The organism is Sphingomonas sp. Leaf5, from assembly GCF_001421155.1.
GTDB lineage: Bacteria > Pseudomonadota > Alphaproteobacteria > Sphingomonadales > Sphingomonadaceae > Sphingomonas.
Window position 1 is genome coordinate 1 of sequence record NZ_LMJZ01000020.1, and the last position, 56019, is coordinate 56019.

Annotated in this window: 55 protein-coding genes, 1 tRNA gene and 3 pseudogenes (1 of these 59 only partly in view); 35 read left to right on the plus strand and 24 right to left on the minus strand. The window is 67.1% G+C overall.

Annotation, left to right across the window (positions count from 1 at the left end; all coding sequences use genetic code 11):
- Window positions 1–8: 8 nt before the first annotated feature.
- The gene (locus ASE50_RS12450) at window positions 9–1007 is read right to left on the minus strand and encodes an IS30 family transposase (RefSeq protein WP_056400893.1); all 999 of its coding nucleotides are present in this window, start codon (window positions 1005–1007) and stop codon (window positions 9–11) included.
- Window positions 950–1159 (minus strand): annotated as a pseudogene (locus ASE50_RS19750) (helix-turn-helix domain-containing protein); the annotation flags it as partial. The pseudogene ASE50_RS19750 and the gene ASE50_RS12450, both read right to left, overlap by 58 nt.
- A gap of 437 nt (window positions 1160–1596) precedes the next feature.
- Here ASE50_RS19750 and ASE50_RS12455 point away from each other — a divergent pair.
- Complete coding sequence (locus tag ASE50_RS12455) at window positions 1597–2202, plus strand: YceI family protein (RefSeq protein ID WP_056400896.1); 606 nt, start codon at window positions 1597–1599, stop codon at window positions 2200–2202.
- Between the two features lie 18 nt (window positions 2203–2220).
- Here ASE50_RS12455 and ASE50_RS12460 read toward each other — a convergent pair whose 3' ends face one another.
- Complete coding sequence (locus ASE50_RS12460) at window positions 2221–2604, minus strand: BLUF domain-containing protein (RefSeq protein ID WP_056400898.1); 384 nt, start codon at window positions 2602–2604, stop codon at window positions 2221–2223.
- 255 nt (window positions 2605–2859) lie between these two features.
- Between ASE50_RS12460 and leuA the strand changes: the two genes are divergently transcribed.
- Window positions 2860–4536, plus strand: a complete 1677-nt coding sequence (leuA, locus tag ASE50_RS12465) for a 2-isopropylmalate synthase (protein ID WP_056400901.1) — start codon at window positions 2860–2862, stop codon at window positions 4534–4536.
- Window positions 4537–4816: 280 nt separating this feature from the next.
- On the opposite strand, the gene ASE50_RS12470 is transcribed toward leuA, so the two are convergent.
- Window positions 4817–5089 carry an SWIB/MDM2 domain-containing protein gene (locus tag ASE50_RS12470; RefSeq protein WP_055761337.1) on the minus strand — a complete coding sequence of 91 codons (273 nt, stop codon included), beginning with the start codon at window positions 5087–5089 and terminating at the stop codon, window positions 4817–4819.
- Window positions 5090–5248: 159 nt separating this feature from the next.
- On the minus strand, window positions 5249–7900 hold the full coding sequence (locus ASE50_RS12475) for a TonB-dependent receptor (RefSeq protein ID WP_056400902.1): 2652 nt from the start codon (window positions 7898–7900) through the stop codon (window positions 5249–5251).
- Window positions 7901–8104: 204 nt separating this feature from the next.
- Between ASE50_RS12475 and folE the strand changes: the two genes are divergently transcribed.
- The 4 genes from folE to ASE50_RS12495 all read left to right on the plus strand — a co-directional run bounded on the left by folE (window position 8105) and on the right by ASE50_RS12495 (window position 10007).
- Window positions 8105–8728, plus strand: a complete 624-nt coding sequence (gene folE / locus ASE50_RS12480; RefSeq protein WP_056401392.1) for a GTP cyclohydrolase I FolE — start codon at window positions 8105–8107, stop codon at window positions 8726–8728.
- A gap of 34 nt (window positions 8729–8762) precedes the next feature.
- A complete protein-coding gene (locus ASE50_RS12485) occupies window positions 8763–9308 on the plus strand; it encodes a hypothetical protein (protein ID WP_056400906.1) in 546 nt (181 codons plus the stop codon).
- A gap of 47 nt (window positions 9309–9355) precedes the next feature.
- Window positions 9356–9432, plus strand: a tRNA-Arg gene (locus ASE50_RS12490).
- 86 nt (window positions 9433–9518) lie between these two features.
- The gene (locus ASE50_RS12495; protein ID WP_056400909.1) at window positions 9519–10007 is read left to right on the plus strand and encodes a hypothetical protein; all 489 of its coding nucleotides are present in this window, start codon (window positions 9519–9521) and stop codon (window positions 10005–10007) included.
- Here ASE50_RS12495 and ASE50_RS12500 read toward each other — a convergent pair.
- From ASE50_RS12500 to ASE50_RS12515, 4 genes are read right to left on the minus strand one after another with little or no spacing between them, the layout of a single operon-like run.
- The gene (locus ASE50_RS12500) at window positions 9969–10397 is read right to left on the minus strand and encodes a DUF1178 family protein (protein ID WP_056400913.1); all 429 of its coding nucleotides are present in this window, start codon (window positions 10395–10397) and stop codon (window positions 9969–9971) included. The genes ASE50_RS12495 and ASE50_RS12500 overlap by 39 nt on opposite strands.
- The gene (locus tag ASE50_RS12505; protein WP_056400916.1) at window positions 10394–11218 is read right to left on the minus strand and encodes a carbon-nitrogen hydrolase family protein; all 825 of its coding nucleotides are present in this window, start codon (window positions 11216–11218) and stop codon (window positions 10394–10396) included. The genes ASE50_RS12500 and ASE50_RS12505 overlap by 4 nt, the downstream gene beginning before the upstream one ends.
- Window positions 11215–11472, minus strand: a complete 258-nt coding sequence (grxC, locus tag ASE50_RS12510; protein ID WP_055994693.1) for a glutaredoxin 3 — start codon at window positions 11470–11472, stop codon at window positions 11215–11217. The genes ASE50_RS12505 and grxC overlap by 4 nt, the downstream gene beginning before the upstream one ends.
- Window positions 11473–11503: 31 nt before the next feature.
- Window positions 11504–12268: a ComF family protein gene (locus ASE50_RS12515; RefSeq protein ID WP_321163377.1), complete on the minus strand. Its 765-nt coding sequence runs from the start codon at window positions 12266–12268 to the stop codon at window positions 11504–11506.
- Between the two features lie 10 nt (window positions 12269–12278).
- On the opposite strand from ASE50_RS12515, the gene ASE50_RS12520 reads away from it, so the two are divergent.
- Window positions 12279–13115 (plus strand): class I SAM-dependent methyltransferase, encoded by an 837-nt coding sequence (locus tag ASE50_RS12520; RefSeq protein ID WP_056400919.1) that lies wholly within the window; start codon window positions 12279–12281, stop codon window positions 13113–13115.
- A 165-nt stretch (window positions 13116–13280) separates the two neighbouring features.
- Here the strand turns inward: ASE50_RS12520 and ASE50_RS12525 are convergent, their stop codons facing one another.
- Window positions 13281–13667: a (deoxy)nucleoside triphosphate pyrophosphohydrolase gene (locus tag ASE50_RS12525; RefSeq protein WP_056400922.1), complete on the minus strand. Its 387-nt coding sequence runs from the start codon at window positions 13665–13667 to the stop codon at window positions 13281–13283.
- An 83-nt stretch (window positions 13668–13750) separates the two neighbouring features.
- Between ASE50_RS12525 and ASE50_RS12530 the strand changes: the two genes are divergently transcribed.
- Together ASE50_RS12530 and ASE50_RS12535 are read left to right on the plus strand one after the other, a co-directional pair.
- Complete coding sequence (locus tag ASE50_RS12530; RefSeq protein ID WP_056400925.1) at window positions 13751–13942, plus strand: Flp family type IVb pilin; 192 nt, start codon at window positions 13751–13753, stop codon at window positions 13940–13942.
- Between the two features lie 130 nt (window positions 13943–14072).
- On the plus strand, window positions 14073–14252 hold the full coding sequence (locus ASE50_RS12535) for a Flp family type IVb pilin (RefSeq protein ID WP_055997017.1): 180 nt from the start codon (window positions 14073–14075) through the stop codon (window positions 14250–14252).
- A 64-nt stretch (window positions 14253–14316) separates the two neighbouring features.
- Here the strand turns inward: ASE50_RS12535 and ASE50_RS12540 are convergent, their stop codons facing one another.
- From ASE50_RS12540 to ASE50_RS19250, 4 genes are read right to left on the minus strand one after another with little or no spacing between them, the layout of a single operon-like run.
- Complete coding sequence (locus ASE50_RS12540; RefSeq protein ID WP_056400928.1) at window positions 14317–15264, minus strand: acetyl-CoA carboxylase carboxyltransferase subunit alpha; 948 nt, start codon at window positions 15262–15264, stop codon at window positions 14317–14319.
- An 11-nt stretch (window positions 15265–15275) separates the two neighbouring features.
- On the minus strand, window positions 15276–16175 hold the full coding sequence (locus ASE50_RS12545) for a tyrosine-type recombinase/integrase (RefSeq protein ID WP_156347467.1): 900 nt from the start codon (window positions 16173–16175) through the stop codon (window positions 15276–15278).
- Window positions 16176–16180: 5 nt separating this feature from the next.
- Window positions 16181–17977 (minus strand): hypothetical protein, encoded by a 1797-nt coding sequence (locus ASE50_RS12550; RefSeq protein WP_056400931.1) that lies wholly within the window; start codon window positions 17975–17977, stop codon window positions 16181–16183.
- Window positions 17958–18095: a hypothetical protein gene (locus tag ASE50_RS19250; protein ID WP_200909539.1), complete on the minus strand. Its 138-nt coding sequence runs from the start codon at window positions 18093–18095 to the stop codon at window positions 17958–17960. Before ASE50_RS19250 ends, ASE50_RS12550 begins: the two co-directional genes overlap by 20 nt.
- Before the next feature lie 90 nt (window positions 18096–18185).
- On the opposite strand from ASE50_RS19250, the gene ASE50_RS12555 reads away from it, so the two are divergent.
- The 4 genes from ASE50_RS12555 (at window position 18186) to ASE50_RS12565 (ending at window position 21206) form a co-directional block, all read left to right on the plus strand.
- On the plus strand, window positions 18186–18737 hold the full coding sequence (locus ASE50_RS12555; RefSeq protein WP_056400934.1) for a shikimate kinase: 552 nt from the start codon (window positions 18186–18188) through the stop codon (window positions 18735–18737).
- Window positions 18734–19834 (plus strand): 3-dehydroquinate synthase, encoded by a 1101-nt coding sequence (gene aroB, locus ASE50_RS12560; RefSeq protein ID WP_056400937.1) that lies wholly within the window; start codon window positions 18734–18736, stop codon window positions 19832–19834. The genes ASE50_RS12555 and aroB overlap by 4 nt, the downstream gene beginning before the upstream one ends.
- Window positions 19834–19983 (plus strand): DUF2256 domain-containing protein, encoded by a 150-nt coding sequence (locus ASE50_RS18320; RefSeq protein WP_082439004.1) that lies wholly within the window; start codon window positions 19834–19836, stop codon window positions 19981–19983. Before aroB ends, ASE50_RS18320 begins: the two co-directional genes overlap by 1 nt.
- A gap of 65 nt (window positions 19984–20048) precedes the next feature.
- Window positions 20049–21206, plus strand: coding sequence for a GGDEF domain-containing protein (locus ASE50_RS12565; protein ID WP_082441987.1), 1158 nt, complete (start codon window positions 20049–20051; stop codon window positions 21204–21206).
- Between the two features lie 4 nt (window positions 21207–21210).
- Here the strand turns inward: ASE50_RS12565 and ASE50_RS12570 are convergent, their stop codons facing one another.
- Window positions 21211–21615 (minus strand): hypothetical protein, encoded by a 405-nt coding sequence (locus ASE50_RS12570; protein WP_056400943.1) that lies wholly within the window; start codon window positions 21613–21615, stop codon window positions 21211–21213.
- Window positions 21616–21724: 109 nt separating this feature from the next.
- On the opposite strand from ASE50_RS12570, the gene ASE50_RS12575 reads away from it, so the two are divergent.
- From ASE50_RS12575 to lexA, 6 genes are all read left to right on the plus strand, one after another.
- Entirely contained in the window at window positions 21725–22309 is a 585-nt protein-coding gene (locus tag ASE50_RS12575; protein ID WP_056400946.1) for an anthranilate synthase component II, read from the plus strand.
- Window positions 22306–23298 (plus strand): anthranilate phosphoribosyltransferase, encoded by a 993-nt coding sequence (gene trpD, locus ASE50_RS12580; protein ID WP_056400949.1) that lies wholly within the window; start codon window positions 22306–22308, stop codon window positions 23296–23298. The genes ASE50_RS12575 and trpD overlap by 4 nt, the downstream gene beginning before the upstream one ends.
- On the plus strand, window positions 23295–24071 hold the full coding sequence (gene trpC / locus ASE50_RS12585) for an indole-3-glycerol phosphate synthase TrpC (protein WP_056400952.1): 777 nt from the start codon (window positions 23295–23297) through the stop codon (window positions 24069–24071). The genes trpD and trpC overlap by 4 nt, the downstream gene beginning before the upstream one ends.
- Window positions 24068–24535, plus strand: a complete 468-nt coding sequence (gene moaC / locus ASE50_RS12590) for a cyclic pyranopterin monophosphate synthase MoaC (protein WP_056400954.1) — start codon at window positions 24068–24070, stop codon at window positions 24533–24535. The genes trpC and moaC overlap by 4 nt, the downstream gene beginning before the upstream one ends.
- 348 nt (window positions 24536–24883) lie before the next feature.
- Entirely contained in the window at window positions 24884–26062 is a 1179-nt protein-coding gene (locus tag ASE50_RS12595; protein WP_056400957.1) for a molybdopterin molybdotransferase MoeA, read from the plus strand.
- A gap of 53 nt (window positions 26063–26115) precedes the next feature.
- On the plus strand, window positions 26116–26778 hold the full coding sequence (gene lexA / locus ASE50_RS12600) for a transcriptional repressor LexA (protein ID WP_055994735.1): 663 nt from the start codon (window positions 26116–26118) through the stop codon (window positions 26776–26778).
- Between the two features lie 184 nt (window positions 26779–26962).
- On the opposite strand, the gene ASE50_RS19255 is transcribed toward lexA, so the two are convergent.
- From ASE50_RS19255 to ASE50_RS19270, 4 genes and pseudogenes are all read right to left on the minus strand, one after another.
- Window positions 26963–27292, minus strand: a complete 330-nt coding sequence (locus ASE50_RS19255; protein WP_268794938.1) for a hypothetical protein — start codon at window positions 27290–27292, stop codon at window positions 26963–26965.
- 46 nt (window positions 27293–27338) lie between these two features.
- A pseudogene (locus ASE50_RS19755) lies at window positions 27339–27452 on the minus strand (hypothetical protein); the annotation flags it as partial.
- A gap of 72 nt (window positions 27453–27524) precedes the next feature.
- Window positions 27525–28171 (minus strand): annotated as a pseudogene (locus tag ASE50_RS19260) (hypothetical protein).
- 31 nt (window positions 28172–28202) lie between these two features.
- Window positions 28203–28784, minus strand: a complete 582-nt coding sequence (locus tag ASE50_RS19270; RefSeq protein ID WP_200909542.1) for an alpha-glucuronidase family glycosyl hydrolase — start codon at window positions 28782–28784, stop codon at window positions 28203–28205.
- A gap of 420 nt (window positions 28785–29204) precedes the next feature.
- Between ASE50_RS19270 and ASE50_RS12620 the strand changes: the two genes are divergently transcribed.
- On the plus strand, window positions 29205–30365 hold the full coding sequence (locus ASE50_RS12620; RefSeq protein ID WP_056400962.1) for an endo-1,4-beta-xylanase: 1161 nt from the start codon (window positions 29205–29207) through the stop codon (window positions 30363–30365).
- 77 nt (window positions 30366–30442) lie between these two features.
- Here ASE50_RS12620 and ASE50_RS12625 read toward each other — a convergent pair whose 3' ends face one another.
- The 3 genes from ASE50_RS12625 to ASE50_RS12635 all read right to left on the minus strand — a co-directional run bounded on the left by ASE50_RS12625 (window position 30443) and on the right by ASE50_RS12635 (window position 37713).
- Complete coding sequence (locus tag ASE50_RS12625; protein ID WP_056400963.1) at window positions 30443–30997, minus strand: nucleotidyltransferase family protein; 555 nt, start codon at window positions 30995–30997, stop codon at window positions 30443–30445.
- 354 nt (window positions 30998–31351) lie between these two features.
- Window positions 31352–35578, minus strand: a complete 4227-nt coding sequence (locus ASE50_RS12630) for a translocation/assembly module TamB domain-containing protein (RefSeq protein ID WP_056400964.1) — start codon at window positions 35576–35578, stop codon at window positions 31352–31354.
- Window positions 35578–37713 carry an autotransporter assembly complex protein TamA gene (locus ASE50_RS12635; protein WP_056401402.1) on the minus strand — a complete coding sequence of 712 codons (2136 nt, stop codon included), beginning with the start codon at window positions 37711–37713 and terminating at the stop codon, window positions 35578–35580. Before ASE50_RS12635 ends, ASE50_RS12630 begins: the two co-directional genes overlap by 1 nt.
- A 198-nt stretch (window positions 37714–37911) precedes the next feature.
- Between ASE50_RS12635 and ASE50_RS12640 the strand changes: the two genes are divergently transcribed.
- Entirely contained in the window at window positions 37912–38916 is a 1005-nt protein-coding gene (locus ASE50_RS12640; RefSeq protein WP_235512327.1) for a YihY/virulence factor BrkB family protein, read from the plus strand.
- Between the two features lie 143 nt (window positions 38917–39059).
- Here the strand turns inward: ASE50_RS12640 and ASE50_RS12645 are convergent, their stop codons facing one another.
- Window positions 39060–39518 (minus strand): MarR family winged helix-turn-helix transcriptional regulator, encoded by a 459-nt coding sequence (locus tag ASE50_RS12645; RefSeq protein ID WP_056400965.1) that lies wholly within the window; start codon window positions 39516–39518, stop codon window positions 39060–39062.
- A gap of 103 nt (window positions 39519–39621) precedes the next feature.
- Here ASE50_RS12645 and gntA point away from each other — a divergent pair, with 103 nt between their 5' ends.
- Both gntA and ASE50_RS12655 read left to right on the plus strand, forming a co-directional pair.
- Window positions 39622–40308, plus strand: coding sequence for a guanitoxin biosynthesis heme-dependent pre-guanitoxin N-hydroxylase GntA (gntA, locus tag ASE50_RS12650; RefSeq protein ID WP_056400966.1), 687 nt, complete (start codon window positions 39622–39624; stop codon window positions 40306–40308).
- Window positions 40305–40892, plus strand: a complete 588-nt coding sequence (locus ASE50_RS12655; protein WP_056400968.1) for a DUF1989 domain-containing protein — start codon at window positions 40305–40307, stop codon at window positions 40890–40892. Before gntA ends, ASE50_RS12655 begins: the two co-directional genes overlap by 4 nt.
- Here the strand turns inward: ASE50_RS12655 and ASE50_RS12660 are convergent.
- Window positions 40889–41641: a prepilin peptidase gene (locus ASE50_RS12660; protein ID WP_056400969.1), complete on the minus strand. Its 753-nt coding sequence runs from the start codon at window positions 41639–41641 to the stop codon at window positions 40889–40891. The genes ASE50_RS12655 and ASE50_RS12660 overlap by 4 nt on opposite strands.
- A gap of 94 nt (window positions 41642–41735) precedes the next feature.
- Here ASE50_RS12660 and ASE50_RS12665 point away from each other — a divergent pair, with 94 nt between their 5' ends.
- From ASE50_RS12665 to ASE50_RS12720, 12 genes are all read left to right on the plus strand, one after another.
- A complete protein-coding gene (locus ASE50_RS12665; RefSeq protein WP_235512329.1) occupies window positions 41736–42920 on the plus strand; it encodes an acetyl-CoA C-acyltransferase in 1185 nt (394 codons plus the stop codon).
- Window positions 42921–42985: 65 nt separating this feature from the next.
- Window positions 42986–45265: an FdhF/YdeP family oxidoreductase gene (locus ASE50_RS12670; RefSeq protein WP_414882188.1), complete on the plus strand. Its 2280-nt coding sequence runs from the start codon at window positions 42986–42988 to the stop codon at window positions 45263–45265.
- Entirely contained in the window at window positions 45262–46041 is a 780-nt protein-coding gene (gene fdhD, locus ASE50_RS12675; protein ID WP_056400976.1) for a formate dehydrogenase accessory sulfurtransferase FdhD, read from the plus strand. The genes ASE50_RS12670 and fdhD overlap by 4 nt, the downstream gene beginning before the upstream one ends.
- A complete protein-coding gene (locus ASE50_RS12680; RefSeq protein WP_056400978.1) occupies window positions 46038–46577 on the plus strand; it encodes a molybdenum cofactor guanylyltransferase in 540 nt (179 codons plus the stop codon). Before fdhD ends, ASE50_RS12680 begins: the two co-directional genes overlap by 4 nt.
- A 33-nt stretch (window positions 46578–46610) precedes the next feature.
- Window positions 46611–47084: a chemotaxis protein CheW gene (locus ASE50_RS12685; RefSeq protein WP_056400980.1), complete on the plus strand. Its 474-nt coding sequence runs from the start codon at window positions 46611–46613 to the stop codon at window positions 47082–47084.
- On the plus strand, window positions 47081–48337 hold the full coding sequence (locus ASE50_RS12690) for a CheR family methyltransferase (RefSeq protein ID WP_056401409.1): 1257 nt from the start codon (window positions 47081–47083) through the stop codon (window positions 48335–48337). Before ASE50_RS12685 ends, ASE50_RS12690 begins: the two co-directional genes overlap by 4 nt.
- Window positions 48334–48846 (plus strand): chemotaxis protein CheW, encoded by a 513-nt coding sequence (locus ASE50_RS12695; protein ID WP_056400982.1) that lies wholly within the window; start codon window positions 48334–48336, stop codon window positions 48844–48846. The genes ASE50_RS12690 and ASE50_RS12695 overlap by 4 nt, the downstream gene beginning before the upstream one ends.
- A 3-nt stretch (window positions 48847–48849) precedes the next feature.
- On the plus strand, window positions 48850–50508 hold the full coding sequence (locus ASE50_RS12700; protein WP_056400984.1) for a methyl-accepting chemotaxis protein: 1659 nt from the start codon (window positions 48850–48852) through the stop codon (window positions 50506–50508).
- 3 nt (window positions 50509–50511) lie between these two features.
- The gene (locus ASE50_RS12705) at window positions 50512–52521 is read left to right on the plus strand and encodes a response regulator (RefSeq protein WP_056400988.1); all 2010 of its coding nucleotides are present in this window, start codon (window positions 50512–50514) and stop codon (window positions 52519–52521) included.
- Window positions 52522–52528: 7 nt separating this feature from the next.
- Complete coding sequence (locus ASE50_RS12710) at window positions 52529–53569, plus strand: chemotaxis protein CheB (RefSeq protein WP_200909543.1); 1041 nt, start codon at window positions 52529–52531, stop codon at window positions 53567–53569.
- Window positions 53569–55212, plus strand: a complete 1644-nt coding sequence (locus tag ASE50_RS12715; RefSeq protein ID WP_056400991.1) for a response regulator — start codon at window positions 53569–53571, stop codon at window positions 55210–55212. Before ASE50_RS12710 ends, ASE50_RS12715 begins: the two co-directional genes overlap by 1 nt.
- Window positions 55212–56019 carry the 5' portion of a response regulator gene (locus ASE50_RS12720; protein ID WP_056400995.1) on the plus strand. It continues 995 nt past the right edge of the window, so the window shows 808 of its 1803 coding nt (coding positions 1–808); it begins with the start codon at window positions 55212–55214; its stop codon lies off the right edge, out of view. The genes ASE50_RS12715 and ASE50_RS12720 overlap by 1 nt, the downstream gene beginning before the upstream one ends.

Genomic DNA, 56019 nt, shown 5'->3' on the forward strand with positions numbered 1-56019 from the left:
ATGTGGATTCACGTTTGAAGTGCACCGGTTGAGATGCGCAGGAATGCCTCGGCGGGGGTTTGGAAGTCGAGACATTTTCTGGGGGTGTCGTTGATGCGCTGTGCATAGGCGCGCAATTGGTGTGGGGTGAGGGTATCGAGATCGGTTTTGCGGGGCAGGAAGCGTCGCAGACGGCCGATGGTGTTTTCGATGCCGCCCTTCTGCCATGGGCTGCGCACGTCGCAGAAGAAGGTCTGCAAGCCGAGATCGTGCAGGCGATGATGTTCGGCGAACTCGGTGCCGTTGTCGAAGCTGATGGTCCGGCGGAGTGCCTGGGGCATATCGTACAGTTGGCGTGCGATACATTGCACGGTCATCGCCGCCTTGCGGGCAGGCGGCCGGTCGAGCAGAGTGAACCGGGTGGTAYGCTCGTGCAGGACCAGAACATTGTGGCCATAGGCAGCGAACAGCATGTAGTCGGCTTCCCAATGCCCTGGCTGCTGGCGGTTTTCGGCCTCTGGCGTGCGCTCGGCGATGGGCCTGCGCATCCGGATGAAGCTGGCAGGGCTGCCGCCACGTCGGCCGTAGCGCCCACGCCGGGACTTGGCGCSCGGCAGCAGGCGATGCCAGTAATCCTTCTGGGCCGAGCGGTGATAGACAAAGCGGTAGATTGACTCGTGGCTGATGACGGTGCGACCAGCCTCACGCGCCAGTCGGCCGGCGATCTGCTCGGGCGAATGTCCCATCGCAAGGCTTTGCCGGACACGGTCCTGCAGGTCCGGCTGGCGCACCAGCTTGAAGCGGCAGTTCCATCGTCGCCGACGCAGCGCGAGTTCCTGCGCTCGCACCGGGGCATAGCCGCCCGGCCATATCCTGGTCGTCCGGCTGTTGCGTCCGATCTCGCGGCTGATCGTCGTATGGCTACGCCCAACGGCAGCACCAATCCGTCGCCATGACCAGCCACACTGCATCAGCCGGGCAATCTCGATCCGCTCGTCAAGGCTGAACTGCCTGTAATCTCGTCCCATCGCGCTGCCACCTTATCGATGGTGCACTTCTTTCGTGAACTCAGCGAATCCATAGTGATCGTCGTATGGCTACGCCCAACGGCAGCACCAATCCGTCGCCATGACCAGCCACACTGCATCAGCCGGGCAATCTCGATCCGCTCGTCAAGGCTGAGCTGCCTGTAATCTCGTCCCWTCGCGCTGCCACCTTATCGATGGTGCACTTCTTTCGTGAACTCAGCGAATCCATATACGCTACCGTCACGGCTCCAGCACAAGCGCCGCGTATATGAGTTCCAGCCTGCGCGGGAACGACGAGTGGCTCGCCGATATCCTTCGCCGGCCCGGCGGAGGCCGGGACCCATGGACACGGTAAGGTCGCGGATCGATCGACAGCCCCCGACACAATGGATTCCGGCCTACGCCGGAATGACGAGGTGCATAAGGCAACCTCCTTCACCCAAACCGGCGACATAGGTGCGGCCCGGACAGATCACCCTTGCACGGCACTGAAATCGAAACCGATCGTTTCGCATCCGGTATTTGACCCGAAACGCTGCGCCACCGACAAAGGCGTATCGATTTTCGCCTCGACCGGAGAACATTTTCCATGCGCACGCCCCTGATCCTCGCCGCCGCCCTGTTCGCGGTTGCCGCCCCGACCGTCGCCCAGATGCCGGGTGCCCCCGACAAGGCCCGCGTCACCGCCGGCAACTACACCGTCGACACCGCCCACACGCAGGTCGCGTGGCAGGTGAACCATATGGGCTTCACGATGCTCGACGGCCTGTTCGGCGCGACCGGCGGCATGGCGACGATCGACCCCAAGAACCCGGCCGCGACCACGGTCAGCATCGATTTCAACATCGCCGATTCGCTGACCGTCACCAGCCCGCAATTCGCGAACCACCTCAAGTCGAAGGATTTCTTCGACGTGGCGACCTATCCGACCGCCAAGTTCGTCTCGACCCGCATCCAGCCGATGGGCGACCATTGGATGATGACCGGCAACCTGACGATCAAGGATCAGACGAAGCCGGTCCAGCTGGCCGTCCGCTTCATGGGCGCGGGTGAGAACCCGATGAACAAGAAGAAGAATGTCGGTTTCACCGCCACCGGCAGCATCATGCGCAGCCAGTTCGGCCTCGGCTTTGCGGTGCCGGCGGTATCGGACAAGGTAGACTTGACCATCAACGCCGCGTTCGTCGCAGCCTGATCGGTCGGTGCGCGCGGTTCAGGCCGCGCGCATCCCGGCAAATCCTTCGAAGGTGCCGCGAACGCTGGGCGCGGCATGTTCGACCAGTTGCGCGACCTGCGCGACTGCACCGCCCTTGCCGTCATCGGCGGCCATGGCCCAATCCCCGAACTCGCGCGCCTCGACCGGGCGTCGCGACAGCACCACAAGCGCGAAATGACGTGGATCGGTCGCGATTCGTGCATAGGCCGCCTCGACCTTCGCCGGATCTCCCTCCAGCGCCTGCAGGAAGCGCCGGCCCTTGGCGTGGAGCAGGCCGGTGATCCCGTCGCGGCGATTATTGCGGCGCGACTTGGCGAGAATATCGTCGAGGTCGACCGTCAGCCCGTTGCGCGCGGTACTGACGTAGATCAATTGCAGCATGACGCTCCGGTAGATTGCCCGTACATTGCGTCTGCGGTAGCCGATCAAATCTTACCAACCGGTATCGGCACCATCGGCTCTGGACTTTCAAACCGCTTTTGCCCACAGACGCGCCATGGTCCGCGCATTCGCCAACCAGCTGCGACTTAGCCGCCCTTAGGGCCGGATCGCACGCGCGTGCGCCTGTCCTGAGGGAGTATCGAACCTTTCGGCAGATACCGGCGCCCCCGCGCCAAATACAGGCTAGACCACGATATGTTGCGCGATCCTTCGACCAAATACCGCCCCTTCCCCACCGTCGACCTGCCCGACCGCCAATGGCCGTCGCGCACGATCACGCGCGCGCCACGCTGGCTGTCGACCGATCTGCGCGACGGCAATCAGGCGCTGATCGACCCGATGGGCGCGGAGAAGAAGAACCGCTTCTTCGACCTGTTGTTGAAGGTCGGTCTGAAGGAGATCGAGGTCGGTTTCCCGTCGGCGGGCGCGACCGAGTTCGATTTCATCTCGGGGCTGGTCCGGCAGGATCGCATTCCCGACGACGTATGGGTGCAGGTGCTGACCCAGTCGCGCCGCGACCTGATCGAACGCAGCTTCGAAAGCCTCGATGGTGCGAAGCAGGCGATCGTTCACCTGTACAATGCGGTCAGCCCGGCATGGCGGCGGATCGTGTTCGGCATGGAACGTCCCGAGGTGAAGGCGATCGCGGTTGCCGGTGCCAAGGTGCTGCGCGACGAAGCCGCCAAACGCCCGAACACCGACTGGCGGTTCGAATACAGCCCCGAGACCTTTTCGACCGCCGAACTGGATTTCTCGGTCGAGGTGTGTGCGGCGGTGATGGAGGTGTTGCAGCCGACCCCCGACTGCCCGCTGATCCTGAACCTGCCCGCGACGGTCGAGGCAGCGACGCCCAATGTCTATGCCGACCAGATCGAATGGTTCTGTCGCAACGTGCCGAACCGCGACAGCGTCGTCATCTCGCTGCACACCCATAACGATCGCGGCACCGGCGTCGCGGCCGCCGAACTGGGGCTGATGGCCGGGGCCGACCGGGTCGAGGGCTGTCTGCTCGGCAATGGCGAGCGGACCGGCAATTGCGATCTCGTGACCGTCGCGCTGAACCTCTACACCCAGGGCGTCGACCCGCAACTGACCCTGTCGGACATCGACGAGGTCGTGAACACGGTCAATTACTGCACCAACCTGCCCGTCCATCCGCGCACTCCCTATGCCGGGGATCTGGTGTTCACCGCCTTTTCGGGCAGCCATCAGGATGCGATCAAGAAGGGGATGGCGGCACAGGCGGTGCGCAACGACGGCCTGTGGGAAGTGCCCTATCTGCCGATCGACCCCGCCGATCTCGGCCGCAGCTACGAAGCGGTGATCCGCGTCAATTCGCAGTCGGGCAAGGGCGGCGTGGCGTGGGTGCTGGAACAGGACAAGGGCCTGAAACTGCCCAAGCGGTTGCAGGCAGATTTCAGCCGCCATGTGCAGGCGATGGCCGATGCGCTTGGCCGCGAACTGAACGCCGCCGACATCTGGACGGCATTCCACGACGCGTATCTGCCGCAGGGCAAGGATCGCTATGCGCTGATCGACTATGCCGAGACCCATGCACCGGGCGGCGGACCACCGCGCACGTTCGTCGGCCGGGTCCGGCTGGACGGTGAGGAACGATCGATTTCGGGCAAGGGCAATGGCCTGTTGTCGGGCCTGCTCGCGGCACTGCGCGAAGAAGGCGGGATCGACATGGACGTGATCGATTACAGCGAGCATGCGATCGGCCATGGTGCCGATGCGCAGGCCGCGGCCTATCTCGAATGCAGCCTGCCCGGTGGCCGGCGCGTGTTCGGCGTCGGCATCGACGGCGACGTCGCGACCGCCACGGTCCGCGCGGCGCTCAGCGCGGCCAACGCGGTGGCGCGGGGCTGAATTTGACTGCAACGACCTTGTTCTCGCACGGCGGGGACAGGGTCGAACCGGCGTCAGAAGACGATCCGCGCCCGCGCCGGCACCCTGTCCATGGCGGCGACGATCGCGAACGCGCTGTATCCTGTTGCGGATGGGCCCGGCACGTTCATGACATAAATGAACGCGGGTGTTCCCGATATCGACACCGCGACACATTGTCCCCAAACCAAAAACGCCGCCCGGCATCGACCGGACGGCGTCTGGTTCGTAACGGCGGCACCGGATATGGTGCCAGCCTGCGTTACTTCATGTGTGCGCTGAGCAGCTTGTTCATTTCGAACATCGAGCACGACTTCTTGCCGAACAGCTTTTCGAGCGTCTCGTCGGCCAAAATCTCGCGCTTGTCCTTCGGGTTCTGAAGGTCGTGCTTCTTGATGTATTCCCACATCTTGCTGACGACTTCGCTGCGGGGCAGCGGATCGGAGCCGGTGATCTTCGCCAGATCGGCCGACGGCGTCACCGGCTTCGCGATTCCGCCCCGGGCGCCGCCGGTCGTCGTGGTTTCCTTGGCCATAGTAGTTCTCCTATCCCCCTGCAGGGCCGCACCCTGTGGGCACGGCAGACCGGTGGTTATGCAAGGTTACGAAGCGGTTGTCGCGGGGGAAAAGCGACAAACCGCACCGTCCACCCTGCGAAATCACGCTCGCAACCGCGTAACCCGCGTCGACTGCGCTCAGAACCCAAACCGGGCGCGCACACCGTAGAGTCGTGGCATCGCCGGGTACACCCCATAAGTGCCGGTCTGTTCCGGAATCGCGAAGCCCGAAATATTGTAATACTGGTTCGTGATATTCTCGACGAAGAATTCCAGTTGCTTGCGGCGATCGTCGGTCGCGATGCCGATCTTGCCGTTCAGCAGCGGATAGCCGTCATTGCCGACCGTGGTCGTGCCGGTGCCGTCGCGGACGATCGACACGTCGCTGTTGTAGCGCATATCGACATGGAACAGCGCGTTGAGCGTGCCGGTCAGGCGCGGTTGCCATGTCGCCGCGACCGTCACGACGTTTCGCGGCTGGTTCAGGAACTGCCGCCCCTGCTGGTTCTGCAACGGGGTACCGCTGAAGTCGTTATCGGCATCGTAGGACGCATCGAGCAGCGTGTAGCCCAGCCGGAAGGTCAGATCCCGGATCGGCTGGATCAGCGACTCCAGCTCGACCCCCTTGGCCGTCGACCGCGGCACGTTCTGCACCACGAAGCTGTTGCCGGCGAAAATCAGCGACTGGAGCCCCTTGAACTTCTGATAGAAGAACGCGGCGTTGAACGAGAATTGGCGGGTGACGCTGGTCTTGAACCCCAGTTCGTAGCTGTCGACGGTTTCGGCTCCGAATTCCAGATCGGTGGCCTGTGCCCCGTCGCCGCCCAGCACCGTCGTGTCGAAGCTCGCCTGATCGAGGTTGTAGCCACCCGATTTGAAGCCGCGGTCATAGCTGGCATAGCCGAGAATGTCGGGCGTCAGCTTGTAGGCCAGCTTGGCGGTGCCGGTCAGGCGGCTTTCCGAACGATCGTGCGTGTAGTTGCCGTTGAATTCGCTCGACACCGCCGGGTTGCAGCTGAGCAGGAACAGGTTCTGGAACAGCGCCGGGCTCGCCGTGCGGATCGCGTTGCGATAGGTGACCGCGCGCGGATCGTTGCCGAGGAAGAATCCGCACGCCGACGGGTTGCTGTTGACGCTCGCCGCCAGTTCCTTGCGCTCGTAATTATAGCGCAGGCCCAGCGTCAGCGAGAGCTGATCGGTGATGTTGACAATATTGTGCGTGAACAGCGCGAACGCATTGGTATCGACCTGGAAATCGTCGTTGTTGTTGCCCTGTCCGGCGACATTCGGGGTCAGCGGCGTGTTCAGATAGGTGAACAGCGCCGATCCGGGCGGGGCCGCCGCCTGCAATTGCGGGCTCTGCGCATAGAGCAGCTGCCCGAACAGCGGCACCGTCCCCGTGGGCAACGCTGCGCCGCCCCGCAATGCGGTCACCAGCTGGGTAAAGGTCGGCACGTTGAAACTGCCGAAGAACTGCGCCTGTCGCCCGATCCCGCCGGCCGAAGCCGGTTGCCCCAGCACGCCGGCCAGCAGCGTATCGACATAGCGGTTGGCGTCGTTGCCCAGCCGCACCGTATCGCGCAGCTGGAGCTTTTCGTTCAGGTAGAAGCCGCCGACGAGGAAATCGAGCTTCCCGTCGAACAACTGGCCCTGCAACCGCACTTCCTGGGTAATGTCACGCAGCGACGAGCGATAGCCGTCGCGATAGGCGCGATCGATGCCCGAATAATCGATGTCCTGATTCCGCAGCACCCGGAAATCGCGATAGGCGCTAATCGAGGTCAGCTTCAGGTCGCCGATATCGGCGTTGATCTCGCCCGACACACCCCAGTCGCGGACCGCCTCGCCATAGTCGCGGTTGGGCGATGCGGCCATGCGCCGGTCGGACGGCGCACCGGTATAGATGCCGATGCGACCCTGTTGCGCGGCGATCGCCTGAATCGCCGGGGCCGTCGCTCCGCGCGTCCCGCTGACCACGCCGCAGCATTGTTCGTCGGTCTTGTAATAATCGCCGATCAGCCGGAAGCTGAACGCCGAGGTGTCGTACAGCGCCTGGCCGCGGACGTACCAGCGGTTGATGTCGTTGAACGCGCGGTCGGAATTGACGTCCTCGATATAGCCGTCTCGCTTGCGATAGCCGCCGTCGAGGCGCAGCGCGAGCTGTTCGGATACCGGCCCGGTCAACGCACCTTTCAGTTCATAAGCGTCGAAGTTGCCATACTCGCCCTCGACATAGCCACCGAGATCGAATTTCGGCAGCGCCGTCGTCACCGACAGCGCACCCGCCGAGGTATTGCGCCCGAACAGCGTCCCCTGCGGTCCGCGCAGCACTTCGACGCGCTCGACCTCAGGCAGTTCGGCGATGGCGATGCCCGCGCGCGAACGGAACACGCCGTCGATGAACACGCCGACTGCCGGTTCGAACCCCGGATTGTCGCCCGCCGTGCCGACACCGCGGATCGACAGCGACGTCGATACCGCCGACGACTGGCCGGTGGTCGTCTGGAGCGACGGCGCAAGCTGTTCGAGGCCGCGAATGTCGCGGATGCCGGCATCGTCGAGCAACTGCGCATTCACCGCGGTCACGGCGATCGGCACGTCCTGAATCGGTTCGGCGCGGCGGTTGGCGGTGACGATGATCTCGTTGCCCCAATCGTCGTCGGCGGTGGTCGTACCTTCCGACTGGACGGCAGCGGGTGCGGTCGCGGGCGTCGCAGTCTGCGCGATCGTCGGGCTGGCCCCGGCGACCATCGAGAGAGCGGTTGCGGCCAGCAATTGGAACTTCGTCATGACATCCCCTCCTCCGCGCTGCCGATATCGGTCCGGCTAATGCAGTTGGCATTTGGTGACGGAGCATCTATCCCGCGTCAACGGGCAACCTGCATCCCACGCAGCTTTTATCGGCGAACGGGTATGGAAACCACAGTCGCACCGCCGCAGGGATTTCATGCGGCGGATGCGAACAAGTTCGAATATCGGGAATGGACGACGACGATGTGTGACGCGAATGACGATGCCGCGACCGACGACTTGGTGGCATCGCCGCCGAAAATTCCCGTGCCCGATGACGTCGTGGAGGCGATCCGCACCCTGATCCGCTGGACCGGCGAGGACCCGACCCGCGAAGGGCTGATCGAAACCCCGCTGCGGGTTGCACGCGCATGGCGCGAATATACGCAGGGCTATGCCGACGATCCCGCCCGGCACCTCGAACGCGTGTTCGAGGAAGTCGGCGGCTATGACGAGATCGTCCTGCTCCGCGACATTCCGTTCCAGTCGCATTGCGAGCACCATATGGCACCGATCGTCGGCAAGGCGCACATCGCCTATCTGCCCCGCGATCACGTCGTCGGTATATCGAAGCTGGCGCGCGTGCTGCACGGCTATGCCCGGCGGTTGCAGGTGCAGGAACGCCTGACCGCCGAGGTCGCCGACTGCATCTGGAACGGCCTGAAACCGCGCGGCGTCGCGGTGGTGATCGAGGCGACGCATGGCTGCATGACCGCGCGCGGTGTGCGCACCCCCGGCGTCACCATGACCACCAGCCGCATGATGGGGGTGTTCCGCGACGACGAACGCAGCCGCAAGGAAGTGCTGGCGCTGATGGGGCGCGGCTGACGGAACGGGAGCGACCGGCCGACGTTTGCGCAGGATGAACCGTCGCATCGCCCTGCTGATCCCGCTGGCGCTGGCCGCCTGTTCTTCCGAACCGGCCGCTTCCACGAATGCGACGCAGGCGGCGATGCCGGTCGGGTCGCTTGGCGGCGTCGATCCGGCGGCGGGCGGCGGCGTCGTGTCGATTCGCGGCGTGCCGACCTCGCCGGCGCTTCATCCGGCGTCCGAATTGCAGCCGCTGGTCCGGGACGATCTGAAGGACAAGGATCTGCTGGGTTCGGGTTGCGCCTTTCACGCCGGTGCCGATGCCCCGATGCTGCTGATGGTCCGCGACGAAGGCGACGGGCTGGTCAAATATAAAAAGCGCTTCCACCGCATCACCGCCGCCACGCCGGGCCGGGAGGCGATAGAAGTCGGCGCGATCCTTGCCGGCGACGGCGTGTCGTTCACCCTTGCCCGTCAACCGGGCGATACCATGCCATCGGGGGGATCGTCCCGCGCATGGCCCGCGACGCTGACGATGCGCACCGCCGACAGCGGCGAGCGCATCTATCGCGACGGTCGCTGGGAATGCGGCAGCTGATCGCCGGGCGTTGCGTCATCAGCGATGGCATTCTACAGCGCGTCAATGGCCTCGTAGCTCAGCTGGACAGAGCGCCGCTTTCCTAAAGCGGGCGTCGGGGGTTCGAGTCCCTCCGAGGCCACCAGTCATCGTCCACGATCCGCTGCGGTCGGCGAACCGGGTGCAACCGTCGCGATATTGCCCTGATCCTGCCGCCGGCTGGAGCCTGCCATGCACGACCGGCCCGACATGGTCCTGCCGGAAACGATACGATCGATCGCCAGCCGCAGCGGGTGCAAATGGGGCTGGCGACCGGACGCGATAACGCAGGTGATCGATGCCGCCGAACAGGCAGGCCTGCTCAATATTGGTGGCCAATTGCAGTTCCGCCTGCCGGGAGCCACGTGCGAATGCTATTGGGTCGAGGTCGACGCGGTGGCGCAGGAACCAAGGGGCCTGCGCTGGACCGAACGCGTCGCGCGCGCCGCCACCGTCGCCCGACAGCAGTTTGCGGACATCGGCAATCGGTACGACTTCCTTTCAGAAGGGCGCGACGCATTCCCCGCTGCGTTTCACGCCTATGAGGCCAGTGGCGGCAACCTCGGCGACTGCCTCTGGTTCATCTGGTACCTCAAAGCCGACCGAACCCGACCGACCGACATCCGTTCGCGCGTGCTTGGGTTAATTCGCGCGTTCCGGCGGCACGACCGGCAACAGTAACGGCGCGACCGGTACGCCGTCCTCGACCAGCGCCTTCGCCTCGGCGCGGGTCGCCTGTCCGTGGATCGTGGCCGGTTCGGCATCGCCGACATGCATCGCCCGCGCGCGATCGGCAAAGGCGGTACCGACCCATTCGCTGTTCGACAGCGCCGCCTGTTGCGCCTGCGCCAAAGCCTGCAACGCCGCCTTCATCGCCTCGGGCGGCGGTCCGGCGGAGCGGTCGCCTTTCGGGCTGATATTGGGAGCCATCACCGCCTTCTCGATCGTCGCGTCGTCGCAGAACGGACAGCGGATCAGCCCCTGCGCGCGTTGATCGGCATAAGCACCGCTCGATGCGAACCACGCCTCGAACACATGCGCATTGCCACAGCGCAGGTCGAACACGATCACGCGACGGTACCGACCGGCGGGATCGCCCGGCGATGCGCCAGCACCGGTATCCGCGCGCGCACCGCATCGACCTGCGCCGGATCGATATCGACGAACCCGACCCCTGCCGCCTCACCCATGTCGAGCAGCACCTTGCCCCAGGCATCGATCACCAGCGAATGACCGAAGGTCGTGCGGCCGTCGGCATGCTGCCCGGTCTGTGCCGCGGCGACGACGAACGCCCCGGCCTCGATCGCCCGCGCGCGCAGCAGCACATGCCAATGCGCCTGTCCGGTCGGCACGGTGAATGCCGCCGGCACCGACAGCAACGTCGCACCGGCATCGGCCAGGGCCCGGAACAGATCGGCGAAGCGCAGATCGTAACAGATCGCCAGCCCGACCTGCCCGACCGGCGTGGCGACGACGCTGGCGCTGTCGCCCGGCGCATAGCTGGCCGATTCGCGCCAGCTTTCGCCGGTCGGCAGCGTCACGTCGAACAGATGCAGTTTGTCGTACCGCGCCCGGATCGCGCCGGCCGGGTCGATCATATAGCCGCGATTGGCGAGCCGCCCGTCGGCCAGCCGGATCGCCAGCGACCCGAGATGCACCCAGATGCCCGCTTGTGCCGCCGCCGTGCGGACCGCCCGCAATACCGGATCGGCGTCCTCGGTCGCGATCGACGCGGCGGCACGGTCGCGATCACGGTCGATCAGCCCCGACATTTCGGGGGTGAACAGCATCGCCGCGCCGCCCGCCGCCGCCCGTTCGATCGCATCCAACAGCACCGCTGCATTGGCGTGCGGGTCGATCCCCGCCGTCATCTGAAGCAGTGCGAGCTTCATGCGTTCAGCAGCGCGTCCAGCTTGCCCGCCCGTTCCAGCGCCGCCAGATCGTCCGACCCGCCGACATGGGTATCGCCGACGAAGATCTGCGGCACCGTCGTCCGGCCGTTCGACCGCGCCAGCATCTCCTGCCGCTGCGGCCCGCCCATGGTGATGTCGATCTCTTCATAGGCTGCGCCCTTTTCATCGAGCAGCCGCTTGGCGCGCGTGCAATAGGGGCAGAATGCCTTGGTGTAGATGAGGATACTGGTCATGACGCTGAGGTGTGACCGGCGATCGGGCTTGTCAATCGTCCGCACCGACGACCCGTGCCCAGCACAGGATCGTGACGCGCGATGCACCTGCCGCGCGCAGCACCTTGGAACAGGCCGCCGCCGTCGCGCCGCTGGTGTGGACGTCGTCGATCAGGACCACCGACTGACCGGCGACCGACGCCGGATCGACCATGACGAACGCGCCGCGCACCGCCTGCGCACGCTTGCGGCCGTTCATGCCTTTCAGCGGTGGGGTGGCGCGGGTTCGCCGCAACACGTCGCGCGCGACCGGCACGCCCGACAGTCGCGACAATCCGGCGGCGATCAACAGTGCCTGATTATAGCCGCGCGTCCACAACCGCCGCCGGTGCAGCGGCACCGGCACGAGCAGCGTCGCATCGTTCGTCAGATGGCGGTGCATCAACCGCGCCATCGTCGTCGCCAGCGCCAGCCGCCCGCCATATTTCAGCTTCAGCGCGACATCGCGCGCCACCGGGCCATAGGCGACGGCGGCGCGCAGCCCGTCATGCGCCGGCGGACGAACGAGGCACGGCGCACATCGCAGGTCCGGCCCCCGATCGATCGCGAACGGCGCGCCGCAGGTGGCGCAGGCCGGATCGCCCAGAAAGCGCAACGCCGACCAGCATCCCGCACAGAACCGATGGTCCGCCTCGACCACCTCGCCACAGCCCGGACAGCGTGGCGGCAGCGCCAGCGCGACCAGCCGGGTCAGTGCAGCGACGGGGGCGCGGGCGAGCAGCATCGCCCCCTTGTCGCCGCCCACGCCACCCGGCACAAGCGGCCGCGTGACCGCCCCCGACCTCTTTGCCCGCCACCGCCGACGCCTGCACCGCGACCGCGCCCAGCCCGGCTTCGCGCGCGCCGACTTCCTGCATCGCTACATGCTGGAGGGGATCGAGGATCGGTTGCAGGCGGTGACCCGCCAGTTCACCGACGTGCTCGACCTCGGCTGCCACGATGCCGCGTTCGCCCCCCCGCCCGGCACCCGCATCGCGCGACTCGATCCGGGCTTCGCCTTTGCCCGGGCGGCGGGCGGCGTGCAGGGGGACGAGGATCGGCTGCCATTCGCCGATAATGCCTTCGATCTGGTGGTGTCGGTCGGGGTGCTGGACGGCGTCAACGACCTGCCCGGCGCGCTGACGCTGGTCCGGCGGACGCTGCGCCCAGACGGTCTGTTCCTCGCCGCCTTTACCGGCGGGCGGACGCTATCGACCCTGCGCCAGTCGCTGCTGACCGCCGAGGCCGATCGCCCGGCGGCGCGGGTCCATCCGCAGATCGACCTGCGGTCGGCGGGCGACCTGCTGGTCCGGGCCGGCTTTGCCCTGCCGGTCGCCGATTCGGAAACGCTGACGGTGCGCTATGCCGGCATGGGCAAGCTGGTCGACGATCTGCGCGGCATGGGTGCGACCGGCCTGCTCGAGCCGGCGCCGCTCGGCCGGACCGGCCTGATGGCGGCGGCCAGCGCCTTTGCCGATCGCGCCGATGCCGATGGCCGGACCGCCGAGCAGTTCGAGGTGATCTACCTGACCGGCTGGGCCCCTGCCCCCAGTCAGCCGCAACCGGCCCGTCGCGGCAGCGCCACCGCCTCGCTCGCGGACACGCTGCGGCCCAGAACCGATTGACGTTCAGCTGTCAGGCCAGCGAGCTGCTCCCCTCCCTGACAAGGGAGGGGTTGGGGGTGGGTCGGTCCGGGGCTGGCGGATCGCTCCCTTGCAGGCCAACCCACCCCCGACCCCTCCCTTGTCAGGGAGGGGAGCAGTAGAAGTCTTACGGAATATTGATCGGCCCTAGACAAGCGTTTCGAGCAGGCCGATCAGCGGCCGGTCGGCGGGTGGCATGGCCAGCGCGTGCAACTGCACCGGCCGCAGCCATCGCAGCGCGGTTGCGTGGCGTGCGACCGGCATCCCCTGCCATTTGCGCAGGGCGTAGAGCAGCAGCAGCAGATGCCGATCGCCCAGCGGTTCGCTGGCAAAGGCGGCGGGCGCGAGGCAGCTGTGATCGACGACGATGCCCAGTTCCTCGTCCAGTTCGCGGACCAGCGCCGCCTCCGGCGTCTCGCCGGGTTCGATCTTGCCGCCGGGAAATTCCCACAGACCCGCCATCGCCGTTCCGGGCGGGCGTTGCTGGACCAGCACGCGGCCATCGCCGTCGATCATCGCGGCGGCGGTCACCATCAGGAAACTGGAGTTCGGTGTCGACAATTTCTTAACCTCGTGCGCCGTAGGGGTCGGTCCGGTCATAGCGGAGTAGGTAATCCATGCGATGCACGCTGCGCCTGTTGCGCGGTCTTTGGCGGGATCGACGCGGGGCCACCGCCATCGAATATGGCATCCTCCTCGCCATGATCGCCATCGCGATCTCTGCCGCCGTCGCCGGGCTGGGCGATGTGAACGGCGGCATCTGGAATGGCGTCGCGACCAACGTCATCGCGCACAGCCGGATCGGTTAACCATCAAAATATCGCTGGTAACCGTTCTGCTTAAAACTTTATCAACCGAGTTCTTCCTACTGTTCGCATGCTGACCGGGCATCGTCCGAACGGCCGGGAAATTGAAGCACGCAGAACCATGGAGACCCAGATGCAGAAGATCCGCACCTTCCTGAAGAACAGCAAGGGCGCCACCGCGATCGAATACGGCCTGATCGCCGCGCTGATCGCCGTTGCCGCCATCACCGCCATGCAGGGTCTGGGCAATCAGCTCAGCAAGACCTTCAACAACGTTTCGGGCCAGATGGGCGCGACGAAGGCTGGCGGCTGATCTCAGCCATCACCGGATGCAAGGGGGCGGCGGGACTTCGGTTCCGCCGCCCTCTTGTTTTGGATCACAGCCGGCCCATCTTCAGGAACTTCTGACGCCGCGCCTGCCGCAGCGACGCGGCTTCCATCCCCGACAGGTCACCCAGCGCCTGATCGATCGCATCGCCCAGCGCCGTGATCGCCGCATCCCTGTCGCGATGCGCCGCGCCCAGCGGTTCGGACACGATCCGGTCGATGACGCCCAGCGACTTCAGGTCCTGCGCGGTCACCCGCATCGCCTCGGCCGCTTCGGGTGCCTTGTCGGCGGTGCGCCACAGGATCGACGCGCACCCCTCGGGCGAGATCACCGAATAGACCGCATGCTCCATCATCAGCACGACATTGCCCGCCGCCAGCGCGATGGCACCACCCGATCCGCCTTCGCCGAGAATCGCCGACACCATCGGCACGCCGAGGTTCAGCGCCGCCTCGGTCGACCGCGCGATCGCCTCCGCCTGTCCGCGCTCCTCGGCCTGGATACCCGGAAACGCGCCCGACGTGTCGACCAGCGTCACCACCGGCAGGCCGAACCGATCGGCCAGCTGCATCAGCCGGATCGCCTTGCGATAGCCCTCGGGCTTGCCCATGCCGAAATTGTGGCGCAGCCGGCTGGCGGTATCGTCGCCCTTTTCATGCCCGATCACCATGACCTTGCGGCCCCGCAACCGGCCCATCCCGCCAAGGATCGCCGAGTCGTCGGCAAAGGCGCGGTCGCCGCCCAGCGGCATGAAATCCTCGATCAGCCCGGCGACATAATGTTTGAAGTGCGGCCGCTCGGGATGCCGGGCGACCTGCGTCTTCTGCCACGGGGTCAATCTGGTATAGGTTTCGCGCAGCAGCCGGTCGGACTTGGTCTGCAACCGCCCGATTTCGGTGGCGATGTCGAGCTCGCCGTCCGCGGCGGTATCGCGCAGTTCGTCGATCCGCGCCTGCAATTCGGCGATGGGTTTTTCGAAATCAAGGAAGCTTGCCATGGGTCCGCGCCCTATGGCCGTGTCCGCCCGGCGTCAATCAGCGGGTGGAGTTCGCTCACCAGCCGGACCAGCCGCGACGCATCGACATGGGTATAGATTTCGGTGGTCGCGATATCCGCATGGCCCAGCATCGCCTGCAACGCGCGCAGATCCGCGCCGCCCTCCAGCAGGTGCGTGGCAAAGGCATGGCGCAGCACGTGCGGGCTGATCCGGTCGGGCGATATCCCCGCCTCTCCGGCCAGCGCCCGCACGATCTGATACAGCCGCATCCGGCTCAGATGCGACTTGCCCGACGGGAACAGCCACGGGCTGGCCGCTGGCACGTGCGCACGCCAGCGGACGACGGCGGCGCGCGCGCGGTCCGACAGCGGCACCATCCGCTCCCGCCCACCCTTTCCCTTCAGGATCAGATAGGGCCGGTCCGACACGATCGCCCCGCGCGGCAGCGACACCAGTTCGGTCGCGCGCAGGCCCGATCCATAGAGCAGCTCGAACAGCGCCGACAGCCGCAGGTCGTTGCGATCGGGCGGCACCCGGGCGATCCGCGCGTCGATCGCGGCGAACATCGCCTCGATATCGCCGCCCGACAGCGTCTTGGGCAGCGGCCGCGACGTGCCCGGCCTGGGCAGCGCGCTCCCCGGATCGTCGGCGCGCAACCCTTCTTCGGCAAGGAACGCATAGAACCGCCGCAGCGCCGACGCCTTGCGCGCGACGGTCGATTTGGCCAGCGTCGCCCAGCCATCGGCCAGCCGCCCGATGGCGGCGGCATCCGCCTCGGCCAGAGCCCCGCCCAACGTCTCCGACGCCAGCGACAAATCGGTGCGATAGGCTGCGACGGTATTGCGCGCCGCCCCCGCCTCCGCCGCCATCATTTCGAGGAAGCGGTCGATCAGCACCCGATCGCCGCCGATGCCGCTCACGTCCGCGCGATCGCCTCGGCGGCGATCATCCGCGCCTCGCCCTCACGCCCCGCCGCCCGCAGCGCCGCGACGATGTGGAACAGCGCCACCGGCGACACGCCGCGCCAGTCGCGCGTCTGCATGCCGGTCGCGGCCAGCAACAGGACGGTGCCGGCTTCCCCGCGCACCCCCGACCGGTCGATCGCATCGGTCCAGGCGTTGCGCGCACCGATCGCGACGTTCAGGTCGCGGGCCAGCCCCTGCACCTGATCCTGCGGCAACCGCCCGAGGCCCGCCAGCCCAGCGAACAGCAACTGACCCTTGCGCCCGTTCTGACCGGCATAGTCCGACACGGCCCCCACCGCGACCGACCGACCCATCGGATCGGCAAGTGCCAGCATCGCCCAGCCGTCGCTGCCAACCGGCACCACCGAACGCCAGCGCAGCGCCGGCAGGTCGAGCCCCGCGGTCAGCATCGATGCGATCAGCGAATCGGCATCGGCGACATGATCGGCCACCGGCGCGATCATCGCCGCCGCCCGCGCGGTCAGCACCCGCCGGGCATGGCCGAGCGGCGAGGTCGCCGCCGGTTCCCAGAACTGCCGCAACACCGCCAGCCGTGCGTCGTCGCTACCGGTAAAGGCGGTCCGCAAATCGGTGGCGAGCGCGCTTTGCGAACTGCTGGCATCCTCATCAGTCAGCAATTGCGCATACAGGTCGACCAGCGCCTCGCTGGACAACACCCCCTGCGCCGCCGCGAACTCGCCATCGGTCAGCCGGACGTTGGGCGCGAATTGCGGCGCGGTGGCATGCCAGTAGCGGACCTGCGGCCCGACTCCGTCGAACATCGCGGGCGGCACCGGCGTCGCGCTGGCGGCGGCCATGCCATAGCGCCATGCCGTCAACCGGTCGACGCCGTCCCATTCGATCGTCGCCGCCCGCCGACCCTGCACGCCCTTGCCGACCAGCTTTTCGGCCAGCGCGACGTCGATCGCGCCGCCACCCGGTGCCTGTCGCCGCGCCTGATCGACGATCCGCCCGGCCTCGCGCGGCTGCCCCGACAGGCCGAGGCAGACGGCATTCGCCAGTCGCCAGCCGCGCTCGTTCGAAACCCGCATCGCCGGCTGGACCAGTGGGCACAGCCCCGCCGGATCGCCGGTCGCCAGCAGCGACTGCATCGCGATCTGGTATAGTTTGGGCGTGTAGTTGTCGATATCGACCGACTGGACCAGCGCGCGCGCCGCGGGTGCTTCGCCCATGCGGACCAGCAGCCATGCACGTTCGGCGGCGAAGTCCGCGCCGTCGACGCCGGTCGGCGTGTCGAGATCGGCGACCAGCGCGCGGCGAAGCGCGATCGAGACCCAGCGCGACGCGACCGGCGCATCGAGCGCGCGCATGATCCGTTCCAGCCACGGACCGTCGACCGCGCCGAACGCATCGCGCGCGAAATCGCTGCCCTGTCCGGCAATGCCGATATTGTTCAGCGACCGGCGGGCGAAGTCAGGCAATTCATATTGCCTGAGCGCCGCAGCATCGATCGGCACCGTCGATGCCGATGGCGTGGGCGTCGGGGTCGGCGGCGCGCCGGGGACGCCCGGCAAGGGCTGAACGATCGGCGCGGGCGGCGCGAAGTTCGGTCCGCCCGGCACTGCCGATCCACTGGGGCGGGGGGGCGGCGTCGGCGCGGGGGCATCGCCAAACCCAGGCGGCAACAGCGATTCGGGCACGTCCTGACCCGTAGCCGGTACCGCGATGGCGATCAGCGCCGCGGCTGCGACGCCGATCCGCAACCGGTCAGTTCGCGAGATTTTCAAGCGAGACCGCCTTTTCGATCTGGGTCGGCTGCTGCTCGGTCGAACGCCCCGCCAGCAGGAACATGCCCGCGATCAGCGCGACCACGACGACGAGAAGGATGACAAGCGAACGCGACATGGATCAGATCGTCCCGAAAATATGGACCGGACAAAGATGGCGAAGCGCCTTTTGCCCGATCGGTTGGGCGGCTGTATAGCCCAACGTTCAATGCTGCAAATTCAAGAATCCATCCCCCAACCGCCGCCGCGCTGGACCGGACGCCCGATCGTCCTGGTCGGGTTGATGGGCGTCGGCAAATCGACCGTGGGCCGACGTCTGGCCCAGCGGATGAAGCTCGATTTCGTCGATGCCGATCACGAGATCGAACATGCCGCCGGCATGACCATCGCCGAAATCTTCGAACGGTTCGGCGAGGCGCATTTCCGCGACGGCGAACGCCGCGTCATCGCCCGCCTGATCGACGGCACGCCCAAGATCATCGCGACCGGCGGCGGTGCGTTCATGCAGGAGGAGACCCGCACGCTGATCCTCGACCAGTCGCTGGCGATCTGGCTCGACGCATCGCCCGACATTCTCGCCGAACGGGTCCGCCGCCGCGACACCCGCCCGCTGCTGCGCGGAAAGGACCCCCGCGAGGTGCTGACCGAACTCGCCCGCGTCCGCAATCCGGTCTACGCGCTTGCACCGATCCATATCGTCAGCCAGCACGCACCGCACGACGCCACCGTCTCCGCGATCCTGAAAGCCATCGGCCAATGACCGTCATCCCCGTCGCGCTTGGCGACCGCAGCTACGACATCGTGATCGAGGACGGGGTGCTCGCCCGTGCCGGCGAATATCTCGGCCCCATCGCCCGTAGACGGCGGATGGTGATCGTCGCCGACGCCAATGTGGCGATGCATCTGGCGACGCTGCGCGACTCGCTGTCGGCGGCCGGCGTGGACAGCGAAGCGATCGAGATCGCGGCAGGGGAAGGATCGAAGAGCTGGGCGACGCTCGAACGTCTGCTCGATTCGCTCCTCGCGCTGGGGATCGAACGCGGCGACCATATCGTCGCGCTGGGCGGCGGCGTGATCGGCGATCTGGTCGGTTTCGCGGCGGCGATCCTGAAGCGCGGCTGCGGCTTCGTACAGGTGCCGACGACCTTGCTGGCGCAGGTCGATTCGTCGGTCGGGGGCAAGACCGGGATCAACACCCGCGCCGGCAAGAATCTGGTCGGTGCCTTTCATCAGCCGGCCCTCGTCCTGATCGATCCGACCACGCTCGACACGCTGCCCCCGCGCGAAGTGCGCGCGGGCTATGCCGAGGTCGTCAAATACGGCCTGATCGACGACCCCGACTTCTTTACGTGGTGCGAAGCGAATGGCGCGGCCTTGCTGGCCGGCGACCCCGCCGCCCGCGCCTATGCCATCGCCCGCTCGGTATTGGCCAAGGCGCGGATCGTCGGTGCCGACGAACGCGAGACGACCGGCACCCGCGCGCTGCTCAATCTCGGCCACACCTTCGGCCATGCGCTGGAGGCGGAGGCCGGCTTCGACGGGTCGCTGCTGCATGGCGAGGGCGTTGCCGCCGGCATGGCGCTGGCCTTCGCCTATTCCGCCGAACAGGGATTGTGCAGCCGGCAGGATGCCGATCGCGTCGCCGTGCATCTGCGCGCCGCCTGTCTGCCCGACGGACTTGCCGCCGCCCGCATCACCGCATCGGGCGAAGCGCTGGTCGCGCACATGCTCCACGACAAGAAGCGCGAAGGCGGCACGCTGCCCTTCCTGCTCGTTCGCGGCATCGGCCAGACCTATCTCGATCGCTCGGTCGATCTGGATCAGGTCGCCGCATTCCTGAACCGTCAGCCCCGCTGATGCCGCAGGGCGTCGCCAAGCGGGATCTGCCGACCAAGATCTGCCCGGTGTGCGAACGCCCCTTCGCGTGGCGCAAGAAATGGGCACGCGACTGGGACAATGTCGTTTATTGTTCGGACCGTTGCCGCCGTACGGGAACACCGCGTTAACGCGATCGAAGGCGCCATACGATATCCGGCGACGCTCGTGGTAGTTGGAGCGTGGGTCGGCCGTCATGGATCATCAACGAAGGGCACGGCTCGGCGGTGACTGCGGGGTGCTTGCCTGGCTGGTCGACCCGACGACCGACATTCCCCGCGATGCCCGTCCGCTCCTGTACGGCGCGCTGCTGGCCGCCCCGGGCGTCGTCGTCATCGGCGTACTCAGCAGCCTCCTGATTACCGTCGCCGCAGCCATTCGCACCGGGCTGACGCAATTCTGGATCTTCGCCGCGATCGACATCACGCTGCTGCTGCTCCGCCTGCGTGCGGTCCGGCGCTGCCAGCGTCATTTCCGGGCCGGGACGCTCCCGACGATCGATCGATCGGTCCTGCTCACGATCGGCTGGTGCGCGTTGCAGGGTATTGTCGCCTTCGCCATCGGGCTGACCGGCGATCTGCCGACGATCGTCATCACGACCGCCTTCATCCTCGGCCTCGTCGCACCGATTTGCGCGCGCAATCACACTGCGCCCCGACTCGCGGTAACGCTGGTGTTGTTGTGCGATGTTCCGTTCAAGATCGGACTGGCCCTGAGCGGGCATCCGATCCTGTGGATTCTGATCCCGTTGTCCGTGCCCTTGCTGGCCAGCGTTCGCGTCCTGCTACGCAATTTCACCACGATCCTTGCCGCATCGCTCAACGCCGCCGAACGGAACCGCTTGCTGGCGGGACACGATCCGCTGACCGGCCTCGCCAATCGCTACGATCTCGACGCCCAATTGGCGCGGCTGACCGCCTCCCCCGAACATCCGCTGGCGCTGCTGTGCCTCGATCTCGACCGGTTCAAGCCGATCAACGACCGGTTCGGCCATGCCGCCGGCGATGCGGTGCTGGTCGGGGTCGCCGAACGGCTGCACGCCGTGGCTGGTGAACACGCACTGATCGTGCGGCTGGGCGGGGACGAATTCCTGCTTGCCCTCCCCGGCCTGTCGCCCGGACAGGCCCAGTCCCTCGCCGAGGGACTTGCGCGCACAATTTCGGGCAGCAGCTACCCAATCGACTCCGGCGAAACGATCACGGTCGGGGTCAGCATCGGCTATGCCTGCTTCCCCGACGACGCGACCTCGCTCTCCGTCCTGCGCAACCGCGCCGACGATGCGCTGTATTCCGCCAAACGCGGCGGCGGAGTACGGCGGTACGATCCGCAGGCGGCGCTCACCCACGTCGCCTGAACGGTCAGGGGACGCCGCTGCCCGCCGACTGCTGCTGGCGCCGCTCGGCGAACCATTGGCGCAACATCGCCTGGGTACAGCCGGTCTGGCCGCCGGTGCCGATCACCGAGCAGCTGTTGGGCCGCGTCGCCCGTGCCGCTTCCATCGCGAAATCGGCCCGCTGTGCCCAGCTCGCATCCGCCGACCGCTGCGACGGGGGATCACGGAAGCGCTTGGGGATGCGATAGCGTTCGTTTTCGTTCAGCCGGGCGCACACCACGATCTCGTCGTCGCCATCAGGCTTCGGGCATTGCTCGTCACCATAGACGGTTGCGTTGCGCACCCGTTGCGGCGGATCGGCCGGCGCGTCCTGCGCGATCGCCGGACCCGCGATTGCCAATGCCAGTCCCGCCAAAACCCAACGCGTCATCGTCGCTCTCCTCGCTCCCGGTCATAACCGCCGTCCCGGATGAGCGCAGGCTGAACGCACCACACGTTCGGGGCGTTGCACGCACGCCGCTACACGCTATGGCAGTGCCATGATCCTCGTCATCGACAATTACGACAGCTTTACCTGGAACCTCGTCCATTACCTGATGGAACTGGGTGTCGAGGTTCGCGTCGAGCGCAACGACGCGATGACCGCCGCCGACGCGCTTGCCAGCAACGCGCACGGTTTCCTGATCTCGCCCGGCCCCTGCACCCCGACCGAAGCGGGCATTTCGCTCGACCTCGTCGCGGCGTGCGCCGAAGCGCGCCGGCCCCTGCTCGGCGTCTGCCTCGGCCATCAGGCGATCGGCCAGCATTTCGGGGGCAAGGTCGTGCGCGGCGGGTTGATGCATGGCAAGACCTGTCCGGTCGAGCATGACGGCACCGGCGTGTTCGAAGGATTGCCCTCGCCCTTCACCGCCACCCGCTATCACTCGCTGATCGTTACCGAGATTCCCGACTGCCTCGCCGTCAACGCGACCGCGTCCGACGCCAGCGTCATGGGGCTGCGCCACCGCGAACTGCCGATCCACGGCGTACAGTTCCACCCCGAAAGCATCGCCACCGAACATGGTCACGCGATGCTCGCCAACTTCCTGAAACATGCCGGCCTGCCGGCAACGATGCCCGCATGACCGTCACCTCCCTGCTCCCCGATCCGTCGACACCGCTCAGCCACCAGAGCGCGGCGGAGGCGTTCGCCGCGATCCTCGACGGCACGGTCGGCGACGATGCCATCGCCACCTTCCTGACCGACCTCGCCATCCGCGGCGAAACCAGCATCGAGATCGCCGAAGCCGCCCGCGCGCTGCGCGAACGGATGATTCCGATCGCCCCCGTCGCCAACGCGATCGACGTCTGCGGCACCGGCGGCGACGGCCACCACACGCTCAACGTCTCGACCGCCGTCAGCCTCGTCGTCGCGGCGTCCGGCGTACCCGTCGCCAAGCACGGCAACCGCGCCGCGTCCAGCAAGGCCGGGGCCGCCGACACGCTCGAAGCGCTCGGGCTCGACATGACGCTGGCCGGTGCGATGGCCGAATCCAGCCTGCGCGATATCGGCATCGCCTTCCTCTTCGCCGCGAACCACCATCCGGCGATGCGTCGCATCACCCCGATCCGCCAGCGCATCGGCCGTCGCACCATCTTCAACCTGATGGGGCCGCTCGCCAATCCGGCCCGCACCACCCGCCAGCTGATCGGCATCGCCCGCCCCGACTATGCGGCGGTCTATGCCGAAGCGATGGAGCTGCTCGGTGCCGAAACCGCGCTGATCGTGTCGGGGGAGGAAGGGCTGGACGAAATTTCCGGTGCCGGTCCGACCATCGTCGTTCCCGTTGGCATGACCATGGCCGACCGCATCGTCCCCGAAGACGCCGGCCTGCCCCGCCATCCGATCAGCGCGATCCGGGGTGGCGACGCGGCGCATAACGCCGCCGCGCTGCGCGCACTGCTGAAGGGCGAGAAGAGCGCGTATCGCGACGCAGTCTTGCTGAACGCCGCCGCGGCGCTGCTTGTTGCCGACGCCGCCACCGACCTTCGCGACGGAGCCGAACGCGCCGCCGACACCATCGATAGCGGCGCGGCCGACCGCTTGCTCGACCAATGGATCGCCTACGCATGACGATGCTCGACACCATCCTCGCCACCAAACGGAGCGAGGTCGCCGCCCGCAGCGCCCGCGCCAGCATCGCCGATCTCGACGCCCGCGCCAGCGAACGCACCCCGCCACGCGGCTTCCGCGCCGCGCTCGACGCCAAACCCGGTCACGCGCTGATCGCCGAGATCAAGAAAGCCAGCCCGTCCAAGGGATTGATCCGCCCCGATTTCGATCCGCCGGCCCATGCCCGCGCCTATCAGGCCGGTGGCGCGGCCTGCCTGTCCGTGCTGACCGATATCGACTATTTTCAGGGTGCCGACGACTATCTGGTCGCCGCCCGCGCCGCCTGCGAGCTCCCGGTCCTGCGCAAGGACTTCAACGTCGATCCGTGGCAGGTGGCCGAGGCGCGCGCGCTTGGGGCCGACGCGATCCTCATCATCGTCGCCGCACTGTCCGATGCACAGATGACCGAGATCGAGGCAGCGGCGATCGAACGCGACATGGACGTGCTGGTCGAGGTCCACGACCGCGCCGAACTGGAGCGGGCACTCGCCCTCCGATCGCGTCTGATCGGGGTAAATAACCGTAATCTCAAAGACTTCTCGGTAAGTTTTGATCGAACCTATGAACTGGTCGATCACGCCCCGGCGGGCTGCACCTTCGTTGCTGAGAGCGGACTCAGCACGCGCGCCGATCTCGACGCGATGGCCGAACACGGTGTCCGCTGCTTCCTGATCGGCGAGGCGCTGATGCGCCATCACGATGTCGAGGCGGCGACCCGCGCGATGATCGGATGAGCCTCACCCATCTGGACGCCGATGGCAGCGCGCACATGGTCGATGTCGGCGGCAAGGCAGTGACGCAGCGCGTCGCCATCGCCACCGGTCGCATCACCATGTCACCCGAAGCACTGGTCGCAATCCGCGACGGGCTGGTCAAGAAGGGCGACGTCCTCGCCGTAGCCCGTGTCGCCGGCATCATGGCCGCCAAGCGCACCAGCGACCTGATTCCGCTCTGTCACCCCCTGCCGTTGACCAGAGCGTCGATCGAATTCGCGTTCGAGCAAACCGCGATTCGCGTGCACGCAACCGCCGCGACCGATGGCAAGACCGGCGTGGAAATGGAAGCATTGACAGCAGCTTCCACCGCATTGCTAACCATCTATGACATGGCGAAGGCAATCGACAAGACGATGGTAATCGAGGGGATCTGCGTGCTGGAAAAGCAGGGTGGCAAGTCCGGAGACTGGGAGCGGGGGTGATCGGGACCGGGCGCGATATCCCGCCTGCGCTTGCCCTGCGTTGAAGTACCACCCTTCCGCCACCAAACGTCGCTCCGGACTTGACGGAGATCTGTACGAAAGTACCGATCCCTCGCCTCTGCCGTACCCCCGCGTAGGCGGGGGTCCAGGGTTCCAAGCGTAAGCCGTTGTTCTGTCTGGCGCTGGCCCCCGCCTGCGCGGGGGTACGGAAGGGCAGGAATAAGTACGTTCGCAAAAGCCCCGACTTGATCCCGGCTCCCGCCACCTTCTCGCCGCTCGACAAAAGCGAAACTCCGGATCAAGTCCGGAGCAACGAAACTCCCCTCCTAACGATATGAAGGCCGACCCATGCGCCTCCTCCCCGTCGCCGAAGCCCAAGGCCGCGTCCTCGCGCTCGGTCGCGCCACCGCCGCCGAAACCCTCCCCATCGCCGACACCATCGGCCGGTTCGCCGCGACCGATATCATCGCGCGCCGGACTCAGCCGGCGCGCCCGCTATCGGCGATGGACGGCTATGCGATCCGCTTCGACGATCTGCCCGGCCCGTGGGACGTCATCGGCGAAAGCGCCGCCGGGGCTTCCTTCGCCGGCAGCGTCGCTGAAGGTCAGGCAACCCGTATCTTCACCGGCGCGGCGATGCCGACCGGCACCGATTGCGTGCTGGTGCAGGAGGAAGCGACGCGCGACGGCGACCGCCTGCACCTGTCGGGCGAAGGGCCGGTCCGGGGCGGCAATGTCCGTCGCGCCGGCCTCGATTTTCGCGAAGGCGAGCTGCTGATCGCGGCGGGCGAGCGCATTACCCCCGCCCGCGCCGCACTGGCCGCAGTCGCCGGGCACGGCACGCTGTCGGTCGGTCGGCGCGTCCGCGTTGCCATCGCCGCCACGGGGGACGAGCTGGTCCCCGCGGGACAGCCGCTCGGCGACGACCAGTTGCCCGAAACCAACGGGCTGATGCTGGCGGGGCTGCTCGCCGACCTGCCGGTCGAGCGCATCGATCTCGGCATCCTGCCCGACCGGATGGAGGCGCTGGTCGATGCTTTTGCCGGCGTGGAATGCGACCTGCTCGTCACCACCGGCGGCGCGTCGGTAGGCGATCATGATCTGGTCCGGCCAGCACTGGCGACGGCGGGCGGGACGCTCGATTTCTGGCGGATCGCGCTGCGGCCCGGCAAACCGATGCTGGCGGGATCGCTCCGCGACGCGGCGGTGCTGGGGCTTCCCGGCAATCCGGTGTCGTCCTACATCACCGCGCTGTTGTTCGTCCGTCCGCTGGTTGCGCGGCTGGCCGGTGCTGCTGATCCCCTGCCCCGCACGTCGCGTGCCACGCTGGCCCATCCGCTGCCCGCCAACGGCCCACGGCAGGATTACCTACGGGCGACGCAGATCGACGGGCAGGCATCGACCGCCGCCATTCAGGACAGTTCGATGTTGCGGACGCTCGCCCGCTCCGACTGCCTGATCGTGCGCCCGCCGCACGCGCCGGCGGCGGATGCAGGCGACTCGGCGGAAATCCTGCAACTCGCTTGACGGCAAGAAAATCGTTTCCTATTGGTTCCACGTCTGTTCCGACGGAGAACCCCATGTTGACGCGTAAGCAGCACGAGCTGATCTGCTTCATCGATGACCGGTTGCGCGCGACCGGCGTCTCCCCTTCGTTCGAGGAGATGAAGGAGGCGCTCGATCTCAAGTCGAAATCGGGCGTGCATCGCCTGATCTCGGCGCTGGAGGAACGCGAGTTCATCCGTCGCCTGCCCAACCGCGCCCGCGCACTCGAAGTGCTGCGGATGCCCGAGCGTCCCGTGGCGAAGAAGGTGGCGGCCAAGCCTGCCGCTGCGCCCCGGCCCGCGCCACAGCCTGCCAACGACGTCGTCGAATTGCCGCTCCACGGTCGCATCGCCGCCGGTGTCCCGATCGAGGCGATCGAGGGTCAGGCGACGTTGCCCGTTCCCGCTGCACTGCTCGGGGCCGGCGATCACTATGCGCTCGAGGTCGCCGGTGATTCGATGGTCGAGGCGGGTATTCTCGACGGCGACTATGCGCTGGTCCGCCGCACCGAAACCGCGCGCGACGGCGAAATCGTCGTGGCGCTGATCGAGGATAGCGAGGCGACGCTCAAATATTTCCGTCGCGAAGGGGGCATGATCCGTCTCGACCCGGCCAATCGCAGCTACGACCCGCAGCGCTATCGCCCCGAACAGGTGCGCGTACAGGGCAAGCTCGCTGGCCTGCTACGCCGCTATTGAGGCCCGCTTCCCTCTCCCGGCGGGAGAGGGGAGGAGCGGCGAAAGCGCGAAAGGGTGAGAGCGAACCTTCCTTGGAGTGTGCCATCTGAGAACCGTTCGCAACAGCTTGTGAAACCCGTGCGAGTGTGACTTTCGTGACCTTTGGCGCCCCGCCCACCGCCGATCGCGGGGCGGAGCATCGTCGTTACTTGCCGTTCCCCGGTGCCAAAGGCATCCTTAAGGCGTCCGTATCGCCTTGTAATAGCTTAGCGGATGCAGCGGCGACGTCACCCCGTCCGGGAGCGGATGACCCGACACCCCGGCGAAATAGGCGACCGTTCCGGTCCGCCTCGTGGAAATAGACGGGGTTCCAGTCCGCCGCCGCCAGATCGTCGACCCATGGCCCCGGCCCATAATGATGCCCGGTCGCGAACAGGTGGTTCAGCCCCAGCGGCATCATATAATCCACGACCGCCTCGTGCGACCGCATCATCATCGGGACGATCGGCTCCGCTGCGGCGGCACCCCAAGTCATCGCCACAGTCGCGGGCGATCTCACGCGCGTCGCCATGGGGGTTCCACGCCAGTCGCCCGAACGCATACCAGTTCGTCTGATCGAACTGCGATCCCGACCAGTTGCGATCGGTGCCGATATTGGACACGTCCGCGATTTCCGTCAGCGCCCACGGCCGCACCGGCCGGTCACGGACATCGGCGACTGTTACGCCCTTGCGCGGACGATAGGTGTCGCTGCGCAGGATCTCCTGCTACATCGTGCCGAGGTAGACGAGGTGCGGGGCGGACCCCCTATATTCCTTGGCGATATGCACCTCCATCCTCGGCGGCGTACGCGGCATCGCCCCGAACAGCGGATCGAATGGCTCGCGCGGCTGAAAATCGATCGGCCCGTTCTTGACCTGCACGATCACGTTGTCCGCGAATGTGCCGTCCAGCGGCGCGAACTCCCTATGGGCCTGCTGCGCCCGGTCCTTGGGCTTTTCGCGGGCATAGACGAACGCCCGCCACATCACGATCCCGCCATCGGCATGGCTGCGCTGGTAATCGCCCGGCCCCGGCTGCCCCTCGGAATTGGCCTTTATCAGGAACCCGCCGAAATCGGGAATGCGGGTATGGATTTCGTCGGCCTTCGCCGTCCACCACACCGCGACCTGCGGGTCAAGCGGGTCGGCTGTCTTCAGCCCCCCGATCTCGATCGGTGCCGAAAACCGTGCGAGACATAGACCCGGATGCCCCATGGGCAAAAAACGCCAGCCAGCGTTGCGATCTCGCCGGGAAATTCGGGCTTCAGGATATCGGCACTGACGTTGACGTTGTTCAGGACCGTCTCGTTAATCCCGATCGACGTGTTGGCGCGCGCGAAATCGGCGCAGTGCGGGTCCGCGAAACCGGGCAATTTCTGTCAGCTCCACAGCGACCGCCCGGCATTAGCGACGCTCGACAGTATCCCAATGGTTGAGCAATCGCAGGCCGAGCTTCGGCCGATCGGTCACCGAAACATCGGTCAGGCTGCCGGTCATCTGCGCGATCCGCAGCAACCGGGACGCGCCATACAGCACACCGATCGAACGGTTCGCCGCGACTACCGTCGTCCGTTTGCCTTTGATCGCCACCGACCGCAGCACGAACCCTTCGCGACCGAGCGACTGCAACGGCAACCCCAGCCCAGCGATCCGCGCGGACTTGGCCGTTCCAATCACGATCGCGCCATCGGTGACATTCCCGTCGGCAACCGCGCGCCCAGTCAGTCCCGACAGCCCGCGCGCCAGTTTCGCGGCGGCAAGGTCGAACGTCGGGTCGCGTTCATCGCGCACGATCCCCGTCGGCTGCATCGCAACGGTTCCCGTTTGCACGGTCGGCAAGGGCCGGTACCGCAGCCACAGATCATAGCCATCTTTGGCCCGCGCCGGTGCGGCAATAGCGCACCGGCAAGCGCGATCCACGCCGACCATTTCAGCATCGGGCATCCTCAATGCTTCCTGTCCGACCGACGGCGTTGACACCGGCATATCATACCGATCATGGTAGCGTTATCACGCCGCCAGAGCGTGGGACCGGAGAGTGCATGTTCCTGAATCCGCCCGATCGAGGGAAGTCCGACCGCGTCGTCCGCCACCGGTTTGTCCCGCTGGCCCGGTGGATGCAGGCCCTAGCACAAGGCGGTGACGTTCTGCGCCGTGTCGATCGGCTGCGCGGTCGAGATACGCAGCATGGGAATCGCGGTCGGACCGATCCGGCCGCGACGGGCCGTACATCGGAACGTTTCCCTCAATCTACCTACCTTGCCGGGCGACCCGTGCCCGCGCTGGATGGCCAGAACGGTCGGCCATTACCGACCTTCGGCGTCGCAGCCTGCGCCTGTTGCCGGCAGCCGCCGTTCTTCACCCGATCCTGACCAACTACCCCCCTATCGATGGAAAGGCCGTCGCATGACCATGATCGATCGTCGCAGCATCTTGGCGGGCAGCGCTGCGCTCCTCGCCGCGACTACCGTCCGCGCCGCCGATGCGCCCGGCGACACCCTGAAGGGAGCCGCTGCAAGCAAGGACCGCCGTTTCGGGTCGGCCTTCGCGTGGAGCCCGGCCGGGGCCGATGCGGGATCGTTCGCCAACCCGGCCTATGCCGCGTTGCTCAAGCGCGACTGTGACGTGCTGGTACCGGAAAACCAGATGAAGTGGCAGGCAATCCGCCCCGCCGCCGACCGGTTCGATTTCAGCCGGTTCGATCCGATGGTCGAATGGGCGACGACGAACGGCTTCGCGCTGCGCGGCCATACGCTGTTCTGGGCCTATTCGCGCTGGTTCCCCACTTGGCTGAACACCCACGACTTCGGCCAGCGCCCGGCGATCGAAGCTGCGCGCATTCTCGACCAGCATATCGACACCGTGACCAAGCGCTATGGCCGCAAGATCGACAGCTATGACGTGGTCAACGAAGCGGTCGATCCCGATACGGGGACCTTGCGCGAGACGTCGCTGTCGCGGGCGATGGGCGGCACGGCGAACGTGCTTGACCATGCATTCCGCACCGCCCGCGCCGCCGCGCCGCATGCCGAACTGGTCTATAACGACTATATGAGCTGGGAGGACGGCAACGCCAAACACCGCGCCGGCGTGCTGGCGCTGTTGGCCGAATTTCGCCGTCGCGGCACGCCGGTCGATGCGCTGGGCGTGCAATCGCATATCGGGCTGTTCCAGCCGACGACCGACGCCGGCGCGGTCGCCAAGCGGCTCGAACCCGAATGGCGGGCATTTCTCGACCGGGTCACCGCGATGGGATATCGGCTGGTCATCACCGAGTTCGACGTCCGCGACAAGGGATTACCGGCGGCGATCGGCCCGCGTGACCGGGGGGTCGCCGACTTTGCCCGCGCCTATCTAGACATCATGCTATCCTATCCGCAACTTGGCGATGTCCTCGCCTGGGGATTGAGCGACCGGTACAGCTGGTTGCGGGGATTCGAGCCGCGTCCCGACGGCGAAGTCACGCGGGGCTGTCCCTATAATATGGACCTGAAGGCCAAGCCGTTGCGGTCGGCGATGATGGCGGCGCTGGCTGGTGGCATGCGGCAAGCTCGCCGGGCAGCGTAGGGTCGGGAGGCTGACACACGCATTGTCGGTTGGTTGCAAGCTCGCCGTCCAACATGCCTGCGTCGCTACCGGTCCTCTCAGAGTTGTTGGCGTAGCCGGGGCCAATTCTCGATCCAACGCTTCGATGCGATCCGTCCGTCGTACACAGCGCGTTTTTCATCGAGAAAGCGCGAGGTCGGTCGAAGGATCAGGTGCATCAAGTCGTCCAGGCCCAACGGGGCCGCTACGTCACAACCCACTTCGCCCCGGCGGCGAACGGCGATGGCGGTCGCCGTTTCCGGCCAATGGCGCATCGCATCGGTCGCGGAACGATACGGTCTATCGCCGTTGCGAAGGTGCATCCTCGCCTGGTTCTTCACCGACCATGCGATGCCCGGTACCGCCGCTTGCAACACTGCTTCATAGCGTCGATCCTGAACCGGATCGGTGACCGCCGGATCGTACCAGATGACGTCGACATCGCCCGTTGAAGCGGACGGTGCACGACCATGAAGATGGTCCCATACTGCGTTCCGGACGAAACCCGCCGCAATCCAGCCGTCTCGCAAGTTAAGCGTGCGCACCACCCCCAGCAGATGCCATCGAAGCGGATCCGCCCGCAGAAGGGCAACGACCTGTGAGTGCGCGTCCATCTCCCGACGCTATCATCATCGAACGCTACTTGGGATGCCCGGCGGTACGGTCATGCCAAGGGTGCCTGATCGACAGGACGCCGCCCATTACCGTAAGGAAACCGCGACCAGGGCCGATCGAGCTTCAACGATAACCACGAAATTTCGTCCTTCCCGCGCAGGCGGGAATCCCCGGACGCCGACGGTTTGGCTGGATTCGCGACGCGGACGTATCGGGACTCCCGCCTGCGCGGGAGTTACGAACGGTATCGAACGCGATTCCTGCGCCCAGCGAACGCAATGTCGATCCCGACTGGCAAGCCGAACGCGCCTGAACCGGTCATGTGGATCGGGGTGCATCGACACCCCGATCCGTCAATAATCCCGGCTGTACCGCACCGACGCATTCGATCCGCCGAACGATCCGGTCTGCGACAACACGCTCAGGGTGCGGGTCAGCGCGATCTGGATCTGCGTGGCGGTGAAGCCGCGGGCGTCGGTGATGATCTCGATATATATGTCGTCGGTCAAATATTTGCCCGCCGCGAGCGAGGTGCCACGGCCGGTCGCCTCGTCGCCGCCCAGCACGCGTAGCCGGTCGAACCCGGTCGCCGAACGTAGCTTGCCGAGCGGATTGAGCCCGCCCCCGCCCGATCCGCGCAACGAGTTGAGCGCAGCGGCCAGCTGGATCGCCTCGGTCGCCGACAGGTTCGTGACCGAGCTGCCGAACAACAGCCGCGACAACACTTCGTCCTGTGCGAGTGCCGGGGTCGAGTTGAACGCGATCTGCGGTGCCTGCGCGGTGCCGGTGACGTTGATCGTTGCGGTGACTCCCTCCGCAGTGGTCGTCGCGGCAATGTCGATCACCGGGTTGGTATAGTTCTCGCCTTCGAAGCGGATGATACCACGCTCGACCTCGAACCGCTTGCCGGCAAAGGAATAGGTGCCGCGAACCAGCTGCAACTGGCCGTTGATCGTCGGCGCGGCGGAGGTGCCGCCGATGCGCAGATCGGCCTCCCATTCCGATTCCAGCCCCATGCCCGACACGTAGAGCCGGTTGTCGGCACGGACGCGCAGCGCGAGGCGGAACAGCCCGGCCGATGCCGCCTGCTGCTGCGGTCGCGTGGCGGCCGGGCGATTGGCATCGCTCTTGCGCCGGACACCCGTCAGCTCGGGGACTTCGGCCGCGCCCTGCCGGATGATCTGATAGCGCGCCTCCGGGATGACGAGGTCGCCCGAGATCAGCCCGCCATCGGCACCGTTCTGGATACGGATATCACCGGTCGCCGACGCACCCAGCGCATCGCTCCGCGCGAGTTGCGCGTCGCGCAGCTGGGCACGGATGTCGATCGGGAAGCCGCTATTCGCTGCCAGCCCGACCGATCCCTGCGCCGCGATCGTGCCGTCGCCGGCCTTCGCCCGCAACTGGGTCAGTTCGAAGCGATCGTTGGTGAAGCGGCCGTTGATGCCGAGATTGGTCAGCCGGGTGCCGAGCGTCTCGTTCTCATAGGTCAGGTTGTTGGCGCGGACCACGCCGTTCAACTGCGGTGCCTGTACCCGACCGCCGAAATCGGCGGCGATCCCGATCGGCCCGCTCAACTGCTGGTCGCCGAGGCCGGCGAAGGAGAACAGCACACCCGCCGGCCCGTTATAGCGGATGCCGCCCGACAGCGGTGCCGCCAGCATCCGCGTGACCCATGACCCGCTGCCCGGCGGCAGCGGCCGCAGGTTCGCGACCATCCGCCCGACCGTCGTCGTACCGCGCCGGATCAGCGCACGCCCGCTGCCGCCCTCGGGACGCAGGTCCCCGGCGAACACGATGTCGACCGGTTCGGAAACCGAAGCGAGGCTGGTCCGCTGGAAATTGCGGATGGTGAGGCGGGCATCGGCGCGCGGGAAGCTCTGACCCGCCGCCTGCGCGAAATCGAGGCTGCCGGTCGCGGTGCCGCCGATGCCGGTTCCGGGCATGAAGGCGTTGATGATGCTCAGGTCGAGCCGGTCGAGCCGCGTCTGGATCGACATGCCGTTGCCATAGACGCCGGCGGCGCGGATCGATCCCTGTGCGAAATCGATCCGCGTCGGATACAGGCGATAGCCGCCCGGTGCCGACACGATCCGCGCCGGATTGACCGTCCTGAACGGGATCGCATTGGCGACGCCCTGCAACGCGACCAGATAGTCGTTCGGACGCAGCCGGGCATTGGCGGCGACGCGGAACGGCACGCCCGACGATCCTTGCGCGAACAGCTGCGCCGTACCGTTGCCGCCACGATAGTTGATCTTCGCGCGGCTGCGTTCGAGCAGGAAGTCGCCCATCGACAGGTTCGCGACCTGCGCATCGGCGACGATCTCCGGCTGGTCGTACAGCACGGCCGTCGCAGTGACGATCGCACGGCCGATGCGGATGCCCATGTTGCCGGGGATAGCGGCGTTCGACGCCTGCGCGTTCACGTCGGCGCGCTGGTAACGGCCCTGTGCCGACAGGCGGGCAACGCCGGCGATGCCCGATCCGGCGAAGTTGATGCGGCCGGCGAACGGCCCGGCATCGGTGGCTTCGACCCGACCATCGATGTTCACGCCGGCAAAGGTCGCGGAGCGAATGTCGGCGACGAGGCGCGGCGCGGTCGACACCAGCACATCGGAGCGGAACGGACCGTAATTGGTGCCACCGGTGGCCTGGATCGCATACCGGTCGCCCTGTCCGCGCACCCGCGCTTCGAGGTTGACGAGGCCGACGCCGACGCCCGGTCGTGCCGCGCGCAACAGCACTTGCGGGGCGGCGACCGATCCGGTCACCCGCGCCGACAATGGCCCATATTGCGTCGAATAGGCATCGGCCATGACCAGCAGCGGTCCGGCCGGATCATAGCGACCCGAACCGTTGGTGATGCGGAACTGCGGCGCGTTCATCCGCAGGTTGGAGAAGGTGACGATCCCGTCCGGCGCAACGCCGACATCGACGCGGGTGGTCGAGAGGTTGCCGCCGAGGAAGTTGCGGACGCCTTCGTTGAACAGCCGTGTGGTCTGGGCAACGACGCGCCCCTTGATGCCGAAGCCGCCGCCCGGCGCGGTGTAGAGGCTGGCGTCGGTCGACAGGTTGAGGATGCCGATGCTGGCAACCTCGTAATCGTTGATCCGCCCCTTGATCGCGCCGGTATAGCGGCCGGTGGTCAGGTTGGCGGCGACGATCGCGGTCGCGTCGATCCGGTCGGAACGGATGCGCAGATTGTCCGACAGCACCTGGTCGCCGGCGATGGCGAGGTCGCCGTTGATCGCGACGTTGGTGACCAGCCCGCCGACGGCTGCGTTCAGCCCGGTGATGCGACGTGCCTTTGCCGAGATCGGGATCAGGATCCGGTCGGCATCGACGGTGGCGCGCCCTTCGGCATAGAGTTGTTCGACCACTGTCTCGCCAAAGCCGAGCGCCGCTGCCTGTACCTTATAGTCGACGGTCGGCGTACCGAAGCCGCCATCGAGGACCACCGCCGCGCGGACCGAGCGACCGTTGAGGTTCGGCAGGATCGCGCCGGGGGTCAGCAGCGTCGCTTCGGTCCGGAAATTGCCGAACCGGCTGTTGCCGAGGTCGAGCAGACCGGCGGCGTTGACCGCCAGCGCGCTCGATCGAAGCTGGATCCGGGTATCCGCCTTGCGATCGGCAAGCGCGGCGTCGATCGCGACGTCGAGGCGCGGCGCGGTCAGCCGTTCGACCGGCCCTTGCAGGATCAGGCCCGGACGGGTCGAGCCGCGCACGGTGAAGCGGCCATCGCGCCCGGTCACGGCCAGATCGGCAAGCTGCTGCCCGCCGAGCGTGCCGGCCAGCCGGCCGCGCCAGTCGTTCCAGTCGCCATTGCCGGCGATCGTAGCGACGACCGGCGCCTTCAGCCCGGCCATCGCGGCGATCATGCCATTTGCCGGCCCGACGATGCGGGCATCGATATCGAACCGGTTATCGTCGGGCACCGCGTCGAGTTTCAGTGCGACCCGGTCGCCGCCGGCGACACCCGGCGCGGCGATGGTCGCAGCGTTGGCGGTCACCTGCGCACGGCGATCGGCGATATGCACGGCACCGTCGAGACGGGCGATATGGCGCTGGCCGGTCACGGCCGGCCCGACCTCGATCCGGTCGACGCGCAGGCGGTTCACGTCGATATCGTAATCGGGCAGCAGCGGCGCGTTGGGATCGCCGGGCGGCGTGTCCTTGAGCACCGGATTGCGGGCATAGCGGACCAGCGGGCTGGTCAGGCTGCGGATATCGACATGGCTGTTGGTGAAGGCGAAGGGCCGCCAGTCGAGCGCGATCGCGGGCGAATAGGCGAAGACGCCGCGCGTATCGCTCAGCCGCAGGTCGCGGATCGTCATCGCGCCGTACAGCGAACCGTCGATCCGCCCGACATTGACCTTCAGCCCCGACGCGGTGGTGTAGCCGTCGAGCTTGCTGACAAGGAAGCCGCGGCCTGGCCCGGTGTTCAGCGCGAACACCAGCACCACGACGAGCAGCAACAGGCCGACGATCGCGATGCCGATCCATTTCAGGATGCGGACCCAGAGCGGGCGGTCGCGAACCACGACGGTGTCGGTGGCGGGCAGTTCGGCGTCAGTCATCAGAAGGCCTGCCCGATCGAGATATAGAGGGCGATTTTCGATTCACCCGGCCGCCGGGCGATCGGCGTGGCGACATCGACGCGGAGCGGCCCAAAATTGGTGTAGAACCGGCCACCGATACCGGCACCGAAGCGAAGGTCCGAACCCTTGGGCAGGCTCGATTCATAGACCTGACCGGCGTCGAGGAACGGCACGATCCCGAAATTGCCGAAGCGATAGCGCGCCTCGATCGCGAATTCGTTCAGGCTGCGGCCGCCGATCGGACGGTTCAGATTGTTGCCGTCCTCATCGACCTCGGGCGTGCGGGGCCCCAGTTCCTGAAAGCCGAAGCCGCGCACCGATCCGCCGCCACCGGCGTAATAACGCCGCGACGGAGCGAGGTCGTCGCGGGCGATGCCCTGGATCGACCCGGCGCGGGCGCGGCCGGCGATGACGATACTCTCGCCGATCGGATAATAGCCGGTACCCTCGACCATGAACCGGCCATAGGGGCGTACCGCGCCCTGCACCGATGCTTCGGGGCTGACGTTCAGCTTCACGCGGAAGCCCTTCGTGGGATTGAGCAGATTGTCCGACGTGTCGAACCCGGCGAACAGTGGAAGCGCGGCGATGCCATAGGTCTTGCGGCGACGGCCGCCGACGTCGAAGTCGTAGGTGTCTTCGTTGGTGCCGATCAGTTCGGCGCCATAGGCATAGGTGAACCGCTTCTGCCAAATCGGCGTCGAGTCATAGGACCAGCGGATACCGAGCGTACCAGTGAACGCCTCGAACGCGTCGTAATTGTTGCGGCTGACATTGGCGAGGATCTGGAAGGTCCGGTCGCGGCGACCGGCGTTGGACCGGCGGAAGGTGACACCCGCCCCCTGTTCCTGCGTACCCGCCACGCCGCGCACGATCAGCGCCCCTTCGGGTGGGAACAGGTTGCGGTGGGTCCATGATCCTTCGAGGCGAATGCCCTGTCCGGTGCCGTAACCGCCCTCCCCGGCCAGCGTCCGTGCCGGGCCGGCATCCTGCCGCACCAGCAGGTTCACCAGTTCGGTGCCATCCGGCGCAAGCTGCCCCGTCCGCTGCGGTTCGACCGATACGCTGGAGAACAGGCCGGTCGACACCAATGCCGCGCGCAGGTCGTCGACCTTGCGGTTGTCGTAGAGTTCGCCCTGTTTGAACCGGGCGAGGACGCCGACATGATCGGCATCGAACGCGAGCTTGCCGGTGGTGGAATAGGTGCCGAACGACGAGCGCGGCCCGGTCGTCACCGGCAGGGTGTACGCGCCGGTATAGGCGGTGTCGTCGAGCAGGATGTCGCGCTGCCCGACCTCCACGAACGGGTAACCTTGTTGCGGAAGTTTCAGGCTGACATTCGCTTCGGCCGCCTGAATGCGTTCGGCATCGACCGGATCGCCGACCTTCAGCGGCAATTCGCGCTGGACGAGGTTCGGCGGAACGGTCGGCTGGGTATCGATGCGGATCGACCCGAGCGTGAACTGTTTGCCCGGAATGGCCGTGACGATGGCACGGATACGTTCGCCCGGCGGGTTTTCGATCGCCGAGGTCGCGGTGCCGTCATAATAGCCTTTCGCCCGCATGATCCGGATCGCGAGCTGTTCGTCCTCGCGGGCGCGGGCCTGCACCATCGTGGCGTTGGCGGCCTTGCCCTTGCCTTCCTGCAACGACGACAGCGCCTTGAACTGCGCAGCGCCGTCGATCTCGTCGAGGCCGCGAACGACGGTATCGTACCGGATTTCGACGGCGCGCTTGTCATCGGTGCCGGCGACCTCGACCGGGGTCACGTCGAACGACGACAGCGGCGGCAGCGGCTGGGCCAGTTCGGGGGCCTCTGGCAGGACGGCGTCGGGCAGCGTTTCGGCCGGAACTGCCGCTTCGGTCGCGGGTGCGGTTGGCGGTGCGGGTCGGGCCGGTGCGGTGGTTTGCGGCGTGGGTGAGGCCGGAGCGTCGAACCCGGACATGGGTTCGAGTGGCGCGTTGATGTCCCCCGAAAGGCTTGGCAGTGCCGCGTCGAATTCGGGGTCCGGAACGATCGCCCCCTCGGCAGGCGGGTTCTGTGGTGACGATGGTACAGCGACCGTCGACGGCGAGGTCGGCGTCGTCTGGGCCAATGCACCCGGAGCCGTCATCGTCCCCGCCAGCAAGATACAGATCGTCCGCGCGCGAAAATCCCCCAACGTTACGTCCCCGTCCCCTTGCCCCGGACGTTGCAGTGCACAACCCCCGGCAGATCGAGAAACGTCGAACCAATGATTTGGTTCATATGGTAAAAATTTTGCATCCCAACAAAGCGGGACGCGTTGGTAACCGGAGGCAAGGGGAACAGCGTGACCGACACCGCGACGCAGATCGATCCGACGAAGATTCCGGGGAGCCAGTCGGCCCACCCCTGGGCGCATCCATGGTCGGCATGGCGCGCGATCCTGATCCGCGTCTACACGATGGTCGGCTATCACAATCTGACGCTGATGGCGGCGGGCGTCGCCTTCTACGCCTTTCTGTCGTTCGTACCGCTGCTCGGCGCGATCGTGATGACCTACGGCCTGGTCGCCGATCCATCGACCGTGTCGCGGCACATGGAGACGATCTTCGAACTGGTGCCGGCCGACGCCGCGCGCCTGATTTCCGATCAGTTGATCGCGGTGGTGACGACGGCGTCGTCGCAGGCCGGGTTCGGTCTCGCCATCGCCCTGCTGCTCTCCATCTATGGCGCAATGCGCGCGGCAAGCGCGATCATCCAGGCGCTGAACGTGATTTATGAGGAGGAGGACGAACGCAACATCATCACGACGACACTGCTGTCGGCGATGATTACCGTCGCGGCGATCTTCGCGGCAGTGGTTGGCATCGTTTCGGCCGGCGTGCTGACATGGATCCGCACCCAGACCGAGTTTCTGGGGACGGCCGGCGCGGTCGTGATCCAGGGCGCGACCTGGATCGTGGCGGGCAGCATCGCCAGCGCGGCCATCGCCTTCGCCTATCGCTATGGCCCCGATCGGGCGCGCGCGCGCTGGCGCTGGCTGTCGGTCGGGTCGGTCGCGGCGACCATATTGTGGCTGCTGGCGACGGTGCTGTTCGGTCTCTATGCGGCGAACTTCGCCAATTACAACGCGACCTATGGCGCGCTGGGCGCGGTCGTCGTGCTGCTCATGTGGCTGTTCGTATCGAGCTTCGCGATCCTGATCGGGGCGGAGATCAATGCCGAGGCCGAACGGCAGACCGCGATCGATTCCACCGTCGGCCATCCCCGGCCGATGGGCCGGCGCGGCGCACGGCTGGCCGATACGCTGCCGACCGCGCACCAGGCCAAGCCACGGCGCGAACGTTACTAAGGGTCCGATTGGAAGCTGGCGAAAAAGCAAGTTTCGAAGCGGTGCCGGCCCACTCCACACCCATTCCGGATACGCCGTGGGTGGCCGGGTGGGGGAGCGGGCCGGCACTGTAGAACGTGCAAAGGCGCGTTTTCAAACGGCCTCTAACAGACGGCGCGCTGTTCCATTGCATCGGCGGCGGCCTGAACCCGCCCCAGCATGTCGCGCAGCACTTCGATTTCCTCGGCGCTGAACGCTGCGAACAGTTCCTGTTCGATCAACAGCGCCTTGGGCGCGACCTGTTCGTACAGCGCGCGGCCCGATGGCGTCAGTTGCAGCAAATGCGACCGCTGATCGCCGGCGTTGGCGCGGCGTTCGACCAGTCCGCGATCGACCAGCGCGATCGCGCCGCGGCTGACCGTCACCTTATCCATGCGGGTCGCGACGCACAGCGATTGCTGGGTAATCCCGTCGCTTTCGGCGATGACCGTCACCAGCCGCCATTCGGGAATGCGCAGCCCGAACAGCGATCGATAGGTCGATGCGATCGCGTCGGACACGCGGTTGGACGCGATGGACAGCCGGTACGGCAGGAAATCGTCGAGAAGCAGTCGTTTATTCACAGGCCCGATTGTTGCCGCCCCGTCGCCGCCCGTCAACAGGCGCGGAACCGGTGTCAGTGGCGAAACGTACTGTCCATCCAATAACCGGGTCGGGACTTCCGCAATGTTCAACTGGAAACACGAGGCGCAGGATCGCCTTCAGGCGATGTTGTTCGACCATGTCGACGACCGCGCCTTTCCCTGTGTCGGGGCCAAATCGGCCATGGCGAAAGGAACGCTGGACGTTCTCGCCTGCTCGCGCATCGACAGCGCGTGGGACGATGTCCGCATCCATGACGCGCTGATGCAACTCGCCGCCAGCTATCGTCGCGACCGGACGATGTATCGCAGCTTCGCCGTCATCTTCGACGGCCCGGACGACCTGACCGAGACCGAGTTCGAACATGCGCTGTGGAAGCGCGTCCAGTCGCTGTCCGACAAGGATGTGTGGCGCGGGCAGGATTATGACACCCGCGTCAGCGCGGACCCCAACAACCCGCATTTCTCGCTGAGCTTCGGTGGCGAGGCGTTTTTCATCGTCGGCCTCCATCCGTGCTCCAGCCGGCCGGCGCGGCGGTTCGACCGGCCGACGCTGGTGTTCAACCTGCACGACCAGTTCGAACGGCTGCGCGCCGAGGGCAAGTACGAGACGATGCGCGAAAAGATTCTCGTGCGCGACGAGGCGCTGGCCGGCAGCCGCAACCCGATGCTGGCACGCCACGGCGCGGCGAGCGAGGCGCGACAATATAGCGGGCGGCAGGTCGACGATCGCTGGTCCTGCCCCTTCCACTATTCGGGGGAAGGCGATTGAACATCGTCATCCCCGAACGCTCCGGCACCGCCTTCCCCCTCCGAAAGGGCGAGACGCTGGTCGTGGTCGATCCGCGCGGGTGTCAGGTCGCCGACTTGCTGGCGTTCAATGCCGAGGATCTCGACGAGGTCATCTCCTCCGGACGCACGCTCGATTATGCGGAGACGATCCGGCTGACGACGGGGCATCGGCTATATTCGAACCGCAGCCGGGTGATGCTGGAGATCGTCGACGACATGGTCGGAATGCACGACTTCCTGTTGACGCCCTGTTCCTACGATACCTTCCATCATTTCTATCCCGACCTGCCGCCACATCGTGGATGTTTCGGCAATCTGGCGGCGGCGCTCGAGCCGTACGGCATCTCGCCCGACCGGATACCGGTGGCGTTCAATTGCTTCATGAACGTACCGGTCGATGCTGCGACGGGGAAATTGAGCGTGCTGCCGCCGATCAGCAAGGCGGGAGATACGATCACGTTTCGCGCAGCGATGGATCTCATCATCGGGTTAACCGCCTGTTCGGCCCCGGCGTCGAACGGCGGCAGTTTCAAGCCGATCGAATACCGGGTCGAGCCAGCCTAGACCGACAGGGTCCAGCACAGGAACGCGGCGGCGGCGAGCAGGGTGCCGAGCGGCAGGCGGTCCGTCGCGGTCGGCCCTCGCCCGGTCGCGACCATCGTCGCGACGGCGAGCAACCCCGCCAGCGACGCGAGCAGGAGCACCAGCGGCAAATCCCGCCAGCCGAGCCACAGTCCGATCGCGCCGAACAGCTTTGGATCGCCGCCGCCAAGGCCGATCCGGCCACGCACCCGCCGGTACAGCGCCGCCACGAGCCAGAGCGATCCGAAGCCGGCAATGCCGCCGATCAACCGCGTGGGCAGGTCGGGCTCGCTCCCGACAACAACACCAGCCAGTGCGACGACAGCCAGCGTTCCCGTCAGCCGATCGGGCAACCAGAAGGCGGCAAGGTCGATCGCGCCGAGCGCCAGCAGCACCCAACCGCAAGCCGCGCCCGCCACGCCTTCCCAACCCGGTGCGACCAGTCCAGCCGTGACGCCGATCGCCAGCCCCAATGCTTCGGTCACGACATGGCCCCGCGCGATCCGCGCGCCACAGCCACGACACTTGCCCCGTAGCAACCCGAAACTGACCAGCGGAACCAGTTCGGTCGCCCCCAACACCCGCCCGCAACCGTCGCACGCGGATCGCCCGACCGCGATCGATCGCCCCTGCGGCCAGCGGATGACGAGCGTCGCGATGAAACTGCCGAACACCGCGCCCAGTACGCCGAGCAGGATCGGCCAGAAGGACGGAGGAAGCGCGGCGACCATGATCCGCCCCTATCGGCAATTACCGGCATTTGCGAGGCGGCGGCCTTCCCCCTAGATATGATAACAAACGAAACCAGAATCCATGGAGAGCCGCATGTCCGATCCCGTCGTCATCCTGTCCTATGCCCGCACGCCGATGGGCAGCTTTCAGGGGTGCCTGACCGGTGCCCGCGCAACCGAACTGGGTGCGGCGGCGGTCGGGGCGGCGGTCGCGCGCGCGGGACTGTCGGGTGAGGCGGTCGAACGCATCTATATGGGCTGCGTCCTGCCCGCTGGCCTTGGACAGGCCCCGGCGCGGCAGGCGGCGCTGGGTGCCGGCCTGCCGCAGCATGTCGAGGCGACGACCGTCAACAAGATGTGCGGATCGGGAATGCAGGCGGTGATGATGGCCGCCGACACCATCGCCGCCGGTTCGGCCGATATCATCGTCGCCGGCGGAATGGAGAGCATGACCAATGCCCCCTATCTGTCGCAACGCCACCGCAGCGGTGCGCGGATCGGACACGACCGGTTGCTCGACCACATGTATATCGACGGGCTGGAAGATGCGTATGAACCCGGCCGGCTGATGGGCAGCTTTGCCGAGGAGACCGCCGCCGCCTATGGCTTCTCCCGCGAGGCGCAGGACGCGTTCGCCATCGCGTCGCTGACCCGGGCACAGGCGGCGCAGACATCGGGCGCGTTCGATCGTGAGATCGTGCCGGTCGACATCGCGGGCCGCAAGGGCACCACGACCGTGCGCACCGATGAACAGCCGACGCGCGGCGACGCCTCGAATATCCCGACGCTCAAGCCCGCCTTCGCCAAAGACGGCACGATCACCGCCGCCAACGCATCGTCGATTTCGGACGGGGCGGCAGCGCTGGTCCTGACGCGGGCATCGGTCGCCGACCGGTTGGGGCTAACCCCGGTCGCGCGGATCGTCGCCCATGCGGGGCACGCCCATGCACCTGCCCGGTTCGCGACCGCCCCGGCCATTGCCATGCGCAAGGCGCTCGATCGGGCCGGCTGGGCGAGCGGTGAGGTCGATCTGTACGAGGTGAACGAAGCGTTCGCCTGTGTAACGATGGCGGCGATGCACGATCTCGACTTGCCGCATGACATCGTCAACGTGCATGGCGGGGCGTGCGCGCTGGGCCATCCGATCGGGGCGAGCGGCGCGCGGGTATTGGCGACGCTGTTGTCGGCGCTGGAAACCCGCGGGTTGCGGCGGGGCATGGCGTCGCTGTGCATCGGCGGCGGCGAAGCCACCGCCCTCGCGGTCGAGATGGTCGATTAAGTACCGGAACTTTCGCGCATTGTGCTGCGTAACATCGGGTCATACGGCGTGGCGAGGGGATGACGGTGGCGGATCGCGAAGATGTGGTGGGCTATGACGGCCCCGCCGGCGGGTGGGGTTCGGTCAAGGGGATGTCGAAAATCCTCGGCAAGGAACGCAATCGCCCCGCCGCGCTCGCCCAGCTCGCCCGCCAGAACAAGACCAAGGGCTTCATGTGCACCTCCTGCGCATGGGGCAAGCCGGCCGAACCGCACCCGTTCGAATTCTGCGAGAATGGTGCCAAGGCGACGCTTTGGGACCTGACCCCCAATCGCTGCACCCCCGAATTCTTCGCCAAGCATTCGGTCAGCGAACTGAAGGGCTGGAAGGATTTCGATCTGGAGCATCAGGGGCGACTAACCCACCCGATGCGGTACGATCACGCAACCGACCATTATGTCGAATGCAGCTGGGACGAAGCGTTTACGGCAATAGGTGCCGAACTGCGCGCGATCGATCCGAAAAAGGCGATCTTCTACGCCTCGGGCCGCGCCAGCCTCGAAACATCCTATCTCTTCGCCTTGTTCGCGCGGCTTTATGGGCACAACAATCTGCCCGACAGCTCGAACATGTGCCACGAGACCACATCGGTCGCGCTGAAGAAGGTGATTGGTGCGCCGGTCGGCACCTCGATCCTCGACGATTTCGAACATTGCGATGCGATGTTCTTCTTCGGGCAGAATACCGGGTCGAACAGCCCGCGCTTCCTGCACCCGCTGCGCGATGCGGTGAAGCGGGGGTGCAAGGTCGTGACGTTCAACCCGGTCAAGGAACCGGGCCTGATCGCGTTCACCGATCCGCAAAATCCGTTCGAAATGGCGACCCGCAGCGAAACCAGGATTTCCTGCCAATATCATCAGGTCCGGCCCGGCGGCGACGTCGCGGTGATGATCGGCCTCGCCAAGCATGTGCTCGCTGCCGAGGACAAGAGTTGGGCGGAGCACCAGGTTCATGTCCTCGACGTCGACTTCATCGAACAGCATACCGCCGGGTTCGCCGAGTTCGACGCGATGGTCCGCGCCACCGACTGGGCGGATATCGAACGCGAAAGTGGACTGAAGCGCGCCGATATCGAGGCAGCGGGTCAGGTCTATGTCGAGGCGGATCGGACGATCGGCATCTACGGCATGGGGCTGACGCAGCAGGTCAACGGGTTCGACAATGTCGTGACCTATGTGAACCTGCTGCTGATGAAGGGGAATATCGGGCGCGTCGGCACCGGCATGTCGCCGGTCCGCGGACATAGCAACGTGCAGGGCCAGCGCACCGTCGGCATTTCGGAAAAGCCCGAGCTGGTGCCGATGGACCGGTTGCGCGAACTGTTTGGTTTCGAGCCGCCGATGGAGCATGGCCACAACACCGTCACCGCGTGCGAGGACATTTTGAAGGGCGAGATCGACGCCTTCGTTTCGCTCGGCGGGAATTTCCTGCGCGCGATCCCCGATCTGGAACGGATCGAAGCGGCGTGGCCCGACATTCGCCTGACCGTGCAGATCGCGACGAAGCTGAACCGGAGCCATTTGATTAACGGCAGGACGGCATACCTTCTGCCCTGTCTGGTACGGACGGAGGTCGACAAGCAGGCGAGCGGCGAACAGATCGTCACGATCGAGGATACGTTCAGCCATATCCACGGTTCGATCGCCACGCATGAGCCGGCGAGCGAACATTTGAAGTCTGAAGTAGCGATCGTCGCGGGCATGGCCAAGGCGACGCTCGATCCCAATCCGAAGGTCGATTGGGATGGCTGGACCGGTGACTATGCGAAGATCCGCGCCTTGATCGAAGCGACCTATCCAGAAGAATTTCACGATTTCGAAGACCGCATGTTCACGCCCGGCGGGTTCTATCGCGGCAATGCCGCGCGCGAACGGGTGTGGAAGACCGACAGCGGCAAGGCCGAGTTCACCATTCCCCGGTCCTTGTCCGGGACGGCGATCGAGGATGCGCCAGGCCGGTTACGGCTCGTGACGCTCCGTTCGAACGATCAGTTCAATACAACGATTTACGGCTATGACGATCGCTTCCGTGGAATTTCGGGGACGCGCGACGTGTTGATGATGAACCCGGCCGAAATCGCGAGAGCGGGTCTGCACAAGGGACAGATCGTGACGCTGGTCGGCGATGCCGAGGACGGCGTCGACCGCCGGGTCGCGGGGCTGAAGGTCGTGCCGTTCGACCTGCCCGACGGGTGCGTCGCGGGGTACTATCCCGAACTCAACCCGCTGATCCCGATCGGCTGGCACGATTACGCATCGAAGACGCCCGCCGCGAAAGCGGTGCCGGTCCGTATCGTCGCCGGATGAACGCCGATGGAATAATTATTCGACGGTTCGACCGGGTGGCACCGGCGGGGGACCGGTCCGAGTATGACCGCGCCGTAGCCGTCGAGGCGCCGGTGGCGATCGAGGTGAACGGTCTGGGCTATGCGGTGCTGATGGCGACACCGAACGATCTGGGCGATCTCGCGCACGGCTTCGTGCTGGCCGAACGACTGGCCGATCAGGCGGACGAAGTTGTCGAGGTGAGTGCGCATGCCACTGATGCCGGCACGCTGCTGCGCGTGACGTTGATACCCGAACGGCACGGGAGGATCGCCGACCGGGTCCGGCACCGTGTTTCGGAATCATCGTGCGGTCTGTGCGGCATCGAGAACCTGGAGCAGGCATTGCGCCCGCTGCCGACCGTGACGGTACGATCGACGGCCAATGACGCCGCCCTGTTCGCCGCCGCCGCTGCGCTTCGCGATCATCAACCGCTGGCACGGGCGACCGGCGCGACCCACGCCGCCGCGCTATGCGCAACCGATGGCAGCATCCGGCTGGTCCGCGAGGATGTCGGGCGGCATAATGCCTTCGACAAGCTGATCGGTGCGATGCGGCGGGGCGGGTTCGACTGGGATGGCGGCTTCGCCCTGCTGTCGTCGCGCTGCTCGTTCGAACTGGTCGAGAAAGCGGTGCTGGCGGGATGCCCGATGCTGGCGACGCTGTCCGCCGCGACGACGCTGGCGATGGACCGGGCTGCTGCGGCAGGACTGGCGCTGCGGACGCTGGTGCGGTCCGATGCGATGCTCGCGTCATGACGCGGATTTTGGGCGCGATCATCGCCGGTGGCCGATCGAGCCGCTTCGGCAGCGACAAGGCGCTGGCTGCGATCGACGGCCGTGCGCTAATCGACCACGTCGCCGACGCGGTCGAACCGCAGGTCGATGCGCTGATCGTCGTCGGCCGCACTCATGAAGGGCTGGAGGCGGTGCCCGATCGCCCCGCCCCCGACCTTGGGCCGCTCGGCGGGATCGCGGCGGCGCTGCACCATGCCTGTGCCGAAGGGTTCACGCATGTACTGACGGTGCCGTGCGATACGCCGTTCGTGCCGGGCGACCTGCGCGCGCAATTGTCGGCAGCGGGTCCTGCCGCCTATCTGCCCGACCTGCCGGTCGTCGGGCTGTGGCCGGTCGATGCGAACACGACGCTGCAGGCGGTGCTGCGCGGTCCGGGATCGCGATCGGTGCGGGCCTTTGCCGACTGGATCGGCGCGGAGCCGGTGACGGTCGAGGGCCACATCGCCAACGTCAATACCCAGGCCGATCTCGCACGGCTCAGCGCGCAACGCGACTGACAGCGGGACACGCCCGCGATATAGCCTGCCACGATGACCGCATCGTTCCTGATCCTGCGTATCGGCGACACCCGCCTCGCGCTGCCGATGACGGCGGTGCGCGAGGTGCTGCCGATGCTGCCGATCGATGCGCCGCCGGGGTTGCCCGTGCCGGTGCTGGGCTTCGTGCTGTTGCAGGGCGCGCCGGTGCCGGTGCTGGCACCGCTGATGCTGCTCGACCCCATGGCGAGCGTCGAGACGATCGGGCTGTTCTCGCATCTGGTGCGGTTGCGGGGCGATGGCCCCTGCCTGCTGATCGACCGGGCGGAGGACGTCGTGCGCGGTGACGTCGCGCCGGTCGATCCGGAAAAGAGTCTGAATGCGGCGATCGTCGGCGAACTGCCGGTCGGCGACGACGTTGCCCATGTCATCGCGGCCGATCGCCTGCTGCTCGACAGCGAACGCGCGGCGTTGGCGGCGCTGACCGTCGCCGCCGCCGCGCGTGCCGACGAGTGGCGCGCCGCATGATCCGCGACGAAGCCTTTGCCGAGGTCAAGGCACTGGTGATCGCGCGTACCGGCCATCATTATTACATCGACAAGGACGCGCAGCTCGCCGAGCGTATCGCCCATCGCATGGCCGAGACAGGCGATACGACCTTGGCGGCATATCTCGAGCGGCTGCGCGATCGCGACCATGCCGAATGGCCGCTGCTCGAAAGCGCGGTGACGATCAACGAAACCTTTTTCTTCCGCTTCGCCGAGCAGTTCGATGCGCTGCGCACCGTCATCCTGCCGCGGCTGATCGCGCGGAACGCGGCGGAGAAGCGGTTGCGCATCTGGAGCGTCGGCTGTTCGACCGGGGCGGAGGCGCATTCGATCGCGATCCTGTTGAGCGACCTGCTGGGTAAGGCGATCGACGAGTGGCGGATCGCGCTGACCGGGACCGATATCGACGATGCGGCACTGACGGCGGCGCGGAAGGCGGACTATTCCTCATGGGCGCTCCGGACGATGGACGACGCGGAACGGGTGCGGCTGTTCGACCGGACCGGCGAGCGATACCGGCTGAAGGAGCGGTATCGCGCGACCGCGCGGTTCGAACGGCATAACCTGTTGTCGCTGATCGACGGCACAGCGGCGCTCGGCTTTACCGAGTACGACCTGATCCTGTGTCGTAACGTCCTGATCTATTTCGCGCAGGACCATGCGACGGCGATCGTCGGCGCGCTGGTCGAGCGGCTGGCGCAGGACGGGTTGCTGCTGCTGGGCCATGCCGAGCCCAATCCGGGGTTCGATGCGGTGGCCGATACGGTGCAGGTGGCGGGTATCCTCGCCTATCGCCCGCGCGGGTCGGTCGTGCGGACGGCTTCGGTTTCTGCTCCGCCGCCGGTGATGCAGCGCCCCCCTACCCTTGCGCCAGTGCAACCCCGCGCGAGCCGCAAGCCGGTGGCGGCACCGCCGCCGGTCGTCGAACGGATGCCGGATGCGGTCGCGCGCTATTTTGCGGCGCTCGACGCGCTGGCAGGCGGCGACCGGGATTTGGCGGAGCGGGCGTTTCGCGATGCGCTGTATATCGATGGATCGTTCGCGATGGCGCATTACCAGTTCGGCCATTACCTGCTGGCGCAGGGCCGGCAGCCCGACGGTAAACGCAGCCTGACCAATGCGTTGCGCGTCGCCGCCGCGCTCGATCCCGCGACCGAGCTGACCGGTGGCGACGGCATGACGGCGGGGGCGATGACCGCGGCGATCCGGCATATCATGGGGAGCGCCCGATGAGCGCGCCGCCGATCGTCGCCGACGGGCTGGACGCCGATGCCATTGCCGCCGTGCTGCGGATGCGGCAGCGGGCGGTCGCGGGGGAGCGGATCGCAAGCGGTTGGCCGACCGAGACGCTGCTGACGTTCGCGCTGGGCGGGGTCGCGCACGGGCTGCCGATCGAGCAGGTGCGGGCGGTGGCGATGGTGCCAAAGGTTACACGTGTGCCGCATGCTCCGGGGGCGCTGGCCGGGGTGGTCGCATGGCGTGGCGCGGTGGTGAACCTGTTCCATCCAGCATCGCTTTTGGCGCGCGAAGTTGGCACGGCCACCGCGATGATCGTGCTGCGCCACGATGCGCCGCGGATCGCACTGGCGGTCGATGCCCTGCTGGGCGTGGTCGACATGCCGCAGGGCGACGCCGTGCCAACATTGTCGCGTCTGGTCGAAGGGGATGGCCAGCGCCTGACCCGCGTCGACCCGGCGCTGCTGATCGAATTACTACTCCCCGCCCGTCTTCAGGAAGGATAAGGTTTGTCCGTCTCCACCCGGATCGCCGCCGGCTTTGCCGCCCTCACCGCGATCCTGCTCGCCCTCGGCCTCTATGCACTGGCGCAGATCGGCGAGGTCCGATCGACCGTCGACCTGATCGTCGAACGCGACCTTTCGTCGATGGAGGCGCTGAACCGCATCGACCATGCCCTGTCGCGCAAGGTCGAGCAGCGAGCGGCACTGGTGCGCGGTTTCCTGACGGGCAACAGCGCCGCCACCCGCGAAGGCATTGCCGGCTGGCGGGCGGCGATCGACGATGCCGCACGCGGCATGGCGGAACAGGAACGCGCCGCCGAGACGTATCGCGCGAATGCGGTCACCGGCCTCCGGTCCGAACAATGGACGCGCATGGCCCGACAGCTGGGCGAGGCCGATCGTGCGCTGGCCCGGACCCGCACCGATGTCGAGACGCAGCTGGCGGCGATCCAGGCCGGCGACCGTACCGCCGTGCTGGCGGCGGATGACGATATCGTGCGCGACCATGCCGCTACCGTCGCCCGTGTCGGGCAGGCGCGCGAAACGCTGAACGCCGCGATCGAGAAGGGCCGCGATGCGACCCGCGACGTGTACAATGCCAGCCGCGTGTCGATCATCATCGGCCTGATCGTCGCGGTGCTGGTCAGCATCGCGGTCGCGATCACCATCCGCCGGTCGATCGTCCGCCCCCTCGACGAGTTCATGCAGTTCGTCGGGCGGATCGGCGGCGGCGACCTGTCGACCACCACCGATGCGACCGGCAAGGACGAGCTGGGCCAGCTGGGCCGGACGCTGAACGAGATGGTCGCGGGACTGCGCACCATCGCGTCGCAGAACCGCGCCGCGACCAACAACCTGAACGCCGCGACCACCGAGATCCGTGCATCGACGCAGGAACAGGCCGCGTCGGTCGAGGAACAGCTGGCCGCCGTTCAGGAAACCGCCGCGACCGTCGACGAGATCACCCATAGCGGCGCGCAGATCAGCCGCCGCGCACAGGAAGTGATCGCGCAGGCGCAGGCGACCGCGCAGATCAGCGATTCGGGCCTTAGCGCGGTCGGCGATACCGCGCAGGCGATGGACGCGATCCGCGAACAGGCCGAAGCGGTCGCGACCAACATCGTCGCGCTGTCGGAGAAGACGCAGGCGATCGGCGACATCATCGCCACGGTCAACGACGTATCCGAACGGTCGCACCTGCTGGCGCTGAACGCGTCGATCGAGGCGGCGGCGGCAGGCGAACAGGGGCGCAGTTTCGCGATCGTCGCTGCCGAGATGAAGCTGCTGGCCGATCAGGCGAAGGGCGCGACGCGCAACGTCCGATCGATCCTGGGCGATATCCAGCGCGGCATCAATTCGTCGGTGATGCTGACCGAGGAAGCGGTGAAGCGCGTCGCGTCGGGCAAGGAACGCACCGATGCCGGCCATGCCGCGATCGAGGAACTGGCGGCGCGGGTGCAGGAAAATGTCCAGACGTTCCAGCAGATCGTCGCGTCGACCAACCAGCAGCAGATCGGCATCGAACAGGTGACGATCGCGCTGCAGAACATCCGCGAGGCGTCGCAGCAGACCGCATCGTCGACCCGGCAGCTGGATCAGGCGGCAGGCGATCTGGGCGAATTGTCGCGCACGCTGGTCGGGCTGACCGAACGCTATCGGCTGTAGGCCATGGACGAATTGCAGGCCGAATTGATGGCGGCGTTCGCGTCGGAGCTGGCCGAGCATCTGGCCGGCATCCGCGCGGCGCTGGCCGATGCCGATGCCGGACGGCCGGTCGACCTGCGCGAGTTCAGCCGGCGGGCACACAGTCTGAAAGGTGCGGCGCGCGCAGTCGAACTGCCCGCGACCGAAGCGGCGGCACATGAGGCCGAGGCGCTGTTGCTGGCGATCGAGCGCGGCGACCGCGCCATGGACGACGCCGCCATCGCCGACCTGCGGATGCTGACCGACGCGATCGAGGACGGCGCCGCCCCGCCCGCCACCGGCACCGACATCGTGCGCGACCACGAACCCGAGCGGCGCGTCGCGATTGCCGGCCACCGCGTCGAACGGCTCGGCCGATCGCTGCACGTCATGGCGACGCAGGTCGCCGAACAGGGGCAGGTCGCCGAACGGCTGAATGCGCTGTCCGAGGATCTGGCGGCCTTGCTGCCGTTGCTCGGCGACAGCGGCGATGGCGAAGCCGCCCGGCGATTGCGGCAGGCGACCGGCGAACTCGACCGTATCCGCCGCCTGCACGGCCGGCTGCGCGACGCGCTCGACAGGTCGAGCGCCGAGCTGGAGCGCGATGGCGAACGGATGTTGCTGCAACCGGTCGCAACGCTGTTCGACGGGCACGAGCGTGCGGTGCGCGACCTTGCCGCCGCCGAGGGCAAGATCGCCCGGTTGCAGGTCGCCGATATCGGTGGAGAGGCCGATCGTCGCGTGCTGAACGCGCTGCGCGATCCGTTGCTGCACCTGCTGCGCAACGCCGTGCGCCACGGGATCGAGACGCCGGCGGTCCGACGGCGCGCAGGCAAGGAGGATGCCGGCACCATCGCCGTCGATGCGCGGATCGATCGCGGACGGTTGACGATCACGGTGCGCGACGATGGTGCGGGGCTGGACGACAAGGTCATCGCTGCGCGGGCGCGTGCCGCCGGGCTGATCGCCGCCGACGCAGCGCCGCCGCGTGGGGCCGCGCTGCATGCGTTGCTGTTTGAACAGGGATTTTCGACCGCCGAACGGCTGGACGAAGTGGCCGGGCGCGGCATCGGCCTGTCGGTGGTCGCCGAGGTCGCCCGACGGCTGCACGGATCGGCGACGATCGCGCGCGGCACCGGTGGGGGGACGGTAGTGTCGATTGCGGTGCCGGTCGCGCTGACCCGGCGGACGCTGTTGCTGGTCGAGGTCGGCGACATGCGCCTCGCGCTGCCCGCCGATGCGGTGAAGCAGGTGCGGCGGATCGACCCGATCGACCTGTCGCCGAGCGGCGGCGACACGATGCTGACGATCGACGGCACGGCCATCCCGGTGAGCCGGCTGGGCGATGTGCTGGGCGTGGCGCATGGTGCCCCGGCCGGGACGCTGCCCGCCGTCCTGATCGCCGCCGACGGAGTCCGCAGGATGGTGGTCGTCGATGGCCTGAGCGACGTCCGGGCGCTGATGATCGGCGATGTCGCGGCGATCGCCGCCGATGTGCCGCTGGTGCTGGGCACGATCCTGTTGAACGGAGAGATCGTGCTGGTGCTGGACCCGGCACAACTAGTGCGCGACCGACCGGGCACCGCCGCCCTGCCGATCGCCGCCGACGCCGCGCCCGAACCGCACGGCAAGACCATTCTGGTCGTCGATGATTCGATCACCACCCGCACGCTGGAGCGCAGCATCCTGGAGGCGCAGGGCTATCGCGTGCTGATCGAGGTCGATGGCCTTGCCGGGCTGGAGCGGTTGCGATCGGGCCTCGACGCCATCGATCTGGTCGTCGCCGATGTCGAAATGCCGCGGATGGACGGATTCACCTTGCTGGCGGCGATACGGAACGATCCGGCACTGAAAACTTTACCCGTCGTCATGATGACTTCGCGCAACAGCCCCGACGATATCGAACGCGGCCTCAGCCTCGGCGCGGATGCCTATGTCACCAAACAGGATTTCGATCAGGGCAAGTTGATCGGCGTCGTGCAGCAGCTGATCTGACGCGCCGATGCCCGACCGCACCACCCCGGCCCGCGTGATGATCGTCGAGGATTCGATCGTCGTCCGCACGCTGTTGACCCATATCATCAACGACGACCCGCGTCTGACGGTGGCCGGCGCGTTCGCGACCGCCGAGGACGCGATCGCCGCGTTGCCGGTGGTGCGGCCCGACGTCATCTCGATGGATATCCGCCTGCCCGGCATCGACGGGCTGGAGGCGACGCGGCGGATCATGGCCGACCGGCCGACCCCGATCGTCGTCATTTCCGCCAGCATGGACGGCGGCGCGATGGGCAACAGCATGGATGCGCTGCGCGCAGGGGCGTTGTCGGTCGTCGAAAAGCCGGTCGGGCTGGGCGACGCCGCCTATTCGCGGGTCGCGCGCGAAATCCGCACGCAGCTGTCGATCATGAGCGAGGTCGCCGTCGTCCGGCGGCGGATGGGGACTGCGCCGGTCCTGCCCTTGCCGGCGACGCGCCAACGCGCGCCCACCATGCTGCTGGTCGCGGCATCGACCGGCGGCCCCCCTGCCCTTGCCAGATTGTTCGGGGCGTTGCCCGCCGACCTGCCGCTGCCGGTCCTATTGGTGCAGCATATGGGGGCGAGTTTCATGACCGGGTTCGCGAGCTGGCTCGACAGCGTGGTGCCGCAGCGGGTCGAGGTGGCCGGCCATGGCGACATGCCGCGCCCCGGCATGATCCATGTCGCGCCGGGCGACGCGCATCTGACGATCGGCAAGGGCGGCACGATGCTGGTCGGGCGAGAGGCACCGGTCAACGGCCAGCGCCCGTCCGCCACCCGCCTGATCGAAAGCGGGGCGACCGCGCTCGACGGTGCGGCGATGGCGGTGGTGCTGACAGGGATGGGCGAGGATGGCGCACCGGGCGTGCAGGCGCTGCTCGCGGCGGGAGGGCTGGCGGTGGCGGAGGATGCGAGCAGTTCGGTCGTCTATGGCATGCCCGCCGCCGCGCAACGCATGGGGGCGCTGTCGCTGCCGCTCGACCTGATCGCGCCACATATCCGGCGCGTGCTGGACCGGACGCGGTGATGGACGGCGCATCGATCCTGCTGGTCGAGGATTCGGAGACGCAGGCGCTGCAATTGCGGCGGATGTTCGAGCGTGCCGGGCTGCGGGTGCAGCGGACCCGCGATGCAGAGACGGCGCTGGCGACGCTGAACGATGCCCGGCCGGACCTGCTGGTGGTCGATTACCGGTTGCCGGGCATGAACGGCGACGAACTGGTGCGGATCGTGCGCCAGACGGGGGCGACGCGGACGTTGCCGGTGCTGATGCTGACCGGCGACGATGCGTCGGAGGTGGAGCGACAGGGCCTCGACAGCGGGGCGAACGCCTATGTGCCCAAGCGCGGCGGCGGCGAACTGATCGTATCGCGGATCCGCGCGCTGCTGCGCCAGACGCGGGGGCGCCCGGTGGAAGACGGACCGGCTCCGGCGCTGCGCCAGGCGCGGTTGTTCCTGCTCGATCCCGTCGATGCAAACCGCGATCCGCTGGTCGAACGGCTGTCGGCCGAAGGGTATCAGGTCGAACGCTGTGCCGATCCGGCGGTGGCGCTGGCGGCGATCGAGGCGGACAGCGCCGACGGCATCCTCGTGATCGAGCGCGAGCGGAGTTTCGCACTGTCGGCCCGGATCGACGCGTGCCGGGTGGCGCGGGCGAGCGGCATCGCGCTGGTCGCGCTGACCGACGATGCCGAACCGGCGACGATGCTGGCGGGCCTTGCCGCCGGAGTCGACGACGTCGTGTCGCGGCGGAGCGACGGCGACATGCTGCTGGTGCGGATCCGCGCGATCGTCCGGCGCAAGCTGGCCCGCGACGAGGAAGCCGCCGGCATCGCCCGCGAACGGGCGCAGGCGATCGCACTGGCGCAGGCGCGGGCCGAGGCCGATTCGGCCGACCGGCTGGCGCGCGCCAACGCCGAACTGGCCGGGGCCAACGCCCTGCTGCGCGAGACGCAGGCGCAGCTGGTGCAGTCGGCGAAGATGGCGTCGCTGGGCGAACTGGTGGCCGGCATCGCGCATGAGATCAACAATCCGCTGGCGTTCATCCTCGCGCATCAGTCGACCGTGGAACGGGCGGTGGCGGGCGCGCGCGATGCCGACGACGCCACGCGCGCGACGCTGCTGACCAAGGCGTCGGACCGGCTGACCTCGATCCGGTCGGGGCTGACGCGTATTCAGGAGCTGGTGGTGAAGCTGCGCCGCTTCTCGCGGCTCGACGATGGCGAGGTGTCGCAGATCGACATTCCCGATGCGATCGACGCGGTGCTGACGCTGCTCGCGCCGCGGCTGGGCACGGTGCGGGTCGTGCGCGACTATGGGGCGGCGCGGATGCTCGAATGTTCGGGGGCGCTGGTCAATCAGGTGGTGATGAACATCGTCGCCAACGCCGCCGACGCGGTCGATCCGGTGACCGGCGAAATCATGGTCGCGACCGGATCGGCCGACGGCACCTACACCATCCGCATCGACGATAACGGCCCCGGCATCCCCGACGACCGGCGCGAGCGGGTGTTCGAACCGTTCTTCACCACCAAGGACGTCGGCTCCGGCACCGGGCTGGGCCTCGCCATCGCCTATGGCGTGGTACGGTCGCATGGTGGCACGATCGAGATCGGCCGTGCGGCACGGGGTGGCGCATCGTTCGCGATCAGGATACCGGAACAGGCGTAATGAAAACCACCGGTGCCCTGCCCCTGTTGCTGCTGGTCGATGACGAGCGCGAGATCCTCGTCGCGCTGACCGACCTGCTGGAAGATCGGTATCGCATCGTGTCGACCACCTCCCCGGTCGAGGCGCTGGCGCTGATCGCCGAACAGGGCGACATCGCGGTGATCGTGTCGGACCAGCGGATGCCCGAGCTGACCGGCAGCCAGTTCCTGGCGCGCGCGCGGGCGGTGACCGATGCGGAGGCGATCCTGCTGACCGGCTATGCCGATCTGTCGGCGGTCGTCGCGGCGCTGAACGATGGCGCGATCAGCGGCTATGCCAACAAGCCATGGGATGCCGAGGCGCTGACGGCGATGGTCGCCGCCGCCGCCGAACGCCACGCGCTGCGCCGCGCGCTGGCGTTCGAACGCGCGGCGTTTCGCGGGCTGGCCGACGGGTCGGGCGATGCGGTCGCGATCATCGACGCCGAGGGGCGGATCGTGCGCGGCAAGGATGCCGCGGTCGTTGCCGACCCGCGCGATCTGGCGACGCTGGCGCAGGACAGGGTCGATGACGAGGATCGCCAGCACCCGCTGCCCGGCGGCGACCGGTGGACGCATATCCGCCGCATCCCGTTCCAGGCGGGCAACGACCGCTATCTGCTGCGGATCGAACGCGACGATACCGAACGGCGGCTGGCGGAGCGGCGGCATCATCAGTCGGAAAAGCTGGAGGCGCTCGGCACCCTGTCGGGCGGGATCGCGCACGACTTCAACAATCTGCTGGCGGCGATCATCGGCAATCTGGAACTGGCGCAGCGGCGGATCGACG

What these genes read in the sequence shown, in the direction of transcription:
- ASE50_RS12455 (WP_056400896.1), top strand. Translation starts at nt 1,597, where the DNA reads ATGCGCACGCCCCTGATCCTCGCCGCCGCCCTGTTCGCGGTTGCCGCC.
- ASE50_RS12460 (WP_056400898.1), bottom strand. Translation starts at nt 2,604, where the DNA reads ATGCTGCAATTGATCTACGTCAGTACCGCGCGCAACGGGCTGACGGTC.
- leuA (WP_056400901.1), top strand. Translation starts at nt 2,860, where the DNA reads ATGTTGCGCGATCCTTCGACCAAATACCGCCCCTTCCCCACCGTCGAC.
- ASE50_RS12470 (WP_055761337.1), bottom strand. Translation starts at nt 5,089, where the DNA reads ATGGCCAAGGAAACCACGACGACCGGCGGCGCCCGGGGCGGAATCGCG.
- ASE50_RS12475 (WP_056400902.1), bottom strand. Translation starts at nt 7,900, where the DNA reads ATGACGAAGTTCCAATTGCTGGCCGCAACCGCTCTCTCGATGGTCGCC.
- folE (WP_056401392.1), top strand. Translation starts at nt 8,105, where the DNA reads ATGTGTGACGCGAATGACGATGCCGCGACCGACGACTTGGTGGCATCG.
- ASE50_RS12485 (WP_056400906.1), top strand. Translation starts at nt 8,763, where the DNA reads ATGAACCGTCGCATCGCCCTGCTGATCCCGCTGGCGCTGGCCGCCTGT.
- ASE50_RS12495 (WP_056400909.1), top strand. Translation starts at nt 9,519, where the DNA reads ATGCACGACCGGCCCGACATGGTCCTGCCGGAAACGATACGATCGATC.
- ASE50_RS12505 (WP_056400916.1), bottom strand. Translation starts at nt 11,218, where the DNA reads ATGAAGCTCGCACTGCTTCAGATGACGGCGGGGATCGACCCGCACGCC.
- grxC (WP_055994693.1), bottom strand. Translation starts at nt 11,472, where the DNA reads ATGACCAGTATCCTCATCTACACCAAGGCATTCTGCCCCTATTGCACG.
- ASE50_RS12525 (WP_056400922.1), bottom strand. Translation starts at nt 13,667, where the DNA reads ATGGTGACCGCCGCCGCGATGATCGACGGCGATGGCCGCGTGCTGGTC.
- ASE50_RS12530 (WP_056400925.1), top strand. Translation starts at nt 13,751, where the DNA reads ATGCGATGCACGCTGCGCCTGTTGCGCGGTCTTTGGCGGGATCGACGC.
- ASE50_RS12535 (WP_055997017.1), top strand. Translation starts at nt 14,073, where the DNA reads ATGCAGAAGATCCGCACCTTCCTGAAGAACAGCAAGGGCGCCACCGCG.
- ASE50_RS12540 (WP_056400928.1), bottom strand. Translation starts at nt 15,264, where the DNA reads ATGGCAAGCTTCCTTGATTTCGAAAAACCCATCGCCGAATTGCAGGCG.
- ASE50_RS19250 (WP_200909539.1), bottom strand. Translation starts at nt 18,095, where the DNA reads ATGTCGCGTTCGCTTGTCATCCTTCTCGTCGTCGTGGTCGCGCTGATC.
- ASE50_RS12555 (WP_056400934.1), top strand. Translation starts at nt 18,186, where the DNA reads ATGCTGCAAATTCAAGAATCCATCCCCCAACCGCCGCCGCGCTGGACC.
- aroB (WP_056400937.1), top strand. Translation starts at nt 18,734, where the DNA reads ATGACCGTCATCCCCGTCGCGCTTGGCGACCGCAGCTACGACATCGTG.
- ASE50_RS18320 (WP_082439004.1), top strand. Translation starts at nt 19,834, where the DNA reads ATGCCGCAGGGCGTCGCCAAGCGGGATCTGCCGACCAAGATCTGCCCG.
- ASE50_RS12565 (WP_082441987.1), top strand. Translation starts at nt 20,049, where the DNA reads ATGGATCATCAACGAAGGGCACGGCTCGGCGGTGACTGCGGGGTGCTT.
- ASE50_RS12570 (WP_056400943.1), bottom strand. Translation starts at nt 21,615, where the DNA reads ATGACGCGTTGGGTTTTGGCGGGACTGGCATTGGCAATCGCGGGTCCG.
- ASE50_RS12575 (WP_056400946.1), top strand. Translation starts at nt 21,725, where the DNA reads ATGATCCTCGTCATCGACAATTACGACAGCTTTACCTGGAACCTCGTC.
- trpD (WP_056400949.1), top strand. Translation starts at nt 22,306, where the DNA reads ATGACCGTCACCTCCCTGCTCCCCGATCCGTCGACACCGCTCAGCCAC.
- trpC (WP_056400952.1), top strand. Translation starts at nt 23,295, where the DNA reads ATGACGATGCTCGACACCATCCTCGCCACCAAACGGAGCGAGGTCGCC.
- moaC (WP_056400954.1), top strand. Translation starts at nt 24,068, where the DNA reads ATGAGCCTCACCCATCTGGACGCCGATGGCAGCGCGCACATGGTCGAT.
- ASE50_RS12595 (WP_056400957.1), top strand. Translation starts at nt 24,884, where the DNA reads ATGCGCCTCCTCCCCGTCGCCGAAGCCCAAGGCCGCGTCCTCGCGCTC.
- lexA (WP_055994735.1), top strand. Translation starts at nt 26,116, where the DNA reads ATGTTGACGCGTAAGCAGCACGAGCTGATCTGCTTCATCGATGACCGG.
- ASE50_RS19255 (WP_268794938.1), bottom strand. Translation starts at nt 27,292, where the DNA reads ATGACTTGGGGTGCCGCCGCAGCGGAGCCGATCGTCCCGATGATGATG.
- ASE50_RS19270 (WP_200909542.1), bottom strand. Translation starts at nt 28,784, where the DNA reads ATGCCGGTGTCAACGCCGTCGGTCGGACAGGAAGCATTGAGGATGCCC.
- ASE50_RS12620 (WP_056400962.1), top strand. Translation starts at nt 29,205, where the DNA reads ATGACCATGATCGATCGTCGCAGCATCTTGGCGGGCAGCGCTGCGCTC.
- ASE50_RS12625 (WP_056400963.1), bottom strand. Translation starts at nt 30,997, where the DNA reads ATGGACGCGCACTCACAGGTCGTTGCCCTTCTGCGGGCGGATCCGCTT.
- ASE50_RS12630 (WP_056400964.1), bottom strand. Translation starts at nt 35,578, where the DNA reads ATGACTGACGCCGAACTGCCCGCCACCGACACCGTCGTGGTTCGCGAC.
- ASE50_RS12635 (WP_056401402.1), bottom strand. Translation starts at nt 37,713, where the DNA reads ATGACGGCTCCGGGTGCATTGGCCCAGACGACGCCGACCTCGCCGTCG.
- gntA (WP_056400966.1), top strand. Translation starts at nt 39,622, where the DNA reads ATGTTCAACTGGAAACACGAGGCGCAGGATCGCCTTCAGGCGATGTTG.
- ASE50_RS12660 (WP_056400969.1), bottom strand. Translation starts at nt 41,641, where the DNA reads ATGGTCGCCGCGCTTCCTCCGTCCTTCTGGCCGATCCTGCTCGGCGTA.
- ASE50_RS12665 (WP_235512329.1), top strand. Translation starts at nt 41,736, where the DNA reads ATGTCCGATCCCGTCGTCATCCTGTCCTATGCCCGCACGCCGATGGGC.
- fdhD (WP_056400976.1), top strand. Translation starts at nt 45,262, where the DNA reads ATGAACGCCGATGGAATAATTATTCGACGGTTCGACCGGGTGGCACCG.
- ASE50_RS12680 (WP_056400978.1), top strand. Translation starts at nt 46,038, where the DNA reads ATGACGCGGATTTTGGGCGCGATCATCGCCGGTGGCCGATCGAGCCGC.
- ASE50_RS12685 (WP_056400980.1), top strand. Translation starts at nt 46,611, where the DNA reads ATGACCGCATCGTTCCTGATCCTGCGTATCGGCGACACCCGCCTCGCG.
- ASE50_RS12690 (WP_056401409.1), top strand. Translation starts at nt 47,081, where the DNA reads ATGATCCGCGACGAAGCCTTTGCCGAGGTCAAGGCACTGGTGATCGCG.
- ASE50_RS12695 (WP_056400982.1), top strand. Translation starts at nt 48,334, where the DNA reads ATGAGCGCGCCGCCGATCGTCGCCGACGGGCTGGACGCCGATGCCATT.
- ASE50_RS12705 (WP_056400988.1), top strand. Translation starts at nt 50,512, where the DNA reads ATGGACGAATTGCAGGCCGAATTGATGGCGGCGTTCGCGTCGGAGCTG.
- ASE50_RS12710 (WP_200909543.1), top strand. Translation starts at nt 52,529, where the DNA reads ATGCCCGACCGCACCACCCCGGCCCGCGTGATGATCGTCGAGGATTCG.
- ASE50_RS12715 (WP_056400991.1), top strand. Translation starts at nt 53,569, where the DNA reads ATGGACGGCGCATCGATCCTGCTGGTCGAGGATTCGGAGACGCAGGCG.